This is a genomic window from Shewanella sp. TB7-MNA-CIBAN-0143, assembly GCF_040310065.1.
Taxonomy (GTDB): Bacteria; Pseudomonadota; Gammaproteobacteria; order Enterobacterales; family Shewanellaceae; genus Shewanella.
In genome coordinates this window covers 1-57,671 of record NZ_JBEOPL010000015.1, presented here as the reverse complement: position 1 = coordinate 57,671, position 57,671 = coordinate 1, and the positions used below count along the sequence as shown (strand labels likewise).

Annotated in this window: 50 protein-coding genes and 3 pseudogenes (1 of these 53 running past the window's edge); 16 read left to right on the top strand and 37 right to left on the bottom strand. The window is 41.1% G+C overall.

The genetic code is table 11. The features are described 5' to 3' along the window. On the bottom strand, nucleotides 1-466 hold the 5' portion of the coding sequence (locus AAEY97_RS13390; protein ID WP_162023593.1) for a DEAD/DEAH box helicase. Its footprint begins 806 nt before the window's first position; 466 of the gene's 1,272 nt are visible here — the first part of the coding sequence; it begins with the start codon at nucleotides 464-466; its stop codon lies beyond the left edge, outside the window. A 141-nt stretch (nucleotides 467-607) separates the two neighbouring features. Beyond that, the gene (locus AAEY97_RS13385) at nucleotides 608-3,670 is read right to left on the bottom strand and encodes an EAL domain-containing protein (protein ID WP_192116280.1); all 3,063 of its coding nucleotides are present in this window, start codon (nucleotides 3,668-3,670) and stop codon (nucleotides 608-610) included. A 403-nt stretch (nucleotides 3,671-4,073) separates the two neighbouring features. Here AAEY97_RS13385 and yiaY point away from each other — a divergent pair, with 403 nt between their 5' ends. Together yiaY and AAEY97_RS13375 are read left to right on the top strand one after the other, a co-directional pair. Beyond that, nucleotides 4,074-5,222, top strand: coding sequence for an L-threonine dehydrogenase (gene yiaY, locus AAEY97_RS13380; protein WP_101086477.1), 1,149 nt, complete (start codon nucleotides 4,074-4,076; stop codon nucleotides 5,220-5,222). A gap of 267 nt (nucleotides 5,223-5,489) precedes the next feature. After that, a complete protein-coding gene (locus AAEY97_RS13375) occupies nucleotides 5,490-5,855 on the top strand; it encodes a cytoplasmic protein (RefSeq protein ID WP_101086476.1) in 366 nt (121 codons plus the stop codon). Nucleotides 5,856-5,994: 139 nt separating this feature from the next. On the opposite strand, the gene AAEY97_RS13370 is transcribed toward AAEY97_RS13375, so the two are convergent. The 6 genes from AAEY97_RS13370 to AAEY97_RS13345 form a co-directional block, all read right to left on the bottom strand. Further along, nucleotides 5,995-6,363 (bottom strand): acyl-CoA thioesterase, encoded by a 369-nt coding sequence (locus AAEY97_RS13370; protein WP_101086475.1) that lies wholly within the window; start codon nucleotides 6,361-6,363, stop codon nucleotides 5,995-5,997. 223 nt (nucleotides 6,364-6,586) lie between these two features. After that, nucleotides 6,587-7,597, bottom strand: a complete 1,011-nt coding sequence (gene ltaE, locus AAEY97_RS13365) for a low-specificity L-threonine aldolase (RefSeq protein WP_101086474.1) — start codon at nucleotides 7,595-7,597, stop codon at nucleotides 6,587-6,589. Nucleotides 7,598-7,643: 46 nt separating this feature from the next. Beyond that, nucleotides 7,644-8,237: a thiol peroxidase gene (gene tpx / locus AAEY97_RS13360; RefSeq protein ID WP_101086473.1), complete on the bottom strand. Its 594-nt coding sequence runs from the start codon at nucleotides 8,235-8,237 to the stop codon at nucleotides 7,644-7,646. A 369-nt stretch (nucleotides 8,238-8,606) separates the two neighbouring features. Continuing rightward, nucleotides 8,607-10,331, bottom strand: coding sequence for a ubiquinone-dependent pyruvate dehydrogenase (poxB, locus tag AAEY97_RS13355; protein WP_192116279.1), 1,725 nt, complete (start codon nucleotides 10,329-10,331; stop codon nucleotides 8,607-8,609). Between the two features lie 355 nt (nucleotides 10,332-10,686). Beyond that, on the bottom strand, nucleotides 10,687-11,520 hold the full coding sequence (locus tag AAEY97_RS13350) for a mechanosensitive ion channel family protein (protein ID WP_194956191.1): 834 nt from the start codon (nucleotides 11,518-11,520) through the stop codon (nucleotides 10,687-10,689). A 25-nt stretch (nucleotides 11,521-11,545) separates the two neighbouring features. Continuing rightward, entirely contained in the window at nucleotides 11,546-12,193 is a 648-nt protein-coding gene (locus AAEY97_RS13345) for an OmpA family protein (RefSeq protein ID WP_101086471.1), read from the bottom strand. Between the two features lie 533 nt (nucleotides 12,194-12,726). Here AAEY97_RS13345 and AAEY97_RS13340 point away from each other — a divergent pair. Beyond that, nucleotides 12,727-14,235, top strand: a complete 1,509-nt coding sequence (locus AAEY97_RS13340; protein ID WP_101086470.1) for a peptide MFS transporter — start codon at nucleotides 12,727-12,729, stop codon at nucleotides 14,233-14,235. A gap of 673 nt (nucleotides 14,236-14,908) precedes the next feature. Here the strand turns inward: AAEY97_RS13340 and AAEY97_RS13335 are convergent. Both AAEY97_RS13335 and AAEY97_RS13330 read right to left on the bottom strand, forming a co-directional pair. Further along, entirely contained in the window at nucleotides 14,909-16,030 is a 1,122-nt protein-coding gene (locus tag AAEY97_RS13335; protein ID WP_101086469.1) for a response regulator, read from the bottom strand. 46 nt (nucleotides 16,031-16,076) lie between these two features. Continuing rightward, the gene (locus AAEY97_RS13330; RefSeq protein ID WP_392343271.1) at nucleotides 16,077-16,811 is read right to left on the bottom strand and encodes an MlaA family lipoprotein; all 735 of its coding nucleotides are present in this window, start codon (nucleotides 16,809-16,811) and stop codon (nucleotides 16,077-16,079) included. Nucleotides 16,812-17,199: 388 nt separating this feature from the next. Here AAEY97_RS13330 and AAEY97_RS13325 point away from each other — a divergent pair, with 388 nt between their 5' ends. Further along, the gene (locus AAEY97_RS13325; protein WP_350999329.1) at nucleotides 17,200-19,368 is read left to right on the top strand and encodes a hypothetical protein; all 2,169 of its coding nucleotides are present in this window, start codon (nucleotides 17,200-17,202) and stop codon (nucleotides 19,366-19,368) included. Between the two features lie 11 nt (nucleotides 19,369-19,379). Then, nucleotides 19,380-19,691: an EscU/YscU/HrcU family type III secretion system export apparatus switch protein gene (locus tag AAEY97_RS13320; RefSeq protein WP_041413136.1), complete on the top strand. Its 312-nt coding sequence runs from the start codon at nucleotides 19,380-19,382 to the stop codon at nucleotides 19,689-19,691. Nucleotides 19,692-19,733: 42 nt separating this feature from the next. Here AAEY97_RS13320 and AAEY97_RS13315 read toward each other — a convergent pair whose 3' ends face one another. Then, nucleotides 19,734-20,075 (bottom strand): hypothetical protein, encoded by a 342-nt coding sequence (locus tag AAEY97_RS13315; RefSeq protein ID WP_101086466.1) that lies wholly within the window; start codon nucleotides 20,073-20,075, stop codon nucleotides 19,734-19,736. A 786-nt stretch (nucleotides 20,076-20,861) separates the two neighbouring features. Between AAEY97_RS13315 and AAEY97_RS13310 the strand changes: the two genes are divergently transcribed. Further along, entirely contained in the window at nucleotides 20,862-21,830 is a 969-nt protein-coding gene (locus AAEY97_RS13310) for a DUF3187 family protein (RefSeq protein WP_350999326.1), read from the top strand. Nucleotides 21,831-22,081: 251 nt separating this feature from the next. Here the strand turns inward: AAEY97_RS13310 and AAEY97_RS13305 are convergent, their stop codons facing one another. The 4 genes from AAEY97_RS13305 to AAEY97_RS13290 all read right to left on the bottom strand — a co-directional run bounded on the left by AAEY97_RS13305 (nucleotide 22,082) and on the right by AAEY97_RS13290 (nucleotide 30,496). Next, nucleotides 22,082-23,020: a diguanylate cyclase gene (locus AAEY97_RS13305; RefSeq protein ID WP_162023602.1), complete on the bottom strand. Its 939-nt coding sequence runs from the start codon at nucleotides 23,018-23,020 to the stop codon at nucleotides 22,082-22,084. Between the two features lie 3 nt (nucleotides 23,021-23,023). Then, nucleotides 23,024-27,913: a PAS domain S-box protein gene (locus AAEY97_RS13300; RefSeq protein WP_502959463.1), complete on the bottom strand. Its 4,890-nt coding sequence runs from the start codon at nucleotides 27,911-27,913 to the stop codon at nucleotides 23,024-23,026. Nucleotides 27,914-28,697: 784 nt separating this feature from the next. Next, the gene (locus AAEY97_RS13295; protein WP_192116275.1) at nucleotides 28,698-29,840 is read right to left on the bottom strand and encodes an L-dopachrome tautomerase-related protein; all 1,143 of its coding nucleotides are present in this window, start codon (nucleotides 29,838-29,840) and stop codon (nucleotides 28,698-28,700) included. A gap of 11 nt (nucleotides 29,841-29,851) precedes the next feature. Beyond that, nucleotides 29,852-30,496 (bottom strand): peroxiredoxin-like family protein, encoded by a 645-nt coding sequence (locus AAEY97_RS13290; RefSeq protein WP_350999322.1) that lies wholly within the window; start codon nucleotides 30,494-30,496, stop codon nucleotides 29,852-29,854. 127 nt (nucleotides 30,497-30,623) lie between these two features. Between AAEY97_RS13290 and AAEY97_RS13285 the strand changes: the two genes are divergently transcribed. Further along, a complete protein-coding gene (locus AAEY97_RS13285; RefSeq protein WP_192116273.1) occupies nucleotides 30,624-31,190 on the top strand; it encodes a TetR/AcrR family transcriptional regulator in 567 nt (188 codons plus the stop codon). Between the two features lie 640 nt (nucleotides 31,191-31,830). On the opposite strand, the gene AAEY97_RS13280 is transcribed toward AAEY97_RS13285, so the two are convergent. Both AAEY97_RS13280 and AAEY97_RS13275 read right to left on the bottom strand, forming a co-directional pair. After that, complete coding sequence (locus AAEY97_RS13280; protein ID WP_192116272.1) at nucleotides 31,831-34,299, bottom strand: alpha/beta hydrolase family protein; 2,469 nt, start codon at nucleotides 34,297-34,299, stop codon at nucleotides 31,831-31,833. 170 nt (nucleotides 34,300-34,469) lie between these two features. Continuing rightward, nucleotides 34,470-35,156, bottom strand: a complete 687-nt coding sequence (locus AAEY97_RS13275; RefSeq protein WP_350999318.1) for a DUF6933 domain-containing protein — start codon at nucleotides 35,154-35,156, stop codon at nucleotides 34,470-34,472. Nucleotides 35,157-35,393: 237 nt separating this feature from the next. Here AAEY97_RS13275 and AAEY97_RS13270 point away from each other — a divergent pair, with 237 nt between their 5' ends. Then, nucleotides 35,394-36,803 (top strand): MBL fold metallo-hydrolase RNA specificity domain-containing protein, encoded by a 1,410-nt coding sequence (locus AAEY97_RS13270; RefSeq protein WP_350999316.1) that lies wholly within the window; start codon nucleotides 35,394-35,396, stop codon nucleotides 36,801-36,803. A 48-nt stretch (nucleotides 36,804-36,851) separates the two neighbouring features. On the opposite strand, the gene AAEY97_RS13265 is transcribed toward AAEY97_RS13270, so the two are convergent. After that, complete coding sequence (locus AAEY97_RS13265) at nucleotides 36,852-38,933, bottom strand: TonB-dependent receptor plug domain-containing protein (protein ID WP_350999313.1); 2,082 nt, start codon at nucleotides 38,931-38,933, stop codon at nucleotides 36,852-36,854. A 75-nt stretch (nucleotides 38,934-39,008) separates the two neighbouring features. Between AAEY97_RS13265 and AAEY97_RS13260 the strand changes: the two genes are divergently transcribed. Next, a complete protein-coding gene (locus tag AAEY97_RS13260) occupies nucleotides 39,009-39,398 on the top strand; it encodes a Cd(II)/Pb(II)-responsive transcriptional regulator (protein ID WP_124731663.1) in 390 nt (129 codons plus the stop codon). A gap of 594 nt (nucleotides 39,399-39,992) precedes the next feature. Here AAEY97_RS13260 and AAEY97_RS13255 read toward each other — a convergent pair. From AAEY97_RS13255 to AAEY97_RS13180, 15 genes and pseudogenes are all read right to left on the bottom strand, one after another. Next, complete coding sequence (locus AAEY97_RS13255; RefSeq protein ID WP_124013277.1) at nucleotides 39,993-40,595, bottom strand: mobile mystery protein B; 603 nt, start codon at nucleotides 40,593-40,595, stop codon at nucleotides 39,993-39,995. Beyond that, nucleotides 40,592-41,122 carry a mobile mystery protein A gene (locus tag AAEY97_RS13250; protein ID WP_233768636.1) on the bottom strand — a complete coding sequence of 177 codons (531 nt, stop codon included), beginning with the start codon at nucleotides 41,120-41,122 and terminating at the stop codon, nucleotides 40,592-40,594. Before AAEY97_RS13250 ends, AAEY97_RS13255 begins: the two co-directional genes overlap by 4 nt. Nucleotides 41,123-41,832: 710 nt before the next feature. Then, nucleotides 41,833-42,081: pseudogene (locus AAEY97_RS13245) on the bottom strand (HipA domain-containing protein); the annotation flags it as partial. A 267-nt stretch (nucleotides 42,082-42,348) separates the two neighbouring features. Beyond that, nucleotides 42,349-43,465: pseudogene (locus AAEY97_RS13235) on the bottom strand (hypothetical protein). 10 nt (nucleotides 43,466-43,475) lie between these two features. After that, a complete protein-coding gene (locus tag AAEY97_RS13230; protein ID WP_124731665.1) occupies nucleotides 43,476-44,480 on the bottom strand; it encodes a YecA family protein in 1,005 nt (334 codons plus the stop codon). A gap of 17 nt (nucleotides 44,481-44,497) precedes the next feature. Next, nucleotides 44,498-45,850 (bottom strand): type II toxin-antitoxin system HipA family toxin, encoded by a 1,353-nt coding sequence (locus tag AAEY97_RS13225; protein ID WP_350999308.1) that lies wholly within the window; start codon nucleotides 45,848-45,850, stop codon nucleotides 44,498-44,500. Beyond that, nucleotides 45,840-46,130 (bottom strand): helix-turn-helix domain-containing protein, encoded by a 291-nt coding sequence (locus AAEY97_RS13220; protein ID WP_350999306.1) that lies wholly within the window; start codon nucleotides 46,128-46,130, stop codon nucleotides 45,840-45,842. Before AAEY97_RS13220 ends, AAEY97_RS13225 begins: the two co-directional genes overlap by 11 nt. Nucleotides 46,131-46,751: 621 nt before the next feature. Further along, on the bottom strand, nucleotides 46,752-47,147 hold the full coding sequence (locus AAEY97_RS21600) for a hypothetical protein (RefSeq protein WP_502959462.1): 396 nt from the start codon (nucleotides 47,145-47,147) through the stop codon (nucleotides 46,752-46,754). Nucleotides 47,148-47,163: 16 nt separating this feature from the next. Then, nucleotides 47,164-47,424, bottom strand: a complete 261-nt coding sequence (locus AAEY97_RS13210; RefSeq protein WP_124013271.1) for a DUF2442 domain-containing protein — start codon at nucleotides 47,422-47,424, stop codon at nucleotides 47,164-47,166. Next, on the bottom strand, nucleotides 47,387-47,623 hold the full coding sequence (locus AAEY97_RS13205; RefSeq protein WP_350999303.1) for a DUF4160 domain-containing protein: 237 nt from the start codon (nucleotides 47,621-47,623) through the stop codon (nucleotides 47,387-47,389). Before AAEY97_RS13205 ends, AAEY97_RS13210 begins: the two co-directional genes overlap by 38 nt. An 83-nt stretch (nucleotides 47,624-47,706) precedes the next feature. Continuing rightward, nucleotides 47,707-47,889, bottom strand: coding sequence for a hypothetical protein (locus tag AAEY97_RS13200; RefSeq protein ID WP_124013269.1), 183 nt, complete (start codon nucleotides 47,887-47,889; stop codon nucleotides 47,707-47,709). After that, entirely contained in the window at nucleotides 47,886-48,398 is a 513-nt protein-coding gene (locus tag AAEY97_RS13195; RefSeq protein ID WP_350999300.1) for a hypothetical protein, read from the bottom strand. The genes AAEY97_RS13200 and AAEY97_RS13195 overlap by 4 nt, the downstream gene beginning before the upstream one ends. Before the next feature lie 243 nt (nucleotides 48,399-48,641). Next, nucleotides 48,642-48,911 carry a Txe/YoeB family addiction module toxin gene (locus tag AAEY97_RS13190; RefSeq protein WP_124013264.1) on the bottom strand — a complete coding sequence of 90 codons (270 nt, stop codon included), beginning with the start codon at nucleotides 48,909-48,911 and terminating at the stop codon, nucleotides 48,642-48,644. Further along, a complete protein-coding gene (locus AAEY97_RS13185) occupies nucleotides 48,904-49,158 on the bottom strand; it encodes a type II toxin-antitoxin system Phd/YefM family antitoxin (RefSeq protein WP_124013263.1) in 255 nt (84 codons plus the stop codon). The genes AAEY97_RS13190 and AAEY97_RS13185 overlap by 8 nt, the downstream gene beginning before the upstream one ends. Before the next feature lie 103 nt (nucleotides 49,159-49,261). Beyond that, entirely contained in the window at nucleotides 49,262-49,471 is a 210-nt protein-coding gene (locus AAEY97_RS13180; protein ID WP_350999297.1) for a hypothetical protein, read from the bottom strand. Between the two features lie 232 nt (nucleotides 49,472-49,703). Here AAEY97_RS13180 and AAEY97_RS13175 point away from each other — a divergent pair, with 232 nt between their 5' ends. The 3 genes from AAEY97_RS13175 (at nucleotide 49,704) to AAEY97_RS13165 (ending at nucleotide 51,026) form a co-directional block, all read left to right on the top strand. Next, nucleotides 49,704-49,907, top strand: a complete 204-nt coding sequence (locus AAEY97_RS13175) for a Fic family protein (protein ID WP_350999294.1) — start codon at nucleotides 49,704-49,706, stop codon at nucleotides 49,905-49,907. 279 nt (nucleotides 49,908-50,186) lie between these two features. Then, complete coding sequence (locus AAEY97_RS13170; protein WP_124013262.1) at nucleotides 50,187-50,441, top strand: hypothetical protein; 255 nt, start codon at nucleotides 50,187-50,189, stop codon at nucleotides 50,439-50,441. A gap of 258 nt (nucleotides 50,442-50,699) precedes the next feature. Next, nucleotides 50,700-51,026 (top strand): hypothetical protein, encoded by a 327-nt coding sequence (locus AAEY97_RS13165; protein WP_124731671.1) that lies wholly within the window; start codon nucleotides 50,700-50,702, stop codon nucleotides 51,024-51,026. Between the two features lie 638 nt (nucleotides 51,027-51,664). Here the strand turns inward: AAEY97_RS13165 and AAEY97_RS13155 are convergent. The 3 genes and pseudogenes from AAEY97_RS13155 to AAEY97_RS13145 all read right to left on the bottom strand — a co-directional run. Further along, nucleotides 51,665-51,772 (bottom strand): annotated as a pseudogene (locus AAEY97_RS13155) (IS982 family transposase); the annotation flags it as partial. Nucleotides 51,773-52,101: 329 nt separating this feature from the next. Next, nucleotides 52,102-53,415 carry a type II toxin-antitoxin system HipA family toxin gene (locus AAEY97_RS13150; protein WP_350999286.1) on the bottom strand — a complete coding sequence of 438 codons (1,314 nt, stop codon included), beginning with the start codon at nucleotides 53,413-53,415 and terminating at the stop codon, nucleotides 52,102-52,104. Beyond that, nucleotides 53,415-53,696: a helix-turn-helix domain-containing protein gene (locus AAEY97_RS13145; RefSeq protein WP_350999284.1), complete on the bottom strand. Its 282-nt coding sequence runs from the start codon at nucleotides 53,694-53,696 to the stop codon at nucleotides 53,415-53,417. The genes AAEY97_RS13150 and AAEY97_RS13145 overlap by 1 nt, the downstream gene beginning before the upstream one ends. A 906-nt stretch (nucleotides 53,697-54,602) precedes the next feature. Between AAEY97_RS13145 and AAEY97_RS13140 the strand changes: the two genes are divergently transcribed. The 3 genes from AAEY97_RS13140 (at nucleotide 54,603) to AAEY97_RS13130 (ending at nucleotide 56,585) form a co-directional block, all read left to right on the top strand. Further along, entirely contained in the window at nucleotides 54,603-54,893 is a 291-nt protein-coding gene (locus AAEY97_RS13140) for a helix-turn-helix domain-containing protein (RefSeq protein ID WP_124013258.1), read from the top strand. Nucleotides 54,894-54,895: 2 nt separating this feature from the next. Next, on the top strand, nucleotides 54,896-56,224 hold the full coding sequence (locus AAEY97_RS13135) for a HipA domain-containing protein (protein ID WP_124731673.1): 1,329 nt from the start codon (nucleotides 54,896-54,898) through the stop codon (nucleotides 56,222-56,224). A 91-nt stretch (nucleotides 56,225-56,315) separates the two neighbouring features. Beyond that, complete coding sequence (locus AAEY97_RS13130) at nucleotides 56,316-56,585, top strand: hypothetical protein (protein ID WP_244212476.1); 270 nt, start codon at nucleotides 56,316-56,318, stop codon at nucleotides 56,583-56,585. Between the two features lie 84 nt (nucleotides 56,586-56,669). Here AAEY97_RS13130 and AAEY97_RS13125 read toward each other — a convergent pair whose 3' ends face one another. Continuing rightward, nucleotides 56,670-56,939, bottom strand: a complete 270-nt coding sequence (locus tag AAEY97_RS13125) for a hypothetical protein (protein WP_124731674.1) — start codon at nucleotides 56,937-56,939, stop codon at nucleotides 56,670-56,672. Nucleotides 56,940-57,018: 79 nt separating this feature from the next. On the opposite strand from AAEY97_RS13125, the gene AAEY97_RS13120 reads away from it, so the two are divergent. Continuing rightward, on the top strand, nucleotides 57,019-57,153 hold the full coding sequence (locus tag AAEY97_RS13120) for a hypothetical protein (protein WP_350999278.1): 135 nt from the start codon (nucleotides 57,019-57,021) through the stop codon (nucleotides 57,151-57,153). The last annotated feature ends 518 nt before the right edge of the window (nucleotides 57,154-57,671 follow it).

Here is a 57,671-nt window from a genome sequence, read left to right as displayed (position 1 = left end):
TCACTAAGTGAGTAACAAAAGATAGATCCAATTCATGCTGGCCAATAATGTCAAACAATCGTCCTGGCGTTGCCACTAAAATATCTACGCCTTGTTCTAATGCCTTACGCTGAGGATTGATGCTCGCGCCACCATAAACGGCTAAGCTGGTCAGATTGATAAACTGGCTGTATTTAACTAAATTTTGCTCAATCTGAATCGCTAGCTCGCGAGTCGGTGTCATGATTAATGCGCGTAAACGATTTGGTGGCAATAAGTCTGAATGATCTTGCGCCATTAAATGACTTAGTAACGGTAACGCAAAAGCAGCTGTTTTTCCGGTACCGGTTTCGGCACTGGCCAATACATCTCGGCCATCTAGCGCTAGTGGGATCACAGCTTGTTGGACAGGAGTAGCAGTTTGATACCCAGATTGATTAACCGCATCTAATAATAATGGCGGTAACCCTAGCGACGTAAATGACATAACAGACCCAATAACACAAATAAAAATAGGTCGCTATTGTATACTAATCTAAACATCATTAACTATTACATTAGTGATGGCATTAGCCATATCATCACGATGGGTCACGCCGGTTTTGAATGAAGAGTCACAGTATTAACGTTATATCTGCTGACTAACCTGCAATGGTATTACTTTTTCCACTAAATACTTTTGCTCAAAATCATCGCGGCACAAGGCATGCGAAAATACATATCCTTGGCCATAATCACAACCAGCAGACGCCAATAAACGCCGTTGACTTTCGGTTTCAACACCTTCGGCAATGACTTTGATACCGAGTTTATGAGCCATTGCAATAATCGCTTCACACAAACACATATCATTGTTTTTGGCAGCCAATCGACCCACAAAAGATTTATCAATCTTAAGATAATCAACATTATATTTGGTTAAATAGGGTAATGATGAATAGCCAGTACCAAAGTCATCAAGCGACAATTGCATACCTGCATCACTATAAGCCTGCAATTTAGCCTCAACATTAGGTTCAATGTCATGTAGTAAGTTTTCAGTGATTTCAATACAAATGCTATTGGTAGGCAGCGCGAGTAAAGACATGTGTTTAAGCCAATTTTTAACATCGGTCGACTCGTCTTTAAACTGTACTGGTGACATATTAATACTAATCTGAATATGGTGATTAAATTGTGTCTTCCATTTTGCGACTTGCTCGCAGGCTTGATAAAAAGCCCAATTGCCAATATCGATTATCATCCCAGTATCTTCAGCAATAGAGATAAAATCTGCCGGTGGAATTAACCCAATTGTTGGATGGTTCCAACGAATTAACGCTTCCACCTTGATGATCTGCTGACAGCTTAAATCCACAATAGGCTGATAATACAACTCAAATTGCTGCTGGATAATCGCCACTTTAAGGTCTTGAATCAACGCCATCCGCTTTTGTGCATCGTCTTGCATTGCGGAGGTAAAATAATTAAACCGATTACGACCATGGGATTTTGCCGAATACATGGCTTGGTCGGCATTCTTCAATAATGCTTCGGTTGTTTTTGCATCGTCTGGAAATAACGTAATACCAATACTGCCACTAATATAGGCCGTTTGATCACCTAATAAATAAGGCTCTGCAAGTCGTTTAAGTATTTGTTGTGCAACACGTTCTACCCCATGAGTATCTTCAAGATTAGTTAACACTATGGTAAATTCATCACCACCAAGACGGGCGACAACATCGGTTTCGCGTACGCTGTTTTTTAGGCGTTCCGCCGTCTCAATTAACAATACATCGCCCATATCATGGCCCAACGTGTCGTTAACCTCTTTAAAAAAATCCAAGTCTAAAAACATTAATGCAAAATGATTATGCTGTCGGTCAGAATGAAATACCTCTTGATTCAAAAATGTTAGCAACATCCTACGATTTGGCAAACCGGTAAGTGCATCATAATTAGCCTGGCGCCATATCAACTCTTCAGTTTGCTTTTTCTCGGTAATATCAGAAAATAACGCAACAAATCGCGCAGCCTGCGACTTTGTTCGGATGATTGAATTAATGGTTAATAAAATAAGGTAATTTTCACCATTTTTACGACGCATCCACACTTCACCATGCCAATGTCCCTGCTGGCTAAGCTGTTGGCTTAATTGTTGATAAAAATGTTGGGGTTGAAGATCTGTTTCAAACATACGTAAATGCTGATCTTGTATGTCTTGTTGACTGAATCCAGTGATAAAAGAAAAGGCAGGATTTGAATCAATGATAATGCCCTTTGCAGTAAACACACTCATGGCTTCACTGGAGTTTTGGTATACAGATGCTGCAATACTTAGCGAGTCTTCAACCTGCTTGATATCAGTGATATCACTATGAGTACCACACATTCTAAGCGGTTTACCTTTATCATCAACGTCAACCACTCTTCCTGTTTGCAAAATCCACCGACTGTCGCCGTCCATGTTAGTTAATTGATATTCCACTCGTTGGCTTATACAGCGACCTTTTACAATTTCATTAATGCTGCGAAGAAACTTAAATTTATCTTTTAGCTGTATCGCATTTATCCACAATTTAGGATGCTGATTAAGCTCTTCCATTGAGCAACCTAAAATGTCAGCACTGTATCGATTCGTACGAATTCGATTCTGTTTGACATCCCAGTCCCACACGCCTAACTCACTGCTATCGAGTACCAGCGCAAGTTGCTCGTTACTTTGCAATAAATCTTGTTCGGCCTGTTTCTGATGAGTGATATCGAGAAAACCGGCAATAACTAAAAAAGTATTGTCTTGAACATGACGGCGGCAGGCAATAGTCACATGGGTATAAATGACCGAACCATCTTTGGCAATAAAACGCTTATCAATTTCATATTCATTGAGTTCGCCTTTACTCATTTTCTCAAATAATAATAAATCTTTATTCAAATCATCTGGGTGTGTTAATTCAGCCCACGTTAACGCCTTTAATTCATTTTCGCTGTAACCGAACATTCGACATAAATAGGGGTTAACTCTCAACCAATGCTTAGTTTTAGTGGTAATAGAAATACCAATATTGCCAATATCAAATTGATGGTTGAAAAGAAAATCTTCTTGTAATTTGACTTGAATATCGCGCCCACGAAACACTATTTTTGCAAGTAAATGACCGATGACCATAGTCAATAAAGGTAATACCAGCATGATAGGCAAAGACACAACACTGATAGCGTGTAACGCTTGATCAAATGGCAATAAAAATAGCCATAACAACAATAGGGAATGAACAATAACGCCAAAAAGGTAGAATTCACGATAACGAATTTGATCTAATTCATGCCGACGGTACCGACGCCACACTAATCCAATGACCGCACTACTGCTTAACGCAAATATACCAACCCATACAGCAACGCCACCCAAATGATAGCGATAAAGCGCCATGATAATGGTTGCGACAAGTGTTGGAATACCTCCAAAAAACAGTCCACTTAAACAGAGTACTACCGAGCGGGCATCAAACAATATTTCCTGTTGATGAACCAAGGGATCCATCATAATAACAACGCCAATAGTGCCAATAACTGCGCCCATTAAAAATTGCCATAAAAAAGGCGTCACCTTACGTTGATGCGTAGGAGAGAGTGAGTAAACATAAACTAGCGCAAGTAATAGCGCTGCATTTTCTAAAATTGAGAAAAAAACATTTAGACCAAACATCTATACATTTCCCTTATCCATCCTTAACAAGCACAGTAGCATCCAAGCTGTCTCTATTTAGTATAGTAGAAGTAAACTAACACTATGATTTATCGTCTTTATACCGTGAACCATTCTATATATAAAGGGCATAATATTCATCTTAAATTTCGATAATATTATTTAAGAGAAATTGTCATCCTATCCAACACAACAAAATGCGCAATAACCGACCAACCATAGTGTCGGTGTCAAAAAATATCACCCTAGATCACAGTTACTTGGAAAATGTCGTGTTGGTAATAAAACGGCCTATTGATTGTGACTTAATCGACGTTAACGAGCTTCACGTCACATAATAGCTGCAATGTTATTGGTATGTTTAATTCAGAGAAAACTTAATTCTATATAAAGGACAATCAATATGGCGACTAAATTTTTCATTCCAAGCGTCAACATTCTGGGTCAAGGCAGCGTAGATGAAGCGATTAAAGACATCAACGCGTTTGGATTTACCAAAGCACTTATTGTCACCGACAAACCACTAGTGAGTATTGGTTTAGTGGCGAAGGTTGCAGATAAACTCAATGCCAATGGTATTGAAGTGGTTATTTTTGATGGCGTTCAACCTAACCCAACAACAGGTAATGTTGCTGCAGGCCTTGAACTACTAAAAGCCAATCAGTGTGATGTGATTATTTCTTTAGGCGGCGGTTCACCGCACGATTGCGCTAAAGGAATCGCACTCGTGGCCACCAACGGCGGTAGCATTAAAGATTATGAAGGTGTGGATGTATCAACTAAAGCACAAATGCCTTTAGTCGCGATTAACACTACCGCAGGCACAGCAAGTGAAATGACCCGCTTTTGTATTATTACCGATGAGGCAAGGCACATTAAAATGGCCATTGTCGATAAAAATACCACACCTATTCTATCTGTAAACGATCCTGAACTGATGCTAGAAAAGCCAGCATCACTGACTGCTGCAACCGGGATGGACGCATTAACACACGCAATTGAAGCTTATGTCTCTATTGCAGCCAATCCCATCACCGACGCGTGTGCAATCAAAGCTATTGAACTGATCCAAGCCAATTTAATTAATGCAGTTAAAAAAGGCGATGACATTCAAGCCAGAGAAAACATGGCTTATGCACAATTTCTAGCGGGCATGGCCTTTAATAATGCCAGCCTTGGTTATGTGCATGCTATGGCACATCAACTTGGCGGTTTTTATGACTTACCACACGGGGTTTGTAACGCATTATTGCTACCTCATGTACAAACCTATAACGCCCAAGTTGTGCCTGCACGCTTAGCTGATGTCGCAAAAGCTATGGGTGTCGACATAGCAGCAATGACAGACGAGCAAGGCGCTAAAGCTGCCATTGACGCCATTAAGCAATTATCAAAAGCCGTTAACATTCCTGCTAATTTAACCGAGCTAGGCGTAAAAGCACAAGACATCCCAACTTTAGCAGACAATGCTCTCAAGGATGCTTGTGGCTTTACTAACCCGAAACAAGCGACACATCAAGAGATCTGTCAAATTTTCACAAACGCTTTATAACTAACCTCAACAAGGGATAATAAGCAATTATCAAATAGTTATTAACCAGAATTAAGCTAAACTCGTTTTATAGCACAGCATAAAGCCCGTATTTTATTACGGGCTTTTTTATCTGCCGTTTAATGTAAAAAATCAACAATGACAACAGCTTATTTTTAATTTAGTAAAAAGTGATGCTTAGATCTAAGTTCTTGAAATAAGGATTGACCAATATAAAAAATAAGGTCTATAGTGAAAACACTTAGATAGCGAATAGGTAGGTAAACAATGACAGCAATCACTCATATATATAATTACACCGTTCGATGCCCGCACTATAAAGAAAACGAACAAGCTGCAACATGGCTCAACCATATCGAAGTAAACCAATCTTGTGAAATTGCTCTAGACCGTATCACTAAATGGCACAACCTCTCTGGCACCAAATCATTTGAACTAGACGATTTTGTGGTTCGAAAGGCCGATAATGAAGAAGCTTATTTTGCCATGCAAAGTAGCCGCCTTAAGCATGATGGCCATGCCCTTGTCACTTTTAAAATCTATTTAGACAACTGCTGCCAAGATGCTTCTCCGAATCAAATAATGGAGCATTTAATCGATGATTATCAACAGCGTATCGCTAAAGTCGAATAATACATCAAGTCGATTTACCATCAACATTAAGGAGCTATCATAGCTCCTTATTTTTGCGGTTTTATTGTCAATGGCTATAAGTTCTTGCCCTGTCGTAACACATACTTACGAACACGAACCCACGATAATAGAAATACAATTAAGCGGCATTGGCTCGCATACCGTGCGGAATGGGTAAGCCATTCTCATTCACGTTGACAAATACCATCTTATCGATGAAAGCAATCGGCGCATGATTGACTTTATTACGTATTTTACAGCGAACAGTGACTGAACTTTGACCTAAGCTTACGAGCTCAAACCCAAACTCGATAATGTCGCCTGTTTGTGCCGGTGCCATAAAATTAATTTCCGATATCACTTTGGCAATATGGAATTGGCTGCGCATTTGGCAACTGGCAAAAATTGTTGCTTCCTCATTAACCCAACTTAATAACTGGCCACAACATAAACTTTGAGTGCTATTAAGATGAATAGGCATGATGATATGACGTGAGAAATATTTCATAGTGACCTCATTATCTGACTTATTAATTTTGCGTCGTTAGGCGAATACCTCTAAATAAGTAGCAACGATCAAGCCAAGTATATTAAGCTTTAATAATCAATGTGATAAATATATTTTTAAATTAAAAAATTCTCAAAATGCCCAAAATAAATGCATCTTCGCACCAAAAAAGAAAAAGGCCACACTGAGTATGGCCTTTAAAATGAATATTAACTGATATTGATTAGCGAATAATTTGCTTCAACGTATTCACAAAAACACTGATGTCATTAGCACTAATATCTTTATGAGTCACCAAGCGCAACTGTCGGCTCGGACTAATGATAATGCCTTTATCGGCCAGTTTGGCAGTAAGCATTTTAGGGTCGATATGTTCTGCGAGTGTGGCGAAAACCATATTGGTCTGCACCAAACTAACATCGACAGCAAACTCACTCATTTCAGCCAACAACAAAGCCAACGTTTTTGCATTGTAATGATCATCCGCTAAACGATCGACCTGCTCAGTTAACGCCAACTTAGCCGCTGCAGCGATAATACCTGCTTGACGCATTCCACCACCGAGCATTTTACGCCAACGTGTCGCTTTACCAATTAATCGCTCATCGCCTAACAGAATCGACCCAATCGGTGCACATAAGCCTTTTGATAAACAAATCGATACAGAGTCAAAGTATTGAGTAATATCGGCAATAGCAATGCCCTGCGCTACCGCAGCATTGGCAACCCGGGCACCATCTAAATGGATTTTAAGCCCACGATTAAACGCAAGACTTTGTGCCTGGGATAAATAATCTTGGTTTAATACCTTGCCGCCAATGGTATTTTCTAAGCTCAATAACCGTGTTCTTGCAAAATGCACGTCATCAGGCTTAATCGCAGCTTCAATATCATTCAATAAAATACTGCCATCAGCTTGATTATTCAGAGGCTGAGGTTGAATGCTGCCTAATACCGCTGCCCCGCCGCCTTCAAACTTATAGTTATGAGCTTGTTGACCACAAAGATACTCATCTCCGCGTTCACAATGAGACATCAATGCCAATAAATTAGCTTGCGTACCAGAACTGACAAACAGAGCACCATCAAAGCCAAACATCTCTGCAGCCATATCTTGTAAATTATTGACGGTCGGATCATCACCATAAACATCATCACCGACCTCCGCCCTCGACATGGCTAAACGCATTGCTTCAGTCGGTTGAGTCACCGTATCACTTCGAAAATCAATCATGCTGCATCTCTATCCTCTTTTACTCAACATTATGGAAGCTACGCAACTACTTCGCCGCTGATGAAATTTCTGTTAATGCCGCTAAAGCAGCATCGTAGTTTGGGTGTTCACTTACTTCAGTCACTAATTCTTGATATTTCAATATGCCTTGAGAATCAATAATAAAAATTGAACGGGCTAATAAACCACGGTCTTTGATCAACAAACCATACTTTTCGCCAAAATCACGCCATACGGAGTCAGACAACACTTTAATTTTATCCACATTTTCGGTTTGGCAAAAACGCTTCTGAGCAAACGGTAAGTCTTCGCTAATGGTTAACATGACCACATTGGCATCATATTGAGTAAACTCTTTATTAAATCGTTTGGTCTGTAATGCACACACGCCAGTGTCTAAACTGGGTACCGCGCTAATGAGTATCGTCTTACCTTTAAAGTCACTCAAACTGACTGGATTAAACTTTTCATCCACAACAGTAAACAAGGGTGCAACCGTATTTATACTCGGTATTTTACCTTCTAAAGCAACAGGGGTTCCCCCCATAGTAATCATGGTTTTCTCGCCAGCAAAACTGGGGGCACTCATAACCGATGAAGATAATAATGTGATCACTGCAATGGTAGAAAATAGCTTCATGGAAAACTCCTGTTAAAGGTACTGATGAGCGGTTTGAACTGGGTGCTAACGAGAGATCTTAGTAAACATGACACCAGTAGAAATAGTTAGAGCCAATAGTTACGCAAATGATAGCTAATGGCTCAGTGCTCTTATGATAAAGATAGTTAATCAGTTTTAATATTATATATTTAACTTTGAATTGATATTACTAGATAAAATTTCTCGATACTCTTTAAAAGCCAGTTTAGTGACTTAATAAGCCTCAATCTACAGTTTAGACATTATTAGTTATTGTAGTATCGACAAGGCATTTTACGATGTAACGCTTAACGATCATATACTTTCCTAAAGGGCTAAATGACCGAGCCCAATAAGAACGGGATTTGATTAACGTGACCAGTTGGTTTTACTCAGCTCAACAATTTCATTACCTTTACCATTAATTAGCGCTTTCATCATGTAAACGCTAAAGCCTTTCGCCTGTTCGAACTTAATTTTTGGTGGCATCGCAAGCTCTTGTTTCGCCGTATCGACTTCAAGAACAACTGGCCCAGAGTGCTCCATCATTTCCGCCATTGCTTCGGGTAGTTTGCCTGGATCGTTGACATGGATCCCTTTCAGACCACAAGCTTCAGCAATTTTTGCAAAGCTTGGATTCTCTAGATCAGTATCATTTGATAAGTAGCCACTGGCTTTCATCTCCATGGCGACAAAACCCAGTGAGCGGTTGTTATAAACAATAATTTTAATCGGTAGGTTAAGTTGTTTCAGAGAGAGTAGCTCTCCCATCAACATCGAAAATCCACCATCACCACACATTGCAATTACCTGACGATTACGATCCAGTGATTGAGCTCCCATTGCCTGTGACAATGCATTAGCCATTGATCCATGGTTAAATGATCCAATTAAACGACGTTGACCATTCATCGATAAATAACGAGCAGCCCAAACTGTTGGCGTGCCAACGTCACAGATAAAGATAGTATCTTGACCTGCTTGCTCATCAAGCAGACGGGTTAAGTATTGTGGATGAATTAAATTATGTGATGTTTTACCATTGGCGAGAACATCCAAATCTTTTCGGGATTCTTGATAGTTTTTAACACACTGCTCTAGGTGAGCGCTAGAACGGCCTTCCTTAATAAGTTCAAGCAGTGAAGTGACGGTATTTTTGGTATCCCCTAGAACACCAAAATCAATCTGCACATGTCTCCCGAGTGACGCGGGCTGATTATCAATTTGTAAGATAGTGATGTTTTCTGGATAGAAAGCTCGATAAGGGAAGCTGGTGCCTATCATCAACAACGTATCTGCTTGTTGCATTGCGTGGTAACCAGATGAAAAGCCGATAAACCCAGTCATCCCAACATCGTAAGGGTTATCATATTCAAGGAACTCTTTACCGCGCATGGCATGTACAATGGGTGCTTGTAATTTTGCGGCTAAGGCAACAATTTCATCATGAGCATCTTTACAGCCAGCACCACACAATAAAGTGACTTTGCCGCTTTTATTAAGGTGAGTAGCAAGTGTTTTTGTGTCAGCTAAATCAGCGATATAAGAAGCAGGTTTTGGGACGTTCCATTTTGGTTTGGTCGTTTCAGGCATCGCCTTAAGCGCGATATCTCCCGGAAGAACCAGCACACTAACATCATTATGTAAGATAGCCTGGCGCATGGCTGTTTCGAGTAAATATGGCATTTGTTCAGGGCTGGAAACTAATTCACAAAAAACACTGCACTCTTTAAATAATTCTTGTGGGTGAGTTTCTTGGAAATAATTGCTGCCAATTTCTGATGAAGGTATATGAGCAGCAATGGCTAATACTGGAACTTTATTACGATGACAATCGAACAACCCATTAATCAAATGAAGATTACCTGGACCACAAGAACCAGCACAGACGGCCAACTCTCCTGAAATATGTGCTTCTGCACCTGCGGCAAAAGCAGCGCTTTCTTCATGGCGTGTTCCTAGCCATTCAATCGTACCCATTTTTCGCAAGCTATCACTAATTCCGTTAAGTGAATCGCCAGTTACCCCCCAAATCCGTTTCACGCCTGCTTGTTCAAGGGTTTGAGTAATAAAACTTGCGATACTTTGACTCATATTAAGATACTCCTAAGTATGAAATTTGATGAAAAAAGGTGCAGCAGTAGATTTTTAATCAATGACAGCCAAAAATCTTAACTTTAATTATCATCCTCTTGGAAACGCTGCTTAACAATGTTAAATGGTTATTTTTTCATAAACATTTATTTTTTATATGTTCAAAAAAATATATATTTATGAAATAAGGCGTTATGGCTGCTAAAAACAGTAAATAATAAAAGTAAGACTAACTAGATGATTATTGACGCACAAAAAACAACTCAATTAAGGATGTTTTTGGGGAGTAGAGCGGATATTAGGTATAAAAAAACCAGCAAATGCTGGTTTTTAGAAGATTAACTTGTCTGCAATATTATTTTGCTGGAACTTCTTTCACATGCAAATCCATTTGTGGGAATGGAATTTCAATCTCAGCTGCATCTAATGCATTCTTGATTTGCTCAAGTAATTCAAAACGCGCAGTCCAATAGTCTGGTGTTTTAACCCACGGACGTACAACAAAGTTGATTGAAGAGTCAGCAAGCTCAGCTAGACCGATAGTATAACTAGGGTCTTTTAACACAAACTGATTATTATCTAAAATATCCGCTAATACCTTCTTAGTTTTAGCGATATCAGCAGTATACGAAACACCAATCGTTAAATCGATACGACGCTTTTCTAGTGCTGAATAGTTGGTGATAGTGCCGTTCATAATCGCTGAGTTAGGCGCGATAATCATTTTGTTGTCACCAGTACGTAAACGGGTTGAGAAAATGGTAATTTCATCAACTACACCGGCAACACCAGCCGCTTCGATAAAGTCACCTACGCGACATGGACGGAAAAGCACCATCAATACACCTGATGCAAAGTTCGAAAGTGAACCTTGTAATGCTAAACCTACTGCTAAACCCGCGGCACCGATAACCGCAACCAATGACGCAGTTTGCACACCAACTTGACCCAGCGTGGCGACAATAGTAAATACAAACACCAACATCCACGCTAAGTTTGCCACAAACGAAACAACTGTTGTATCCACTTTGCGGTTGGTCAATAATTTGGTTGTTATGCGTTTTGCTACACCGGAAAAATACTTACCGATGAGAAAAATAACAATAGCAGCTAGCGCTTTAAGACCATAAGTCATCAAAAACTCAGGTGCCTGCTCCACTAAAGCATCTAAACCTTCTATATGTTCCATTTCTTTCTCCATTTTAATAGCAGTCTTATTCTGCCGATATAATAAATTCTACTCGTCGATTACGCTGACGCCCTTCTATAGTGGCATTATCCGCGATCGGATTTTTGTTACTCATGCCAACGATCTCAATCGACGTCGGTTGAAATTGGTACTCATTTACGAGTAAATCTTTAATGGTGGCTGCACGTTTAAGTGATAGTGAGCGGTTAACAGCATCACTACCAATATTATCAGTGTGTCCCTCTAAACGAATAGCCACTTGAGGATGTTGCTCAATGTATTGCTGTACCCTAACCAAGGTTGGCCGCTGAGTTAACAACACTACTGATTTATCAAAATCAAAATACACAGGTTGAAGAATAGACCCAAAACAATCTACTGCCACAGAAACATCTCGTTGTTGACGACATTGTTCAGCAATAAGGGCCGAATTATTTGTGACTGTCGCGCCTAATTCAGCTTCATCAAACTCAGCATCATCTTCGGCATCCTCATCAACAATCAACAATTCAGTATCAATACAACCATTTGCCATAACAACACTGTTAACAGGGGTATCATTACAGGCATCTTTTTTATCAGGAACGCCGTCAAAATCTGTATCAACCCAGGCATGGGCAGTGCAGATAAAACAGCCAATTAAAATCAATGTCACAGCTCGAATGATAGTCATAAATACCTCTTCGACATGACATCGAAATTTGTTAAAGAATCGTATTTTAACTGTTTATCGCTTAAATTAAAAGACAACACTTTATAATCAACACCTTGCACCATCATGCTTAACTAAAATGTCACTTAAGCGTGATATAGGTATCGGCTCGATGCCAGAAAACCTTATTAATTTCCAGCTAACTTTGCAACAAAAGCAATACAAACAACTAACATTACTGATAGTTGATTGTTTGTATTGACACATTTTATAACAAGCTTAACCTCTCTGTTCCCCGCATTAACATTGACTTTGCCGGCATGAAAAGGGTATATAAGGTTAGCTTTTTGATGTTTGGTTAGCATTCAGCGTCAAACTGACATTATTTAATATAAAAAATAAACAATAAAGTTGCTCAGTATTGCTTCATCACGGTCAAACACCCGTTATTTCAAGTGTTAGTTGATAAGGCAATCATAGACAACTCTTGCAAACAATTATTTCTGTGACGATATTTTCTCACAGGCAATCACAAGCTTAAGGTGGAAGACTTAATGAGTGACGCAAAACCACAAGGTACATTGTTTGGACACCCTAAGGGGCTGTTCTTGCTTTTTACAACAGAACTATGGGAACGCTTTAGCTATTACGCAATGCGTGCAATTTTAGTACTTTATTTGGTAGATAAAGTGCAAAGCAATGAAGCAGGTGGTGGTTTAGGCTGGAGCCAAGCAGACGCATTATCTCTATATGGTACTTTTACCGGTTTAGTTTACTTAACACCATTAATTGGTGGCTGGCTAGCAGATAACGTATTGGGTCAACGTAAAGCCATTTATATTGGTGGCTTCTTAATGGCAGCGGGTCAATTTACGCTTGCAGCACCACATAGCTGGATGCCGGGTTTAGAAACCACTATGTTTTATATTGGTTTAGGGACGCTAATTATAGGTAACGGCCTATTTAAACCAAATATCTCCACAATGGTAGGTGATTTATACCCTGCTGGTGATCACCGTCGTGATGGCGCATTTACCATATTTTACATGGGCATCAACTTAGGTGCAGCCTTGTCAGGCTTTATCGTTGCTTGGGCTTACACTTCATTTGGTCATGAAGTGGTTATTGGTGGTGAAGACGTGTTTATCAATAACTGGCAAGCAGGTTTCTTCTGCGCCGGTGTTGGTATGATTTTATCGTTGATTATTCAATTTTTCTTTGCTCAAAAATTACTTGGCGACATCGGTACCGAACCGGCAGCTAAAGTAGAACAAAGAAAAAATGCAGCGAGAGGTGAAACCAGAAGTGAACCACTAACTAAGATTGAACGTGACCGTATTAAAGTCATTATGGTAATGGGGTTATTCACCATTATTTTCTGGGCTGGCTTCGAACAAGCAGGCGGATTAATGAACTTGTTCACCAACAATTTCACCGATCGTATGATTGGCTCGTGGGAAGTACCGACCACTTACTTCCAATCACTCAATGCTATCTTTATTGTTGTTTTTGCCCCAGTGATTGCCTCTATTTGGATCCGCTTAGGTAAAAATGAACCTAACTCACCCGTTAAATTTGCGTTAGGTTTATTCTTACTGGCCATTGGTTTCTTATTCATGATGGGCGCAGTGTTCGAAATGGGTGGCGACGCTTCAGTTAAATCAAGCATGTGGTGGTTAGTAGGAGCTTACTTCTTCCACACCATGGGTGAATTATGTTTATCACCAATTGGTTTATCGATGGTCACTAAACTGGCTCCACTGCGTATTGCATCATTAATGATGGGTGCATGGTTCCTATTTATTGCTGCTGCAAACAAAATTGGTGGCCTAGTCGGTTCATTGATTGGCCATGGCGGCGAAGTCGAAGAACAACTCGCTAACGCAATGGCAATTTTTGCCGGCATTGGTATTACTGCGGTCGTCTCAGGTATTATTTTATACCTAATGTCAGATAAATTAGTTGACTGGATGCACGGTGCAGAAAACAAAAATGAGACTGAAGAAGAAGTATTAGAAGAAGAAATTGCAGTCACGGCCGAACACGAAGGAATTCAACGTTAATTGGTTTTGATGTAATTGTTATTCTTAATAAAATCCCCTCCAAGTTTCACTTGTGAGGGGATTTTTTATATACCCACATCATCCTGCTAGGTTCACTTCGCTGCTAGAGCTGACTTCGTCCTGCTAAAGTCGCTTCGCTGCTAGAACGGACTTCGTCCTGCTAGAGTCGCTTCGCTGCTAGAGCGGACTTCGTCCTGCTAGAGTCGTTTCGCTGCTAGAGCGGACTTCGTCCTGCTAGAATCGCTTCGCTGCTAGAGCTGACTTCATCCTGCTAGGTTCACTTCGCTGCTAGAACGGACTGTGTCCTGCTAGGTTCGCTTCGCTACTAGAACGGACTTCGTCCTGCTAGAATCGCTTCGCTGCTAGAGCTGACTTCATCCTGCTAGGATCGCTTCGCTGCTAGAACGGACTGTGTCCTTCTAAAGTCGCTTCGCTGCTAGAACGGACTGTGTTCTGCTAGAATCGCTTCGCTGCTAGAGCGGACTTCGTCCTGCTAGGATCGCTTCGCGGCTAGAGCTGACTTCATCCTGCTAGGTTCACTTCGCTGCTAGAGCTGACTTCGTCCTGCTAAAGTCGCTTCGCTATGCAGTTTGCTTTTATAGCCTCTAGCCGCGAAGCGTCCTAGCAGCGCAGCGCTCTAGGTTTCTAGTGTCTAGATAGACTTAAACAATGATCAGCGACACGCTAACTGCATAAAGCCACCTGCTTTGATATCGGATTGATAAACCAATCCTGTAAAACGGTTATCAAGCAGTTGTTGTTTATGCTCATAAAAATGTGTGCCGATACAAATTTGTTCATCCAGTAACAAGGTTCTAGTTTGCATACTCGGCTTATCCCATACGGTACTGCCAAGAGGTGCTGATTCTGGCAATGCTAGAGGAGTAAGCTCATTACCGTTACGTAAATAGCACCTTAATCCTTTACCAGACTGCCCTATTGATAACTGGTAGCGGGTCAAATCGAGGCACACATAAATAATATCGGTATTAATATGTAACCCAGACTTCACCATACGCTCATGAAGATAAGACAACATATTATTAGGTTCGATTAAGGTATTGCTTAAACCATTTCTAAATAACTTAAGTTTTTGATTAATAAAACTACGCAATAAGACACAGCCAAAAGCGGCGCTATTATCCTCAGGTGAAAAGTGTGCCATATACATCACTAAATGATGCTCCCCCACCATTGTAGAATCGATGAAGTAAGCACTAACATCATTATTTTTAAATAGACTGTAATTGATTTCGGCTTTGGGATAATAGATATGCGACGCAGGAAATAACTGCTGCTGAACACTTTTGGCCGCTTGAGCATTTTGCTCAAGTAAAGATAAGTTATCGGTAAGCTCTTGGTAAGATAACTCATTCATTTCTTGTAAATGCGATTGACCAGAAACATTCATCGGCGTAGCGGCTGACATCATCGCTTGTATGATTGCCTGCTCAATAATGAATAAATCAGCAATAGGTTTAGTCAGATAATCACTGGCACCAATGCGCAATGCTTCGACAACATCAGACATCACATCATTACCAGAAATAACAATAGCGGGTATAGCAGGATTAATATCTTGCATTTGTTTAAGCATCGACAAACCATGAAGGCCTGGCATGCTTAAGTCTGCAATAACAATATCAAAAATAGCATCGGAAAAAAGGGCTATGCCTTCATCGCCATTACATGCTTGTTGAACCCGGGCACCTTGCCTCTGCAAAAAATCAGCAACGACATGGCGAAATATCGGGTCATCTTCAACAAAGAGGATCTCGACATCAGTAAGCGCCATACAACAACCTCGCAAACTACACTGCCGAGGTGCCTGTATGCCTCGACTATTCTAGTTCATCTAAATATTCGTCAAGTAACTCATCGTCCGCTTGACTAGATGGCACATCACCATCAAAAACTTTGTAATCCATATGCTGCAAATAGGCATCTTTTACAAAAGCATAAGGATCAAGAGCATTGTCTAATAATCTTTCTTGATCAATGGCTTTAGAACGAGCATCCAAGCCTTTTAAACCCCATTTTAATACTGACTGCCACATCGTTAGCTCAGATAAAGGAAAGTATAGACCATCCACCCAGTCAGAGGCGATTTCTCTTGTCACAATTGGGCCATAAAACGGCGCCATAAAATAAGGGCCATTTGGTGTACCGTAATAACCCAACACTTCGTTGAAATCATCTTGTTTACGGTGCATCCCCATCATGTCAGCTACATCGACTAAACCCAGTAAACCTATGGTGGTATTAACCGTAAAACGACCGCCGGCATTAGCAGCCCATCCCCACTTTCCTTGTAAGGTATTATTCACCAGAGAGCTAGGTTCCTCTAGGTTATAAACAAAATTATTAACACCCGTTCTGACTGGATTAGGAACATAGTCTTTATAACCATGGGCAACTGGGCGAATAATATACCGATCTAAAAACAGATAGTTAAAGTCCCACATTGTGCGGTTAACTTCTTCAAATGGATCGCGAGGATCATTGTATTTGATTTCGACCGCAGGACGTGATGATGTGGCAACTTGAGGTGCTTCTGCTTCGGCATACACGGGCATGCTAACGGCAACAAACACCTGAAGTAATATCCATTTATACTTCATATAATTCTCTTTAAAATGACAAAAGGTACTACTCAACAAACTGCTATTTTTGTCTTTTTTATTAAAGCAATTTTTGTTCAAGTCGATATAATTTAGCAAGCAAGTGTAAGGCTGTTATTATTCACTATTTATCAGTCAGGCCTTACTCATACGTCTGTGTTATCAGCAATCATTCACTGTAATGGCAATAAAACCCTATATGTTACCCTAATAAGGTAACAGGGAGCTAAGGATACTGTGCCATTTGACAATATCAATCAAAAAATTGTAAATGTAGTTAATATTGTTCACTGACATGTAGATTGATTTCAATAGACAAACATGTTCGTTTGAAAGGATTTCTATGGCTGTACCAACAACGCTCCCTCAAAAAACGGTCAATACCGGCACAATAAAACCTGCAGATGCAAGTCCGCAGAAGTTGGCTGAGCGCAAACAAACTCAAACCGATAGTCCTTCTTTGCCAACAAAAACTTCAAATGACAAATCCGCGGTATCTAGCTCGTCGACCACTAAATCAGATTTAGCAGCCGTATTATTGCCCGTCAAAGTGTTACAACCACCAGCAAACGCCCAACTCGACGTCACCATTGAAAATCAGCAATATCAACTAAACAAGACCGCTGAACTGCAAAAATTATTACAACAGACAGCGCAAGTCGTTATAGCAAGCGATCACGCTAAACTTGTGGCTCGTGCCGTTTCCAGTGCAAATGTCCCCGTAGTCCAAACAGAAGTCATCAACAACCGAGCTACCACCCCTGTAATGTCAACGGCTTCTGCTGGCTCAACGGCCACATCACCCGCCCAAACAGTTACCACTCAATTAGTGCTTTTGGCACAACCCATTCAGCTTTCCTTACCACAAGGTCTTGAGGAACTGGCAAAGCAAAATGGTGTATCAACACAACAACTCGCAACGCTGGCAACCAGAACTCAAGGTTATCCTCTGCCTACAGCGATAATAGACCAAGGGAAATTAACTTTTTCTGGTGGCACAAGCATCCAATTATCGCCAAACACCGCGTTAAACTCAGGCCAATATTTAGCTAAGGTGGTGGTGCAGCATCAGCAATTGCAACTTGCGCTCACGCCAGTCATTGCTGAAATAACCGTTAATTTAACGAAACTCACCACAACGCCTCAAGCAGATCAGTCTGTTCAAGCAGCAAACATCATCATCACTAAAAATGAACCAGCACAAATCCTCAGCCAATTTCTAAAAAAGCTAGAGTCAACACCACTGCCTACACTTGATAATGCGGTAAAAGGAAGCGATACCCAACAAAAAACGCCTATTGAATTAACGCCTTTTTCAGCCAAAATCGGCCAAGATAGTGCTACAGTAAAAACCGGGGGGCCGGTAACACAACAACCTAATCCATCAGGACTATCATCTGAATCGAATCTCACTAAAACCACCAGCAATATGGCTCAGCAAGCCAATCTAGCCAAAAATGCTACCAACACGGTAGAGCAAACATCGTTATCGACAAAATCATTAGCGGAACAAAACACACCCAAAGCAAACACCGCTTCTGCGATAGACAATAGTGCAAAGAGCAATCCACCAAGCAATAATGCATTAAACAACAGCGCATTAAACAACAATGCATCCAACAACAACGCATTAAACAAATTGAACGGTGACCCTGCACCAATAGAAGTGCTGAATAAAGCGTTATCAAAAGCAGGCGCGATGCCAATAAAACAGCAGTTAAGCCAACAAGTCCCTCATAATCTGGCCAGTGAACTGTTTAAGCATTTGCCACAAATTAGCCCGCATCCATTAAGTGCATTAAGTGATCCAGCATTACTCAGCAGTGAGCTATACAGTTTAGCGGCGCTTAATCTTGCCCACACTCAGCTAGGTCACTCAACTAACTCACAACCCTCGCCTCTGTTTTCTGGTAGCGCTATCACAACTCTATTCCAGTTGTTATTAGGGGTGAAAACAAAATCAACAGGCTCAGGGATCAGCGATAAACTTCAGGCCCACCTTGCGCAGTTGCAACAACGGACCTTGAGTAAACTCAGTGCTAATTCAGGTCTGTTAGCCGCATTAGATAAGTTAGGAGGGGCAGACTCTTTGGCACAATTGGCTAACAGTATTGCGCTGTACCAACATGCAAGCACCGATCCCAATCAAGCCATGACTTGGTACTTTGCTCTCCCCTATTCAATCAACCAACGTGATGAACAGTTTGAAGGTAAATTTGAACAAGAAAATGATTCAGACAAAGATAAAAAAGCAGGATGGAAGCTACAACTCAAATTTAATTTAGCCCAAGGATCATTATTGATTTGTGCTCATAAGCAGGCAGATGTGCTTGATATCAAATTTAAAGGCAACAACCAAATGCTACTTACGAGAGTAGAACGTTTTAACCAAACACTGTCAGATAAAATTACACAAATTGGTTTTACACCAGGTAAGCTCACAACACAGTTAGCCCAAATACCAGCGACGTTATTACCCGGCGATCACTATTTAGTCAAAACCAGAGCTTAATAGAGAACATAATGAAAGATGACTCGAAAAAAATACAGCAAGCAGTTGCACTCAGTTTTGATGGTAAAAGTGCTCCTAAAATTACTGCTACGGGTAAGGACTTAGTTGCCGAGGAGATGATATTAATCGCTAAAGAAGCGGGGATCCATATACATCAAGATCCACACTTAAGTGAGTTTTTGCAGCTATTAGAATTAGGTGATGAAGTACCTAAAGAGCTGTATCTTTTAATCGCAGAATTGATTGCATTTGTGTATATGTTAGATGGAAAATTCCCAGAACAATGGGATAATCTTCATCAAAAAATTGTCGCTCAAGCATAACGCCATTCAGCGATAAAATTGTCAAACCTACATTATCTTAGGTTAATGCTGTACAAATTGGTAAATCAAACTCGCGGTGATAATTATGCCACCAACCCCCAATCCACCGAGACACAATCCAGCTAAACGATCTTGATCAAAATCAAGCCAATCATTAAATGCAGCATAATAACGCAGTGATATGCCATACAGTACAATGAGCGCTAAAGAGATAAAACTATACAAATAGTGCTCTGGATAGGCAAACGTCAGCAACGGAATAAATGCCAACAGGTAATCACAACCTTTTTGTTGTACGTCAGTTCGATACACAATGTACGTATCAATACACATTTGGATTGGAATATAGATGGCCAGTAAACCTAACAACCAAATGAAATCCATCACAGCTCCAGCATCGAACAGTGAGGGACTGTATCGCTAATATTGCAGCAAGTGATCCTGAAAAAAACGTTCTCGCCAATAACAATGTCATAAATAACAGAGATAAAAGGTACTGTTGAGTAAACTAATCGATGATGTATTGCAGAAATATAAAGGTTAAGAAATAGTTCGAAGGACATTGATTGCGTAAATTGAAAAGAAAGTTTTTTCATTACAAATCCATTTTATTAATGCGTATCCATTACACATTTTGGGGAAATAACGCTTAAAAAATACAACTAAAAAACTGAGTAAACTGGCAGCTCATTATCACAAATAACACATTAAAGAAACTATATTTCTGTACAGCAACAGCATCCAAACAACAATTCAAACAACAATTCAAACAACAATTCAAACAACAACTCAAAATAAAACTCGAATTAACAATTCAAAATTAACACTATCATATTAATTTCATTATCCACAAGGAGCCTATAAATAATTTTATACCTTGCTATCAGATAATAATCAATACTTTACAAATAAAATAATCGTTTAAATATTCAGTAATATTAGCCAACATTATCTTAAACAGTGAATACTATTGTTAGCATAGGAGTGATGATATAACTGAACGTCATAATGTGTTCCTTTTGGATATTTAAATTATGTTCTCATACCATCATAATGCGCACAACCTCATCAACAAACACCACTAAATATTGGCAGATACGAGTATTTATTTTATTTATGTAATTAGCCGATACAGATAGATTAACTGGACAGTTAACTCAGGGAATAGCGATGAAGACCAACCTTAAACTGATATCCATTGTGAGTATTTTTACGATCTTGCCTGCAAAAGCGCAAGTAGTCAGTTTTAATGATTACGGACCGTTACAGGTATATGCGCAATCACCGATGCAATCTATTAATCTTAGCCCACTTTTACGATCTGGCTTTTCGTTGCCCCAAGGTCAAAAAGAATGGTACATCACAGCCAATGCAGCCAGCGTCTGGTCAGAGTCAGATGAGTTATTAGCTGATTACTACCAAAATGCGATTAGCAGCGGCTTAAAATGGCAAATCACTGAGGATTTATTGTTTGATGCTAAATACACTTGGCAATTTAGCGGTGATAACCATTTAGACTCCTTAACAATGTGGTTTCACGATGCTTTTGGATTTGAGCAAAATGGTCGTAATAAACAAGCGAAACACCAAAGTCAGATCCATTCAGAAAAATACCATATCAATGTTGAAAACTTTAATGGTGAAACCCTCAATAATGCTCTTACTGCATACCTAGGCTATCAATTACTGCAAAATGAACACCATGGTATTTCCATCGGGGGAACCTTGTACTACAAGTATGTAGATTCAGGCCCATTTGTTGATGAAAGTTTCCAGCAAAGCGTACAAATCAATTACGGTTATCACAATAGCAATCACCATGTGAACTCGACTTTAGGAATGAGTTTCTTACACAATACAGAACCGTTATCGCAAAATGCCTTCGAATCACATTACTTAATGTTGGGGCTGGGTTACGAATATCGTAGAGGTAGGCACGGTTGGTTAGCTGAATATCATCGTTATGATGGCATGGTGAGTTGGGATAAAAACTTCTCAGAAGCCTCTAATGAAGCGGTGTTAGGTTATCGCTATTACTTCAATAGCAGCGCCATCGAATTCACTATGGTTGAGAACTTTTTAAACATGGATAACAGTGCTGATATAGCTTATGTATTAGGTTATCGGCATAAATTTTAGATCCTAGGTTCTAGAGCGCTACGCTTCTAGGGCGGACTGCGTCCTGCTAAGGACAGCTGAGCTGTTAAATGTAAATCGATAGCAAGCGATGAAAAGCGATATCAAGCGAACTAGATTCTAGTCATCTAGGCCTTTGGTTTTATAGCAGCGCAGCGCTCTAGTCGTCTAGACTCTAAGCTCTAAGCCTTTGCATTTATAGCATCTAGCCGCGAAGCGTACTAGCAGCGCAGCGTACTAGTTATCTAGGTGTTTCATTCTGCTAAACAACCTAACACTCTATTTCTGCCACGGTCTTTGGCTAAGTACAATTGTTTATCTGCCGCTTCAACTAAATTTTTATTCGGCATATCATACATTGGCACTACCGTTGAAACCCCAGCGCTTACAGTAACAAATTCAGATATTGGTGAATTTAAATGAGCTATTTTCAATGACACTATACTGTCAACAATTTGCTGAGCCACATAAGTTCCGCCAATTAAATCGGTGTTTGGTAGCACGCAGATAAATTCTTCACCACCATAACGCGCGACTAAGTCATAAGGACGATTAACGGTGTCTTGTATCTTCTGTGCAACGATGCGTAAGCACGTATCGCCTTCAGTGTGGCCATAAGTATCATTAAAGTGCTTAAAGAAATCGATATCCAATAAAATAATGGTCAATGGCTGTTTTTCACGCGCACATTGTAACCAACTTACAGGCAGCACTTGATCAAACTTACGCCGGTTAGCGACACCGGTTAATCCATCTAACAGTGCAATAGAGCGTAATAAATCAGTTTGAGATTTAGACATCATCTGATTTTTAATACGTGCTTTAGTGATAACCGGGTTAATGGGTTTATGAATAAAATCGACTGCCCCTAACTGAAATCCTTTAACCTCTTTAACTTCATCAAAATGACCGGTGACAAAAATAACCGCCACATCTTCGGTATCGGGATCTTGTTTCAAATGTGCACACACATCAAATCCATTGAGCATCGGCATTTCAATATCTAACAATACGATATCTGGTTTGACTTTTTTACACATATCAATGGCTTGATGACCATCGCGAGCCATATAAATGTCGTAATCCGCTTGCAAGAGTTGATGTAATATTTTGATGTTCACAACTTGATCATCAACTAACAGTATTTTACCTCTAACAGGCGCAGCACCTGAAATATACTCATCTATGAACACGCATCACTCCTTAATTATCGATTTTAATGTATCGACAGCATCCAAGAACTCAAGTTGGCTCACTTGGTTTTTTAATCTTAACCACTGTTTATCTGGCACCACGTTGCTTAACAGGCGCTCAAGGTACTCAATGGCATCTAAATTTTGATCAACCAATAATTCCATTAATCGATCGGTTTTATCCGCGTCTATGCTTTGTATCGGCAATACAGCGCTATTATCAAGTGTGCGATTGGTTAATACAGCACTTTCATCTGGAAATAGAGTATCTAACATATGCAGGCTATCATTTATCTGGCCTTGCATTTGGCTTAAACAAGCATCTGAATCAACATTAACAGCATTTTTTATATTGTGCTCTAGTGTGGCAGCAAAAGCTGCCAGCCGCTTAGCACCAATATTGCTCGAAGTGCCTTTAATTGTATGGGCAATACTACTGATAGCATTGTCATCTTCGAGTGCAAACGCTTGCGTAAGTAATGATAATTGCTCTGACATTTCTGATGCAAAATGATGTTTCACATCAATGAAAAAGGCAAGTTCACCACCAAAACGACGTAAAATAGAATCAGGATTTTCGATAATCGCATCATCGTCGCCATCATTACGCACCTCAGGTAACGCAACAGGCGGATTATTAACAGTTGAATGATAATAAGCACTATTATCTTGGCCTAGCAGGTTAAGTATACAAGGTAACAAAAGTGTCATGTCTATCGGTTTACCGATATGATCATTCATCCCCGCTTCTAGGCATAATGTTTTATCGGCAAGCGATGCGTTAGCCGTCATCGCTAAAATAGGTACATCATTAAATCGGCCATCGGCACGAATAATACGTGTTGCTTCAAGTCCATCCATTACCGGCATTTGCATGTCCATAATAACAATATCAAATTGATTATTTGACTTAGTGACCCAATCAACACCCTCAATACCGTCTTTAGCCAATGTAACAATCGCACCTTGTAGACGTAATAATTCATCAATAACTTGGCGATTAAGCTGATTATCCTCAACCACCAGAACCCTGGCACCTTTTAATGCTAAATTAGTTATTTTTCTAGATTGTATTGGCTGTTCTAAGCCATGAATAGCTCGGTAAACCGACTCGAGCATCAAGTTCGCCGTCACAGGTTTGGTCAACATACTCACAAAAGGCTGTTGGCGATATTGTTTAGTTTGTTCCATCACCTCTGCACCATACGCGGTCAGCATAATAATGGCCGGAGCTTTACCTGCCGGAAACATCGCTTGAATATGATTGGCGGTTTCTAAGCCATTCTTATCAGGCATGCGCCAATCCATAATAATCACATCATAATGATTGCTAGCATTTAAGCTTTGATCAATAAGATTGATAGCCTGCTTGCCGTTATGAGCCTCATTAACATAAGCACCATGGACCATTAAGGTTTTGGATAAAATTTTACGGCTCATCTTACTGTCATCAACAATCAGAATATTCTTACCCTGTAAGTCGATATCTAAATCGTTATTCTTTATTTCAACAATATTAAACGTCAAATCAAACCAAAAGCGACTGCCCTTGCCAACATGACTCGATAACGTTAATTCACCGCCCATTAACTCAACTAAACGTTTAGTGATTGCTAATCCCAATCCTGTACCGCCGAATCGTCTTGACGTAGAAGACTCTGCTTGGACAAAACCTTGGAAAATTTTACTTCCTTGTTCAGGACTGATTCCGATACCCGTATCGGTAATCGAAATGGTTAAATTCGCTTGGTTAGCAATACATTCATTGCAGTGTACACTGACAATAACATGACCTTCTGAGGTAAATTTAATCGCATTACCCGCAAGGTTTAACAACACTTGGCGCAAACGAAGTTCATCACCTTCAATAAGGTATGGAATGGCAGGATCTAAATCAAAAATAACTTCTAAATTTTTACTGTGTACATTGGTTGCTAGCATCACCGCTAGCTCACGCATTAACGTTTCCAGTTGAAACGGATGCAAATCAAGTTCTAACTTACCAGCATCAATTTTAGAAAAGTCTAAAATATCATTTAACAGCCCTAATAATGACTTCGCAGCTATTTCAGCCTTAGAAACATAATCAGCTTGCTGACGACTCATATCAGAATGTTGAATAAGTTGTAGCATGCCTAATACAGCATTCATTGGAGTACGGATTTCATGACTCATATTCGCTAAAAATTGAGATTTAGCTGCACTGGCTGCATCTGAAGCTTGTTTCGCTAACCGCAAGGTTTGCTCTAACTCGCGTTGCTCAGTAATGTCGCGGTTAATCCCGACCACACGCACCGGTTTACCTGATTTATCGTAACTAATATGGGCACCAGCATGAATATAGCGGATCTGATTCGTACTGGTAATGATCCTAAAAGTAGGATCGTAAGGAAGGTTTAAGTCAATGGCTTGTTTTAAAGCAAGTTCAGCCATAGCAAGATCATCTGGATGGACCCGTTTTTGCCAATGTTGGTAACTTAATTCCTCTTCCGTAAGCGCTAATGGATAATCGTACATGGCAAACATACGATCGTTCCATTGCAAACGATTAGTGTGAAAATCTAAATTCCAAATGCCTAACTCAGCCACCTCAGCCGCTTTAGACAGTTGGTTACTGGCTGATACTAGTTCTTCTTGTTGTTGAAGCATCACATCAATATTAACCGCTACCCCTAAATACCCAATTATCTCTCCATTTTGATCGCGCATAGCGGATACCGACAACGACACTTGGCATTGAGAGAAATCTTTGCGGACATACGTCCAAGTACGCGTTTCAGGCCCTTGTACTCTTGGTTTATACACAAACACGTCAAAAGCAATAATATCTTCGCCAAATTCTTTGGTTAACTGTTTACTGCGTTCACGGATCTCTGAAGGTAAATGCCATATTGCAGGGCTTTGCTTACCCACTATCTCTTCAGCTTGATAGCCAAGTAATAACTCGGCACCGCGATTAAAAATATTAATAATACCGTTATTATCGGTGGAAATAATGGCTATTTCTGATGCAGCTGCAAGCACATTGGTAAGTAAGGAAGCCAGTTCATTCTTTTCAAGCTGGGTATTCTTACGTTCAGTAATATCAATTCGCAGTGCAAAGCAGCGTTCAAGGTTATCGTCCGCATCCATCACAGGCGCAATGACCGTATCAAACCACTTAACATTACCCTGACTATCATGGTTACACACTTCATCATGCCATGTTTTACCAGCATTAATGGTTTGCCACATATTGGCCCAAAAGGCATCATCATGCTGGTTAGATTTCAAAATTGAATGCTTCTGACCGATCATTTGTTCACGAGTAAATCCAGATGCTAAACAGAAATAATCATTTACCCCCAAGATAACGCCGTCTTTATCCGTTTCAGAATAAAGCAGCTGCTGGTTAATATTATCAAGTAAGGTTTTATTTTCTGACAGTGCTTGCTGTAACGCCTGAGTCCGCTCGGTAACTTTACGTTCAAGGTTGGCGTTAATATTTAAAATTTGCTTTTCAGCATTCAGCTGTACCGTAATATCTCGAATAGTCTGGCTAACGCCGATTATTTTGCCAAATTCATTATAAATAGCCAATGAGGTCATCGACGTCGACAGTAGTGCATTGTCTTTTCGTTTATGTTGGCTAACAAAGTTTAATAACGATTTACCGCTAAGGACCTGATTAAACTTTTCAGCTTCTGCATCATATCCATCGTTAGGAACAATGAACGTTGTTTTCTTGAGCCCAATAACCTCATGTTTTTCATAACCAAAAATCGTTACTGCGCCATCATTCCAACTGGTAATAACACCATCACAGTCAAAACTAATAATCGCATCAAGCGAATGTTCTAAAATATTGGCACGTCTTTCATTATCTTCCAAAATTAGGCGCTTACGACCTAATGCGTAGCCGTAAAAACCAATAAGCCCGCCCAATAACAAACTAACAATCGCACCATAACTAAACATAATATTAGGTGAACTTAAGTGTAAACCACTGACAAACTCGGGATAAGCTACTAACGATACATGCCATTTACGCCCAAATATTTCGCGATATAATGTAACTGAATAATCCGATAACGGATTTACATCATCTACATGGGTTTCATAAAACACGACATTATTTTCAATATCAGTCACATCATTGATCAATAATTTTGTAGTCTGACGGGATAAACTGATCTTATCAAACACTTCATTGGCAACTAATGGCGCATAACTCCAGCCAAAAGCTTGTTGCTCCCTTAATGCTTCGGTTGATGGGGTAAAACCAGTACGGTAAATGGGCATTAAAATGAGAAAGGCTTGTAACGGATTACCTGTTGCTTGCACTAACGTGATCGGCCCCGTTAAGCGCACTTCACCAGTTAAATACGCTTGTTGTGCGGCGTTTTTGCGGTTTTGCTCAGAGGATATATCCAAACCGACAGCAGCAAGATTACGCTCAATGGGTTCAATATAGTCAATCAAATACCGTTCATCATCATGAGGATTAAGCTGACGCACACTGTAATCTGGCCAATCATCAAGTTTAGCTTTGGCAACAAAATCTGCTTCATCGGCTACAGGAACACGTCGGATATAACCAAACCCACGAGCGCCAGGAAATTCACTCTCAATATCACGCGTTAAGCTATATTTTCTAAAAATTTCGCGGGTTATTTTGTCTTCACCGATAGTGGAAACGGCACCTCGAGCACCTCGTAAACCATATTGATATAAAACGATACGATCAATAATATTGTTAGCAACTTGTTCAGATACCGTTTCGAGAGATTGAGTAATGATGGTGTTATTTTGATTCTTAACACTTAAAGCAGTAACAAAACTAATGACTAAGCCAAAAGCAAATACTCCAATACCCAATTTAAGCGCATTTTTATAACTAGATAGTCTGGTCATTTTTATCATTAGTTAAGTGTCATAGGCATTAACTTTGGACGACAAAATAGTTTTTTACAAGCTAGACACTGAAAAATATAGTGTTTCTAAAATTTATTACTAATCTAGACCGCTACGCGGATAGTGCGCTGCGCTTCTAGGACGGACTACGTCCTACTAGGGACAGCTGCGCTGTTAAGCTTAGATGCTAGATTCTAGATTCTAGAGCGCTGCGCTTCTAGGGCGGACTGCGTCCTGCTAGGGACAGGTGAGCTGTTAAGATTAGATCCTAGATCCTAGATCCTAGATTCTAGAGCGCTGCGCTTCTAGGGCGGACTGCGTCCTGCTAGGGACCGCTGCGCTGTTAAGATGTTATAGAACCGAGTCAGCTAGAATCTAGTCGTCTAGGCTTTGCTTTTATAGCATCTAGCAGCGAAACATTCTAGTCGTCTAGGTTTTTGCTTTTATAGCATCTAGCAGCGTAGCGCTCTAGTCATCTAGGCTTTTGCTTTTATAGCATCTAGCAGCGTAGCGCTCTAGTCATCTAGGTTTTTGCTTTTATAGCATCTAGCAGCGAAGCATTCTAGTCGTCTAGGTTTTTGCTTTTATAGCATCTAGCAGCGAAGCGCTCTAGTCATCTAGGTTTTTGCTTTTATAGCATCTAGCAGCGTAGCGCTCTAGTCTAAGCTTTTGATTTTATAGCATCTAGCAGCGAAGCGCTCTAGTCGTCTAGGTTTTTTGCTTTTATAGTATCTAGCAGCGAAGCGCTCTAGTCATCTAGGTTCTTGCTTCAAATTATCAAACTCTAACGCCCAACTGTCGTTTCGGTTAATGCGTCAAACTGAATGATATAATAGCGACCATCACTTTTGTCTTGCTGGTTATTGACCGCTGGAGACTGATGTAACTTATTCACCGTAACTAACAACTTACCATCAGCCGTAGTAGAAAAGCCGTCAGACCAACTGAACTTGTCATCATCTTGATACAAAATATGATATTGACGATCTGTGTCGATATAACCGACAGCATTATGGCTTATGTCAGTAACATAAATGTTGCCGCCATTATCAATGGTGATGCCATCGCTAATCGGTTTATTGGCATAAAACTCCACTTTGCTGCGTAACATATTGGCCGATAATTTAGCATCCAGTAGATATTGAGTGTGCACCCGATATAACTTCTCACCACTCAATGCACCAAAATAAACCCACTCGTTGTTCAGATCTACGGTCAGAGAATCAACCCCTATACGAATAGGCTGGCCACCGATAGATAAAGTATTGCCATTAATCACCGTATCAACATCTTCGGGACGGGTATAAACGCTGCCATCTAATACTCGTCTTGCTGTGCCACTCGTTAAATCAACCACAATTAATGCCGCATTACTGCCACCAGCAGGATCGGTGATATAAACCGTTTCGTGCTTTCTATCGACCGCAAGATCATTTAAAAATGAATTACTGGGCAATACTGACGCAGTTAAAGATATTGTTTTGTATAGGCTGTTTTGTTGAGTATCCCAACCGATAAGTCGCCCGACACCATCAGCGGAAGCGGTTTCAAGCATCCATAAAATACCCTGTTCATCAATTACCACGCCCAAAACAGGATTAAGATTTTGATTAAATTCTGTATTGGGATAATCAACGATAGAGCCATCTTTTTTAAGCTCCACAATTCTCGAATCAACACCGTAAAAGTGATGATTACTCATGAACACTCGCCCTGTAGACGACACGGCCACATTACCAGGAGGATGCTGGCTATCTAGCTCGCGAAACACCGAATAATCAGCGGCAAACACTGGGCTGGTTAATAGGCTACTCAGTAAAACCAAAGACGCAATCACTCGCGCTTTAGATAACAACACTATTTTAGGTAATACGTTCATTCTAGATGCCATCACGGTTTTAGATTCAAATAAGCTTTTAAACATCATAAATCAGATCCCTACAGTGCTTTTAATGAGCTAATGATATCTTCAGGATCAAGACGGTAAGTATAATCAGCATCAACAAATGCTTTCACAATGGTGCCATCTTTGGCTACTACGAATGTCGCAGCAAGCGGAAAATCAAACTGTTCAGCACCATTATGTTTCTCAACTTCGACACCAAATTTCTTATAAAGATCACGAATTGAATCAGGTAACGTAAACACCAGTCCAAGCGCTTTGGCATACTCGACATTCACATCTGACAATACATCAAACTCAAGCTCATTTTTCTCTGCCGTTGAAAGTGACATATCAGGTAACTCAGGCGTAATAGCCACCAGTGTTGCCCCTAACTGTTTAAATTCAGCAAGATGCTGCTGATAGGCACGCAAGGCTAAATTACAATAAGGGCACCAATTGCCACGATAAAATGTCACCACAACCGGTCCATTGGCTAACAAATCGGTTAAATGACGGGTAACGCCCAATGCATTGGTTAACGAAAATGCAGCCAGTTTATCGCCAGCCTTAGGCGCATTATCAATAATGCCGGATAACTTCAGATTTAAGGTCGCATCCGACATGATCGCCAATACCTCTGCAGGTAAGTTGGCTGCAGAGGCATCTCGTTTTTCAGTCAGTTGAGTGGATAATGACATAATGGCTTCTCAGATTATCTTGAATTTTCATTCAAGATAATCAAATCATGTCAACAACGCAAGCAGTTTTTGAACAATCATTCAAGTAGTGGTATTATAGCGTCAGTAACGATTGAGGATCGATGTCATGGCAAAGAAAAATTTTGAACGAGCGGACGTATTAGATAAGGTCATCACCCTATTTTGGCAAAATGGTTATGCCGCATCGAGCATTCAGCAAATCACTAAAGCCACCGGATTAAAACCGGGTAGCTTATATTATGAATTCGATAGCAAAGAAGGCTTATTCCAAGCAGCCTTAGCACGCTACGCCACCTTTTCGATTGAGGCGATTCACCAACTGATGCAACAAGCTGACGATGTCAAAGCAGGTATTAGACAGATCCTCGACAACATTGTCGAGCAGTCAAAGTCTTGTGATTACTGTGGCTGCTTCTTAATCAAAACCCAACTTGAACTCGCCTCTCAAGGCAACGAGCTATACAAATTTGCCTCATCACAATTAACTGAGATTGAGCATGTATATCAACATTACCTAAGCCAATTATTTGAGCCTGAAACCGCTAAAGCCTATGCAGCTCAACTGATGACCGTCACATTTGGGATCCGCATCTACGGCTATCAATCAGAATCAGCAGCTACCCAAACCAACACAATCAACGCGCTACTGCCATGGTTAAAGGAAGAGTGTTAAGCCTGTGCATTACCCAGTATATTGAGAGCTCCCCCCTGCTATCACGGGACTGAATGTGGACAGTTTAACCACATTGTTATTAATGATAACAACGGTATCTTAGTGCAACAGTTTACCTATGTAAGTGGTCGCTCAACGTCAAACTTTCCAATGACCACATTATTTTGATTAGGCCATTTTGCGCACGTTGCCCACTCGTAAAAAAACAGCCTCGCAATGCGAGGCTGTTTAACCTTAAGTAACCTCAACTCGGGTTAAGAGGTGGGGTATGTAAGGCAAAATGACAATATTCGGCCTATTTAATATCAAACTTGTCATTTGTTTTGCTAGCAAGGCGCATAGACGCATCAATAACTAACCTGAACTCGGGATAAGGAATGAACTTAGCTATTTAAAATCAGCATGTTAACCAAGCTCACTTTCAAGCTTGTCATTTGTTATGCTAGCAAGGCGAATTGACGCGTCAATAGCTAGCCTATAGTAAGTCGATTCAACACAGTTAGCAGGACAAAGGGCTGTTTGAAACGCGTTTATTATCCCGAGCTCAGGTTAACTAGCCTATTGCAAGTCAATGCAACACGGTTAGCGAGACAAATGGCTGTTTGATAACCGCTTATTATCCCGAGTTGAGGTTAAGTCACTACTGTTTTTTTGTCTCAGGGTAGATACTGTTCCACCACTGTGGTTCATCTTTTAACTTCATATCAAACCATGCCATAGTGGTATTCCACCAATCAAAGCGGGCTTGGCGGCTATTGATGTGATGGTCTTGGTCGTTAAACTCAACCAACTCAACTTCTTTGCCTAATAGTTTAAGCGCGGTGTACATGTAATGGCTTTCACCTACAGGTACGTTGGTGTCAGCATTACCGTGAATAAGTAATAACGGCGTGGTAATTTTGTCTGCATGGTATAGCGGGCTTTGCTCTACATAGAGCTCTGGATTATTCCACGGAAAACTGCCGCGACTGGCCACGCCAGAATAACCATAACCCCACCAGCCATGGCCCCAGTAAGACGACAAATTACTGATCCCCGCATGCGACATTGACGCCGCAAATATATCGGTTTTTGTCGCCAAATACATAGTCATAAAGCCACCATAAGATGCGCCCATATTGCCCACGCGTTTAGCATCAACCGACGGGTACGCATTTAAGAAAGCTTTAGTGCCCTCGATAATATCGTCAGCGCTGTACTTGCCCCAGGCATTCACATGACGGCCACTAAAAGCTTGGCCATATCCGGTTGCACCGTTTGGTTGCACAACATACACAACATATCCCTGGGCTGCCCATAAATTAAATGGCCAACGCCCGGTAAAATGACGCCCTACAGGTGAGGTGCCGCCATAGTAATACACTAATGCGGGGTACTTTTTACGGGCATCAAAATCGGCAGGTAAATAAACACGGCCATCAATGTTATGTCCATGAGTATTAGTAAAATCAAAATCTTCAATTTTACCTAAACGCGTGTTGGCATAGCTAAGTTGTTGACTATCAAACAGCAACTGTTTGCGGCTTGAATTAACCGCCATTTTATAGGCTTTTTGCGGCGCAGTGGCTGAGGTACCTGCAAATACTAATGTTGGTGTAGATTGCTCAATGGCAACACTAAAGCCGTCTATCATATCCACACCGGTGTCTATTCGATTAAAGCGTGTTTTGCTTTTATCAAATAAATACAAAGGTGCACGGTCGCCTTCGGTTACCGTCACAATTAAATCATCATTTTCAAGCTTGGTGATGCTGCCTATGGAAGGATCAAACGCTTTACTGAGTGCACTGACATTGCCTTTAGCATCACGCCAATATAACTGACCATCATAATCGTTCACTTCAATATTAGGATCTTGTATTCCTATGCCGTCCATAAAACGCGGCCCAGCGGTAATGTACATGCCGTCATCAGCATATAGTGCACTATTAAAACTGCGATACTCACCAATAATGGTTTCGCTTAAATCAGCTAACGTCAGCTCAATAAGCTGTGTTACACCATGGGCGGGCTGTGCATAATCCACAGGCGAGCGCGTTAACAATAGTTTGCCTTTATCTGCATTACTGTCTAGCAAAGAACTGCTGACGTTGTTGTCTGTAAGTTGACGAATAAAGCCCGAAGCAACATCTACTTGATAGAGTTGACTGTTATTACGCCAATAACTCCAGCGGTCTTCTAATGCTTGAAAACGTTTTGATGTCGCTTTCTCATCGGCTTTAAAAGGCTTTTCCCAGCTAAATAACACAGTGTTACCTAACCACTGTAAACCAGACACATTGTCCATATCAGTCGCGACAACGTTAATGCTCAAATCAGTAACAGTGAATAATTGAATTTGTTTGTTAGCCACAAAGACGAGTTGTGAAGAGTCGCTTGACCAAACCGCACTGCTTGGGCGGTTATCTTGCCAGCGGTATATCACGCTGTTGTCCGATAATTTACGTAACTCGGTCATTTGAATTGGCGTATCGCCTTGGCTAGCCTGGTATTCAATGGTTGATTGCAGTAGATATTTACCATTAGGTGACAGGGTTAAGCCACTGATCACTTTGGCATCAAATAACTGCTGGGCAGATACTCGCTGTGTTTTTTGTGCTGTAAAGTCGAGATTATCAACTTCACTTTTGCCCTGCCAATCGAGGCTAAAAGACACGTCTTTTTGTAAGCCATCGGCAAGCAACATGAGTTGATAATCACCGTTAGCGAGTTCAAGCTCGACCTTGTCTGCTGATTTCACTAACTGGCCATTAAGATACACCTGCGGATTATCGAGCCCTTTAACGGTTAATGTACCTTGGGTAAATCGCTGTGTAGAAACCGGTAAACGATAAGCTAACCACCCCTCTCCTTCGGCTTTCGATGTACCGGCTTGCCAGGAAAGCGCTTGATTAAATACCCTCACCTTACTGGCCTTATTGGCTTGACTGAGCTTTGCCACTACATTGGCACGCAAGGCATCTGCCTGAGCACTTTTAGATAACGCCGTGGCAGAGGCTTGTGTCACAGGGCCAATGCGCTCAATGTATTTGGCGTCAATTCCCACCCCGTGAGCAATGCCCGAAATGGCCATCGCTAAACTGGTCAATACCAGAGAAAAAGCTTTCATTACATGTCCTTATATTTTTAATAAACCCGTGCGTAATAAACCAGCGTGTAATAAACCCGTTTTTAATACACCCATTATTGGTAATAGGTCACTTAGTCAGTTGTTCTTAATAAATAGTGCTTCGTTAGTTGTTCTTAGTTGGTTGTTTCTTCTTATTCGAGTCACTATGCCTATTTTCTGTAATCGCTGAGGTAAACCAGGTTTGTGGTGTCTACCGGGCCTTGTTCAAAATCCAAATCTTGTAACCAGGTATCGATAAACACATCGTTAGCAAAAAAGTGGCTACGGCGCCCTTTTGCATTTCGAGGGAATTGTCCCATAAAGGCGCTAAATTCAATAAACTGATTGGGCATTAACAACATTCCATCTTTATGACATTGTTGATCTAAGTGCCAGGCAACTTCGTTTAAATGCCCTTGTACGCTACGATCACCTCGCAGATGAAATGCACAGGTAGTAAATTTATCGTGATATCGTGCGATGGCTAAGTCAGCCTCAACACTATCCACGCCTTTTTTATTGGCTAAAAACATAAAATTAGACACCATCATTTTCTCAAACATATTGAGAAAATCAATTTCATCACCCTTTTTTGTCGCCAAAAATGTCAAGCAATAGCGGCTAACATAATCCATCACTAATAAGTATTTTTTGCGCTTAACGGTGACACAATGCACCACCCAATGCCATTGAATGCCATCGTGCTCATGCGGTTCAACATCTAAAGGGAAAACAGGCGCCGCGACTGATTCAGCAATGGTTTTGTGAGGTGCAGCCTCTAAACAAGACAACACTTCGCCTTTGCGAGTGACACTAAAAAACTCTGCAGCCGCTTTGGTACAGTTAAACACTAACATCAGCAATCCATCGAACATAAGCCAGAAATTGAACTGATTATATCAACAACAGGATATTAACGACCACTACACAAGGTTAATTAACGCCAAATATCATGCTTAGTTTGTAAGCGCTTATTATCAGTAGCATTGCTCGTGAGCACCCGCCCTGTTTGCCATCGCATGATAATGGTTATCTCGCAAAATACTGTATCCACTGCTAAGTTAACGAGGTACTCATCCAATTCAAGGATTAACATGCAGATCATTCACCATGGCGCGGTTAATGGAGTAACGGGGTCTTGCCATCAGCTCGACATTAACCCACAACACCCAAGCAGTTACCTTATCGATTGTGGCTTATTTCAAGGGGCTGAAACCGCAGGTCAAAACTCAGCGGATCAATTGCAAATAGACTTCACTATCGACAATATCAAAGCGTTAATCGTCACTCATTGTCATATCGATCATGTTGGCCGAATTTCCTATCTACTCGCAGCAGGCTTTAATCAACCCATTTACGCCACTACGGCAACCGCGTCGTTATTGCCATTAGTGATTGAAGATGCATTAAAAGTGGGCGTGACTCGCGATAAAAAGCTGATTCAAGCGTGTTTAAATCAGCTCAACAAACTCATTGTGCCGATAGATTACAACCAATGGATTTCACTGCCTGTTAATCTGAGTTCCAATGCGACTCAGCCTGTTAATCAAATTAAACTCAAATTTAAACCTGCGGGGCATATTCTTGGTTCAGCCTATGTCGAGCTTGACCTAAAAGGGCCGAATAACAAACATCGAGTGGTATTTTCAGGTGACTTAGGCGCAACCTATGCACCTTTAATTCCCAGCCCTAAAAGCCCTTACCGAGCAGATACCTTAGTCATTGAATCAACCTACGGCGATAAAAACCATCAAGGCCGCAAAGATCGCAGCAAACAGCTTAGGGGGATTATTGAAAAAGCGGTACAGGACAATGGCGTGGTATTAATCCCTGCATTTAGTATCGGACGTACACAAGAGTTGCTCTACGAGTTTGAACACATCATTTATCGTAATCAACACAACCCCATGTGGCAAAATATCGACATTATTGTCGACTCCCCCATGGCAGCAAACTTCACCCAAAAATACAGGGAATTTAAGAACCTGTGGGACAAAGAGGCTAAGCGAAAACTTAAACAAGGCCGTCATCCGTTAGATTTTGAACAACTCACCACCATCGACAGCCATCAAGATCACTTGGCGGTGATCAACTATTTAGATTCGGTCAATAAGCCCGCAATCATCATTGCCGCATCGGGCATGTGCACGGGAGGCCGAATTAGCAACTACCTTAGCCGCTTTTTACCCAAAGCCACTACCGACGTATTATTTGTCGGCTACCAAGCTAAAGGCACCACAGGTCGAGACATACAAGAATACGGACCTCAAGGCGGATACGTGTATATCAACGAACAAAAGATTGATATTAACGCCACGATTCACACCATCAGTGGTTACTCCGCTCACGCAGACCAACACAACCTCATCAATTTTGTTAAACGCATGCACCACAAACCTAAACATATTCGTATTGTTCATGGCGATGATGAGGCTAAACAAGCGTTGGCCTCAGCATATCAAGCATTGTTACCCATGGCAGAGATTGAGATCGGTAAAGCCTAACAACACCAAACGGCAATCAAAAACAGTTCACCGGTGTGAGATGACAAGTTAATGACCAAATTTAACTCTGACACCTGCGTTAGCAATAAACCCATCATTACGTGACCAGATATCAGTAGTCCATTGGCCGCTAGGCGATCTATTAGGCAGTAACATAGGATGTTCATCGGTTTGTTTTACATCGAGTAAGTTTTCTAAGTTAATAAACCAACTGACTCTGCCAACAGTAATTTCGCCCATTAAACCAAGATGCCAATAAGGATTGGTTTCATCAATATAAGGGTTATCGTTAACGTTTTGAGTGCCGGTATAATAAGCTTCAAAGCCCGCTCTAAAATTGCTATGTTGCTCCCACATAGCGACAAAACCACCAGAGTGACGTGGTGTTAAGGCAATGGCTCTTCTGCCGTCCCCGTCGGGTGACACTTCAGTTGCATCTAGATACAAGTAACTTGCGGTCAACTTAACATCGCCTAAATAGTAACGCAGCAACACTTCAGAACCACGGATCTGACTTTCGCCGGGTGCATTAACCAACCTAACAGCGTCTAAGGAACCATCGTTATTGGCAGAGAAAGCCTCTAAACCCGTGACGTTATCCACATTCGAGCCAAACAAGGTCAAACTCGTTTCCACATCATCAAAGGTATAACTCACATCAAGCGAAGCCGTTTTCGCGCGCTCTTCTTGTAAGTTGTCAATCGGCGCTAACCTTGATAATCCTGCAGCCTCAATCTCTTCAACAAACGGTGTAGGAGCAAAGTACCCTTCCCCATAAGAGCCTCTTATGGTTAAGTCACTTGGGCGATAAAGCACCGACACTCTTGGGCTAAATTGAGTACCATATTCACTGTGATCATCAATGCGCGCACTGTAAGAAGTGGTGATTTGGTCTGTCAGCTCATAATCAAGTTGAGCAAATGCACCCGGCACTTTATAAGAATAATCAAACTCAGGAAAAGTCTCAGAGGCAAAAATTTCAGACTGATAGGCTAAACCAACAACCCAATCACTGTTATCGGTATAACCTGCGATGCTATTTTCAAGTAAATAACTCTCGTGTTGGTCTTCTTCTATATCGGCACCATAAACATGCACATGATCTTGTACCATCGCCGATGCGCGAGTATTAAACGTCAGAGTCTCCAGTAACGGCATACTAAACACAAGGCCGCCATCAAGCCGGTCTGAATCTTGCGATTGCTCAAACGAAGTACCATCAGCGACCGTATTATCACCTAAAGTACCGCCAGTACGCTGCTCGGTCATAAACCCGCTAGTCACATACAGTGTTTGTCCTTCTTGCCCTTCCCAAAATAATCGAGGACGTACAGTGTATCGCTCATAACCTGCCAGATCGATCCAGCCGTCATCATCTATATCTTGCTTGTCTTGATAATGAGCACCTGCCGTCACCGACCCTTTTATATTCTCGCTCAATGGCGACTCAAAATAGGTGGTCACATCCTGACCATCGCGCGTGGTTGCATTGACCAACACTTCACCGCTTAATTCATCACCAGGCGTTCGAGACACAAGGTTAATGACCCCGCCGAGTGCTGAACCACCATAAAGTGATGACGCCGAGCCTTTAATAATTTCAACGCGACTTAAATCAGTCGGCGGCACTTGCAACAAACCAATCGATCCTGCTTGATTACCGTACAACGGTAAACCATCGGCCAATAATTGGGTATAACGACCATACAAGCCTTGTAGGCGAATATTAGCACTGCCTAACGCAGGTGAAGTTGTTTGTAACCTTACCCCACCCGTTTCTGCCACTAGCATAGAAATATTACCCGGTCTCATCGCTGCTTTTTCTTCAATCTCTTCGCGGTTAATGACCTCAACTCGAATAGGTTGTTCATCGGCAATTCGCCCAGAGCGAGTGGCTTGTATGACAATGGTTTCCATTTCTTCTTCGTGTTCATGCTCGTGTTCATCGACATCCACTTTTGGGGCATCATGCTCAGAATGTTCATGGTTTTCAGTCTGGCTCTTACTGTCATTCTCACTGTGATTTGCACTCTGTCCAGACGTATTTATCGAGTCGTCCACCACACTGGCTTCACTCACCCCAATAACACCTAGCGACAAAATTAATGACGCCGCAGAATAACTCAACATACAACTTCCTTTTAACAACACATTACCGAAAATGATATGCTTAAGCTTAAAGGTTACAGCCACTGGAAGGTCAATATGAAAATAAGTGAATTGGCATCAATTGCCCAGGTATCGGTTAAAACCATCCGATATTATGAGCAAATTGGTTTACTCTCTCCGCCAATCCGTACCAGTAATGGCTATCGTCATTACCAACAAAAAGACATTGAGACATTAGTGTTCATAAGACGATGCAGAGAATTAAACATCGGACTCGATGACATCAAGCGCTTGGTTGATACACAACAAGACCCAAAATCGTCGTGCGCACTAGTCGACAATATCATTGCCGAACAACTTGCCCGCATTCAACAAACCCAGCGAGAGTTGGCATTACTAGAACAATCATTAGCGGCACTCGCGAGCTGCTGTAAAAGCCATCAGATCAAAGATTGCAGTATTTTACAAACGCTGAAATCGGTTTAAGTGAATTAAAACAGTACCTTACAGATACCGTTAGCAAAGGCAATGGGGTAATCCAGTGAACATTTGCAATGAGTGTTCGCCTTTCGGGAGCTAACGATTTTCGATTTTCCAGCATGTGGAAAACTATTTTGTTAACTGAGTGGGGTCGTGAGATAACGAATTTCGATTTTCCACTATGTGGAAAACGCTATTTTGTTAACTGAGAGGGTGTCGTGGGATAACGAATTTCGATTTTCCACTATGTGGAAAACGCTATTTTGTTAACTGAGTGAGGTGCTGAGATAACGAATTTCGATTTTCCACTATGTGGAAAACGCTATTTTGTTATCTGAGAGGGTGGCATTGGATAACGAATTTCGATTTTCCACTATGTGGAAAACGCTACTTTGTTATCTGAGAGGGTGGCATTGGATAACGATTTTCGATTTTCTGCTTTGGGCTTTTTGAGGACAATCTAGCGCGGAACTCATCGTGGAGCGGGTGGTGAAGCACCTAATGAAGACTCCGAATACATTAGCGCAAACCAACCTCGTTATCGACAATATCATTTGCAATAACGAGGCGGACCATACATTTTTGTGTCTGTTGTTTAAGTTAATTGCCAAGGTTCTCTAGGTATTTAACGAACGGAGCAAAATCACCTTTGTCAGCTTCCTTAAGGCAAGAGATATAAGCTTTGCGCTCTTCGCTCACTTTCTCTAGGTTGCCCTCTGCCCAGTTAAGCGGTGGCTCTTCTAGTAAAACCATGCGAACAACATCGGTAAATATACGCGAGTGCCTGCCGTTACCATTTGGGAAAGGGTGAATCTCAACAAGCTTGTGCTGTATGCGAGCGCTGAGCTCTAGATGTGAGTAGTGTTTGAACTTTACCCAGCACTTGGCATCTTCTAGAAAGTTGTGGAGCTTGGGCCTGATTTGGAAGGGATCACAGCCAATGCTTAACTCTTTGTTTCGAGTGGCCCCAGCCCAGGTCCATACATCACCAAATAGGTGCTGATGGAGGGCAAGAACGAACTCAGCCGAGAAAATAGAATCCAGCGTTAGGCCAGAGATACCACTAACCCATTGCTGGCCTGCTAGTATATTGGATTGTTCAAGTTCGTTAAGTTGTTCTCTTGTTGTTACGTGTGGGTGTTTCAACCCTTCCATATCATCTGGATCAAGTGGTGTAGCAGCTTCTGGTTCATCAATAATCAAAATACTTTGTCTTCCATATTTTTACCCCATAGCTTACGCCCACCGGCACGCATAATTTCTTCGGCTAGTTCATTTATTAAGATATTTTCTTTCTCTTTGCTAACTGATTGCGCCTCTAGAAACATATTTTTAGATGCTTTCTTTACTTCTATTGTCGCAATCATCAGCGCACGCTCTTGCATTATGTCAGAAACAGCCTTTTTAGGTTTTAGAGTGTATGAGAAGTCACAGTCTAGAGCTTCAGCCAGTTGCCTTAACTGATTTAGAGTTATGTCGCCATCAGCCTCGCGCCTTTCAAGGACTGAAATTCTATTTCTTGTCATGCCAGCTCTATCTGCTAGCTGGGCGCCTGACATATCCAGAGCTTTTCTTACTGTTCTAATCCAGCCCTCTTTAGGTATTGAGGGGATTAGCGTTCCCTTAACTGCATCAACCAGTTCTCTGTACTGTCTTAAAACCGTTTTCTTAACGGGTTGTTGCTTGTGCGGATTGCTTCGAAAAGAGTACATAGTAACCTCGTTTTCCATTGTTTATGTCTTAAGCATAATCGAAATTAGATACACTTTCCATTTTGCGTATTTCAATATGATGACACAAATTTGATATTTGTATCACATAATAGATACATAATATTTTGTATTGCATTTGTTTTGATTACAGATTAACAGTAAATGCATCTTAATTAAGATACATATTTTGTTAGGCGTATGAGATTATAGATACTAATTATTATTTTGTATCTTAAAAAGGATACATCAAATTAACTATTGTAATTGGATTAAGATACAAAAAACCACTTAATAGCGGCCTTTTTGTGCTTGAAGGCTAGCTGAGGTGAGTAGCTCGCGCAAGACAATGAGGTCAAGTGTTGCCTCTTATCACCCATTACTTTTTGTATTTTACAATCAGTACCCCCCCCAAAAAAACACAACTTGAGCCGTAGCTCACATTGGGGCGTGCGACGTGAGGTCGTATGAAGCGCTGTTCACCGCTTTTGAGTGAACCATCTGTATCACCAGATGAACCTAGGAACAATGGTTAAAGTCTGGCTTTATGGTTAAAGGGCTGTTTTATCTAATATGTCGAGAAAACCCCGTGATCCGAGCGTAGCGAAAGTCGCGGGGTTTTCTCGACATATTAGATAAATAACAACTTCGGGGAAATCCGTTAGAAATGAACCGCTGAGCAACCAGTATGATACTTTAATACTTGGTATGGCACTTTATTACTCGACCACAGTTAGTCGATACCCACCTGCCGCCTCAATAAAAAGTGAGAAATTTTTAGCGTGACCATCGGTTGCCGCTAATAGCCAAAACAGCACCTGAGACTTCATGAAGTTAACTCGATCTTGCTCTAAATTGGTGGAGCCTAATAAAGATGACATAATCTGCTCAATATCGGGACCGCCGTGGCTTTCATATTTTCTCGCTAGCGGAATGTTTAATGCTTGGCAAAAGTCCTCTTGGGGCAAACGCATAATCCATTTACAGTAGATGATGCCCGTGGCGTTGAGTCTAGTAAAGACAGGATGCTCAGCAAAGAGGAAATTCACCGTTGGCCTCTCTCTTTGTATAAACAGGGGCATAATATGGTACTGCGGCCAAAACCAGTTTTTACCTTCACCTCGGGCAAACGCAAAACCCGCTGCTGACGAGGTGGGTGTATTGCTGCTTAGGGTGATTGACGCTAACTAGGCGAGTTTGGCTATCACATGTTTGTACTACAGAAAGGGGCGAAACGGGACGCCCTATTAAAGTAGATCTTTGAGCCGGTTTAACAGCGCTTTACGGCTACTATTAGCCACAATGAAGCATTTGAAACTCTGTTCAAAAGCAGGACGATCCCCTTTGAACTGATAGGCTTCGTTCAGCTGATGCAAATCGCGTGATGCCGCATCGTAACCACTGGCGCAAGTTCGATCCGCTTGCTCTTGTGCTTGCTGCCAGCAGCGCTCACGCTGATTGTAGAGATCCGTCAACATTTTCTCTTTTTCCGCTTTTTCAATCGCCATTTTTTTGCGAGCGCTGCGGCTTGCTCCTGCTGTAATTGGCTTTGAGCTTGTTCAAAGTAAGAAGAAATCACGTCGGGGGTTAACCAATACTGATAGGTTTCGTCTTTGTTGGCAGATTCTTTTCGCGTCATCGCTAAGGCTTGATGACGGGTTAGCTGGCCTTGTTCAAAAAGCGTGCTTAATAGCGTGTTTTTCTCCGCTTCCGTGAGATTATGCAGCCACACATCATACTGAAATTGGGCTTGTTTTGCTTGGTGACGTGGTTGTTCGTTCAGTACCATCGCAAGTGCTTTAACCCAAGCTAAGGAAATATCATACAGCGCAGAAAAAGCCTGTAATTCCTCACTAAGATGCTCAAAATCGAATTGAATTAAAGGTATTTCCTCAAGTTCGTCATTACAATCTAACGCTTTGAGCCACATAAAGTACACAAGGCGCCAATTACCTTGGATTAACTCGCTGCGTAAACCAGCTAAATACTGGAAAAAGTCGTTAGCATTTTCATCGTCAAAATATTCATAATACTCCTCGAGGGAAAAAATCAGCAATTGCCATTCTTCACTTTCGTGTACATGAAACCCATCACGTGAAAAACCAAGTAACGCATCAGGAAGAGTTCCTGCTGGTAGCTTGATTAAGCATCGATTGTGCCCCAATCGGCATAGTAAAAACCAATGTCGAAGTATGTTAACATCAGCTCAGCGGGTTCTGCCTTTAAGTCACTGTAGGTGTAATACACCTGAAAGGACGTAGCGCTGATCTCAGCGCGGCTTGAAACGGTTCTGAGTGATTGGCGTGCCTTAGCATCCAAGTACCCATCCAATCGCTCGAATTTATAGTATTGATATTCGCTCACGATGACCTTGCTATGCGTTAATGGTGAATTGAAAGGTGTGTTTTAACAAAGGCTGTACCTGAACCACTCTGGCGACGGGTTCAGCGTTTAAATAACGTCTGGGGTCAATGGTCACAAATCCCCAAAACTGTAAAAATCGCTCAATAAAACGTGATTCAATGAGTATGCTTAAACTTCTTTCTGACGAGAAGTCATCTTCCGTAGGGAAAGACTGTCGTAAATCGGGGAATGCCGTCATAACCTCTTCAACCAGCTGATCCACACTGTTGTGGCTTTGAATACGCCACAGCATGAACAACCAAAAGGGTCGCAAGTCGATATTGTATTCAAAACCGTCCAAATACCCCCAGTTATATTTGCTGATTGCAGCTTCTAACATAAGTTTGAAAAATGCTTGTATACCTTCGGCCTGATACTGTTTTTGCGCTGATTTTTTCACATGGTAGCGGCCGCTGCGTCGATAAATAATGCCACTAATTTCGGCTAGCACTCTGGTGTAGTGCAAAGCATTAAACTTATCTTCGTTACTACCTGCAAACTCACTGATACTAATGTGACGATCGAATTGAGCAACGGCAAACTCAGGCAATAACTCACTGGCCTGTTTGACCAATTTAGCCGGTAAGTTGCCTTTGCTCGTTGCTTTGAATGATCCATCTTGCGCCATGGCCTCATCAAGAATGAGAGCGAGATAACGCATCACCGGGCTGGCCAACAGCTCATATGGTGTGCTGATTGTCACCCACTGTAATTCATCGAAAGGCGCATAAAGCCAATTGGCCATTTGCGTTGGTGTCACACCACAAAAATCGGGATGAGGTTGATTATTGCGATCCTGGACTTTGTGCTGTAAAGCAGCGTTGAGTTCATCAAGGGTCAAATTTGGTTTCATTGCCAGCATGGCGTCGACATCATCAAAGACTTGGGCATGTTGTTTGGAGAGGCTGCTCATACAGCAACGTTTAAATTTTTTACCGCTGCCACAATGGCAAAGATCGTTACGACCAAGCTTCATTGTTGTGTCCCTTCTTATTATTGTAGAAAAAGCGCTGCGTTTTCCTGTTTACGCTGCTCCAATGTCTTAGCAATCGCAGATACTGTCGTTTTACTGGTCCCTTGTTGCTGTGCAAGATAAGTAAATTGGCTGAGTGCTTCAGCAACTTCTTCAATAACTTGCCTTGCATCACTCCAATTCGAAAAGCCTGCACTGCTCGCAAGTTTTTGCATCACCTTAATCGGTGGCGCTTTGCCATAACCTCCGAATGCAGTGGCGTGTTCGTTAAATGGATGTGGGCTGTACGTAACATCGAAAAAAGGTGCAGGATTCCATTGGCCATCATCAGCTTGCAAAAACGCCCAGTTTTTACTGTGGTCGTCTTGGTTAGACGACAGTAGATTAAAAATGGCGCGGCGAAATTGCAGTTGCCCAGCGGCTGGAGATTTACACAGCTGACGGCTGGCTTTGATCAAGTCAATGTAATCTAAACTTGGCGTTCGAAAGTCTGTATCCAGCAGCCCGCAGGCGCTGTGCATATGCAAGCGGCCTGAACTGCGCTTGCTGCTTAAATGGGTCTGTTCAGTGACGTAATCAAAACGCTTGAGCGCCAACCAAGCAGGCGCACCGCTTGTATTTGGTGCTTCAATAAGTTGCCAAATTGGCGGTTGGCACTTTGCTTGCTCGGCCATTTGCAAATAGACCGCCTCACACAAGCCTTCTTCATGACCGAGCGCTAGATTTTTCGAGGTAAACTTAATCAGCCAAGCTTCATCACCGGATTGGGCTACGGTTCGACAATGCTGAGTTTCCCCGGCAGGCATATAAATCTGCGCCTTTGGTCTTGTTCCACCCGAACTCCCCCCAGCGACTAATGCGGCCAACACTTGTTGAGTATGCCCATCTAAATCATCGTTGTTGTCATCCATATAACCTGACATTGAAGAATCGAACAGCGTTTGTGCTTCTAAGCCCAAGGTTGCTAAATCAATATCAGCGTGCGTCGAGGTTGAAAACTCAGACTCCGGAGAAAAAGACAGCGCCCCCATGCCTTTATCACCAACAAAGGCCAGCCTGTCCATCGCTGTTAATTGATTAGGCAGAATCCCTTTTTGCCGAAAAATACGATCTTGTAACAGCATGCCCCAACCATCGGGCAAACAATCCCCAAATACGCCATGCACACCTTGATGCGGTTGTTTAGGTGCTGCTTGAACTTGCGTATGAGCTTGTAAAGTAAAAGGCGATAAATTGCCAAACTGCTGCAAATAGCTGTCTGCATACTGAAAAAAAACGCCTTGCCGGTTCTGAGCCAAGACCCCTACCGATACCTGCTCACCTGAGCTTAACGTGCGGGTTACGGTGAGTTTTTGAATGGGTTTAAAACTCATCTTTTAGGACCTCATCAATGCTAATGGGGGTAGCAAAGCGCTCTTTGTTAGGTTGCGTGAGCTGATAAAGCCTATCCAATGAGTCGAGAGTCTGCCAAAGCAACAGCAATTGGCGAAATGAAATTTGCCCTGTCAGCTCGAATTTCTTAATGGTGGACGCAGGCACGCAGCTGCGTTCTGCCAATGCCGTTCGTGATAGTTTTGCGCGTTGGCGTAACTCACGCAAATAAGCAGCATAGGCTTGGCTAACATCGGTATCATCAAGTAAGGTAAAATTCATCCGCAACGACTCAGTGGATACAGTTATATCCATTGTAGCGGTAAAGAAGCAAAAATAGCCACTATTGTATCCATTAATAGAAAAGGTATTGAAAATTTACTTGATAAAGCCTTTCAAAACGGCTATTTTTTAGCTCTAACAGCAAAGTGAAAACACCACTGTTTTTCGTACTCATAACCAAGAAGCTCCACTAAAATTGAGTAAAAGCCATAGGCAAGTGGTGGGCAAACAGGCATTTTTGAACAGTTTCTTTTCGATAAGCTAGTGACGCATTATTAGTGACGGTATAGCTTTTATTCTGGCAGCCTTACAGACTCCCCCAAGTCGGCTGGTTTAGCTGAACCAAGTTTTTCACACTCTAGGTCTACTGGAAAACAAAAAAGTGATCGTCTTCAATGTTATTGAGCGATCGGTTTCATGTTATTACGCAGCATAAAAGCATTGCTAGGACACTAAGCCATTATAGATACGCTTGGCTCTGATATTACAAGTAACCTGCAAGTGATCCTGTTAGATAAAATGTACGGAGATCTCAGAAACCAGCTATCTCATGGGTATATGCCTGCATCAAACTATTGGGGAACTGCTCCGAAGTATTTATGGTGGCTTGCTCTTCACATTTTAATGCTGCCTCTCGCGAGGCATTGGAAAGAAAACTACAAAGTAGAAGAGGCTGTTGAGTAATCTAATGCAGGCAGTGCAGCACAATGCTCTCCCTACTTTATTCAGGAAATATCCCCTATGTCTTGTCCTTGAAAAGCTCCAGCTCTCTACAAGCGATAAATCCAATCTCGACAACTCATGATACCCAGCGCTTTCAACCTTTCCAGTAATGTCATAGCAAGTGTCATTTAGTAGAGTAACAACGTGATCTCGCCCCACATTAATCAGGGCTTTGGCTTCAGGAAACAGAGCGGCCAGAAACTGGCGAAATTGGTAACACCCACCTTCAAGAAATATGGTTTCAACATACCTATCAGTCGAGCGTAAAGAGCTAATTACCCCCTCAATTTCCATGTGCCTGTTTCCTTTGTCAGTGCTTGGCTTTCAATGGGTACTTATCAGGGTGTTTAATACCGTCCATAGATAAGTCCACATCAAGATCTGGCCAACAAAAACCATCTCGACCTTGCTCTTCAACATTAAAGACGGCGCTTACAGCCGCATCCTTAAACCAAGGAAAGGCTTCAAAACTTAAGAAGTGCTCCTCCCCTTTAGCAAACAGCCAAAGACCATGGGGAGTAACTCCCAAGACCTTAGCCAAAGTGTTTATTCCAAGCTGCTCTGATTTCATCTTCGTGATCCTTAACGCTGTGCTCAAGTTTAAAAAGCTCTTTAACTGAAAGGTGGTAGCTGCTGGCTAAGCCAATTTCAGGTTCTAACCAGAACTTTGCCTCGCCTTCATGCCCTACGACATGAACATGCATTCTTGCTTCTTCATTGGAGAAAAAGAAGAACTTAAACCCTCTTTCTCGGTAAATTGCTGGACTCATCTGTACGCCTTATCTGATTAACTTAAAACTATTATGAGCGATAGCCGCTCACATGCAACGTTATTTTGAGCGAATACTGCACACTATTTGCTATCACGTTCTATTTTCAAACCCAACACTATCAATTCAACGGCGCGGCGGCGGGTCTTCCACCAATCATAAAAGGTACGGCGTGGAACCTGGGCGAGATCTGCGACTTCTGTTGCATCTAGGCCACAATTAGCTTTGCAATACTTTGAAAATTCGCCTTGTTCTTTATTTGTCATATCATCCACTTTCTTCTCAACTTGAAGGATTCTAACCTTTTTTGTTTTGTTGCTTTTCTTTTGATAAACCACTCTGCAATCGGACTAAAAGCCGTATAATCCATTGCGAGGGTCTTGCTAATGGAATCATCACTAAAGCCTGTTGTGATCATGATATCATTTGTGCTCATTCCTGCTTTATATGACTCAATAACGCACGTTCTAACAAGTGATAGACGCCTTACACCTGCATCCCAGAGCCCTGCATTTTTAATTAACTGATCTAACAGCCTGTTCATTGCGTGTGGGCTGATGCTTTCCCCTCTATTTTGCACTGTGAACGGCTTGAGATTTTCATCGACAAATAACGGGGCGTTTGGGTTTAGGCTCAGGTAATGCTTGTGAGGTATCGTATTGTTCCCCAATTCAACCAGCCATTTAATATACTTTTCGAACGCCCTTTTTAGCTCATCGTTAGCCAGCACAATAGGCAATTCTGGTATTTTTACATTGGCCCTCTTGTATTCCATAACCAGAACAGGGTTTCCTCTGCGAACTAACTGTCATAACCGCTTCTTTCTTGTATTAAACCTGATACATAAAGGTTTAATAGGTAAGAAATGTTAGATCACGCTGCTTTTTAACGATAATGCTACCATCCACTAAACTCGCTTTAGTATAGATTTAGACTCTGTCAAAAAAGGTCGATTTTATCATGACGATAAAACCTACCGCTATCAACGTTATTTAGTTGCTTAGCGATGAAGCTAATTTTAGTAGTGGTAACGACACGAAATTAGCGTGATAGCGTGATCATCAACAGCATAAACAAGCCTATTTGTGTCATCAATACGACGCGACCAAAAGCCAGATAAGTTTTCCTTTAGTGGCTCTGGTTTACCTATGCCCTCAAATGGCGAACGTTTAACATCATTGATCAGCTTATTAATTCGCTTTAGTGTTTTCTTGTCTTGAGTTTGCCAGTACAAATAGTCATTCCAAGCATCGTCAGTCCAGGAAAGTAAACGCATGCGACTACTCATCAATTAACTCTCGTGCTGTTGTTTTACCAGCACGATACTGCGCTATGGAACGATTTAAATGCTCGGCATTTTCAGGCGAGCGAAGTAAATGAACTGTCTCCATAAGACTATTGTAATAGTCTAGAGACATAACCACTGCATCTTCCGAGTCACGGCGAGTTATTACGGTTGTGTCAGCATCATTAACGACACCGTCTAAAACGGCTTTGAGACTGTTTCTAGCTTCAGTAAAAGATACGATCTTCATATGAACCTCCACATGTACATTTAATTGCACAAGTATAGCCTTATACGTTTAAGTTGTACAGTTAATTGGACATGTAATATTGATAAGGCAACTAACGTTTTAGTCATTTATGCGCTGCACTGTTTGCATCAGACAAAAAATCATAGTTTATTTGAAGCGGTTGTGGTTCTTTCGTATAGGCTGGTATGTTTACCACTTCTACTTTAATCTTCTGTTTTGGTTGATATTTTCTCCCTGGAGAAGTACAAACAGCGTTTCTATATGTTGCAAAGCGACTTATCGATAACGTTTGCTCTATTGCTTCATGTGGCATTGAAAGTCCTAAGATCGATTAATATTGTCGATACCGTCAGTTTTGTACTAATATGACTCTGAGCGCTTTGGATATTCCTGCTTCGGCAGCCCACCAAAGACATAAGATAAAGATAAAGATAAAGATAAAGATTAAGCCTACGACTTCTGTTGTGGGTTTTTTCGTTTAGAGGGGCTAACCGCCATCTTTTGGCTTTGTCCCCACCTTTTATTTTGTACTGGGGCATTTCTTCTTGGGGTACATACACCCGTTCCCAGATGGAAATGGAAGAACTAGCAGGTTTTTGATGAACTTTATGTTCTTGCTCGGAGGTTATCATTGGACAATTATTCCTGTAACTCACCGTACCAAGTACCTTGATCCGCTGGAGAGTGCCTCGATAGATAGTAATGTTGCGCCGTTTGCTGAGTTTATAAAAGGTATAATGCCTGCTTAGAAGTAGGAAGATAATGAGTTTGATGTTGAGTGCTAAAAATAATGCTTATTAGGAAGAGTGAGCGACTGGGTTCATTCTAAATCAAAACAATACTAATAAAATATGCACATTTTTATGCTAATGCTGGATGGCTAAGGCAAGTCAAAGCTAAATATGGTACGGCCAATCAAAATCGACTTATCCGTTATTGATAAAGAACAATGATGGTAGCACTCGTATTTACCATGACAGCATCATCGCTTTCGAACATCATATTATGAACATGTTAAGGAACTACTGATGACAACGACCCAAGAAGCTTCATATCAACAACTCAAAGCACTTCTTGAGTGTTATTTTACAATTGATGACCAAGATTACCTGATCCCTGTATTACTGAGTTTTTCAGGTGATGCCAATAAGGTCATCTCTTGGTTTACTCAAGAGCCTATACCCGCATTCGGTAATATCACAGCTTTAGGGGTTTGTGTTAGTGGCGATGGTAAATTGTTGATCGATTATATAAAGTCAATTCAAATGGGTGGGTATGCTTAGGTTGGACCACCACCAACCAAAACAAACTGACACTCACTTATTGTTGGAGACTCTATCGACGACATTGACAATTATTGTTAACACCGCAAAAGTGCTGAATGGCACTGAATTAATGAGACATGACGGTTATTGTGAGTTTAATAACAAGGTTCATTCATTACAAGCCGGCTTAGCCACTTTTAGTTAAGTAGCACAATGAGGTCAGCCACAAAGTCACTATACTGGTAATAAATACATTTTATATTGGGTATATCTAACATGAGTAAAAAGCCGATATCGATGAACGCTTTAAACATTAGGATAGCAAACGCTCAAGACTTAAGTACTTGCGAGGGGCTACTATTCGATAATATTTTTGACGTTGTGGATGAGGATAAAGCGATTTGTCTCAAAGAAAGCTCAGATATGTGTATTGGTATCAGAGAAATTCTGACGACATGCCAGATATCGAATTCTGCCAAGCATCAGCTAGCCTTGAAGCGAATTGAGCAAATATGGAATGCAGAACCTAATACCGAACTGGGAAATGAGCTAGATGAGTTGGTTAGAATTGTTTGCTCCTATGAAGAGCAATTTTTGAGCTAGATGTGAGGGGGACAGCATTCTCTGTCAAGTTACGCCTAACTGTGATCCTTTTAATGGGTTTAGGTAAGAATGAGATGACCGCTCAACCTCTTACAGCTCATGAAGATGCATGATTTGTTCAGAAAATGAGTCCAATACAAAATAACGGTTAACTTGTGGATTGATCGACAAGTAACTGTGCCATAGGTTGGGTGTTACATGACATTGAATGGCTTGTGTTGGATCTTCCTCTATCAGCCTAATGGCAGATCTCGCAAGGGTTTTTCAATGACTTCAATCATAGATTTGGTCAGCGGCAAATGCACTTTTTCTTTCGTCCATACTTCTTAGAAACCTTCCACTGTTTGCTTGGCAGGATCCAGCACCAGCTTTTCTGGCAACATGGCTTTGGCCGCTAAATGCGATAATTCATCCAAAGTAAACTTACTGAATTTTTTACTCCGACTAACCTTTAACGCAGACAGACATTCGATCGGCTTAGTTTACTCAACATTGGGTTGCAAATAACCATTATAAGTTTGTTGCGTAAGTTTACTAAAGGGTGATTTTTAGTGCCTATCGTATTAAAATACTTATCAAAGTAAACTCGCTGATTTACACGAAACCAATATTCAGACGTTAAGTCACCTCAGATCGATTTAAGCCATAACAGAAATCGCATTGAAATCGACATCAAAGATATTACATTGTGGCTTACTTTCTTTGAGTGGATAGGCGATTAAACCGCCAACCACATCCAACAAAAACAACTAAACGATTGATTTAAAACCACTTTTTACGAATAGGTTGGACCTGTTTTACCGAGATACCAACCAAAAACTAATTAACCGATTTAAATCAACTTTTTACCACCACTCATACACCGGTGAGACTAAAAACCGCCAAAACGCCCTCCAATGAAACGCCATTATCTGAGGCTGTAGGATGAGGCATCTCACGTGGATGGCTTAAGCGTAAGTCAGATGGGAGCTGTTTTGTGCTCTGATAAGCACTCTGGTGGGGTTTATTAGGCAGGCAAATGAAGCACCTATTATGTATGAGTGTTATTTAAGCGAGACCAACAAGAAGCCAATTGCTAGTTAAGTAGTCGTCTAGATCTATCCTTTAAGCAATCAAGAATCGTATCTCTTATATGCACTGGAAAATCTTGAGGTAACTGTGAGTTAACTTTAGTGATGACTGAGTCAACTGAATTGGCTATCTCATTCATAATGTCCGCCATAGTTGCAGGATCAAAACCTACGGCTTTTGCGGTTTGAATAAAGTGCCTTGGTAAGAGCTTTGCTATTTGGTACTTCTTACCTCTTGTCGCTTTGAGCCCCATAGCCAGCTTTGCATCGCAAATATTTACCCCTTTACCGCCGAGCACAGGATACAAAGATAAAATATCGTAAAAAGGGGTTAGTCGATATCCGCCACCCGCCTCAATAAAAAGTGAGAAATTTTTAGCGTGACCATCGGTTGCCGCTAATAGCCAAAACAGTACCTGAGACTTCATGAAGTTAACTCGATCTTGCTCTGAATTGGTGGAGCCTAATAAAGATGACATAATCTGCTCAATATCGGGGCCGCCGTGGCTTTCATATTTTCTCGCTAGCGGAATGTTTAATGCTTGGCAAAAGTCCTCTTGGGGCAAACGCATAATCCATTTACCATCAGATGAGAGCCTACGGTCAAAGCGTTCCACAGCAAGCGCCTTAACATCACCCACCTTAATGATAGAGCATTGTGGTACATCTAAACCAAACTCCCTCACAATCATCATACATAAGTATTCGTTTTCAACGCTGTCAGACATATCAAGAGTATGTTGTGAATGACTCGGTATCGAACCTATGGGCAGCTTAATGATGTGCGTTGTCGGGGTCGCCTTAATAGGAAGCCGCCACTGTCCATCTAGATTAAGTAAGGCCGTTTTTTCTTGGGCACCTGCTATCGATATTCGAAAGTCATCTTCATCGGTTAACATGCCTAATGGAATATCCGACTGATAACCCTTTAACACTCTTTCCAATTCTTTATCTGATAAGGGTTTAGACTCAATCTTTTTGATATCAAACGGCTGTTGATCATGTGGTACAAGTTGCAATGCACCGACACTGTCTTGGCCGACTTTAGCCAATAAATCGAACGCTTGGGTCGATTTAGCATTGTGGCGAGCAACAATTCTGTTTCTCACCGCTATATTATCTGGGAGTAGATTATCGAAGAAATTGTAAACCTCATCACCTTTATAAGCTTGCTTACGCAGTGGCATAGACAAAGAGATGGGACGACTACTGGAGGTATCTAACCATTGCTGTTCATACTTAAACAGATGGGAGCCTGTGGTCGATTTAGTTAACTCTCCGACTAGGTAACCATTCATATAAACATCAAGGATAGCCATTACCACTCCTCCTTCCATTCTTGCTCAGTCGGTATAGCGTTATCATCTACAAGCTCACACCCTAACTCTGGATTTCTAACTTTAATATCTAGCTCAAGGTTTAATGCCGATAATATCTTAAACAGTGTTTCTATTTTAGTAGAGTCAGGGTTCTGCTCAAAACTAGAAACCGTATCCTGACAAATGCCGACCTTACTAGCCGCTTTACTTTGCGATAGCTTCATATTCAGCCGTGCATCTTTAAGATACGCGCTAAGCTGCTTTGAGTTCGTCACCTTCATAATCACTTTACCTATATAAACAGTTCCAATAACACTTTACACGCTATAGCAGGTAAATCGAGTTTTACACGCTATAACCGTTAAAGTAATATTTACACGCTATAGACGTTAAATATGTGATGACATGCTAACGCGTATTGCCATAAAAGAGACTGACCAAAAAATATGAATGAAAAAAATGAAATACCAAGGGGGAGTTTGCCCATAAGAATATCAGCTTACAGACCAATCAAAGTGGTACTAAAGTGGTGACTAAATGTATTTTACACACACAAAGGCACAAGTAACACATTGAATTAAAGCTAAAATCAAAAGCTGCACCACATTCAGAGTCAGAGTATAGAGTGGAAATTACTAACCTTTACAAAGAGTTACAAACATTCATTTACCGTCATGTAACTATCAAACAGGGTCATGACGGTAACTCCAAACCTTCTAGAACCTTTATTAAACGTCAGTTCCCTTCAATTTTAAAAATCGAAATACAAGTCATTTGGCGAGTCCCAACAAATAGTGACATCCAAAATAGTGACTAAACAAATTAAAGGAGAAAAATTGGAGGTAATAACACATAGCGGTAGTTGTTACATTATTGAGCATAATCCAAATCTTTTTGAATTAACACTCGCTGAATTTGCAGTGATGAGAACAGGAGCGTACTCGCCCCAGCGTATAATTGAGATGAGAGACATATTAAAGTAACTCAACAAAAATCAACATTGAAATAGATTGCCGCTGTGATGATTGTTTGTTAACTAGTCAAATAATCACCACTATCGGTTATTTATTGATGATACATTTCACGAGAGTAATATAATCACCTTTATCGGTGAATATATTTAAAAGTTACTGGAATCGTTCTATAATCACTGAAATCGGTGATTAATTTTTAGTAAGGTTCGATTGATGGCTAAGAAAGTAACAGCTTCGAAAATGCCTAGCTCTGCATTCATAGATAATGCAGAAGTTCTGGGCCAACTCATCAAAGCAAAAAGAACGGAACTCGGCCTAAAATTAGCAGACTGTGCCGCGCTATGCGGAATTGGTATTAATACTTTATCACGTATTGAAAACGGAAATTCAAACTGCACTTTATCAGCGGTATTTTCTATTTTAAACGGATTAGGTATTAAGCTAACCTCTAAAGAATTAACCCCTTTAGAAAAGATATCATCACCTCACGATGACTGGGTTTAGATATGACAAAAGCTTACGCATACAGGCTAGACATCAAATACGCTGATCAAGTGATTGGAAATTTATCTTTAGATAACACTACCAACTTATTAAAACTTAGTTATTCACCGCAGTGGCAAAACGAAGGTTTTGCTATCTCACCCCATTTATCACTGGATAATCAACACTCACCAGAAGTCGCTTACAACTTTCTAGATAATGCCTTGCCTGAAGGTGAAGCAAGAAAGCTATTGGCTGAAAATCTGGGTATTTCAGAGAAAAATGTTTATTCACAAGTCCGTGCCATTGGAAATGACTTAGCAGGCGCTGTGACATTTTTACCGTCATTAGAAGAAGAACACAACCAGCCGTCTTTTAGAATACTTGAAGAAGAAGAGTTAATTACAAGACTCGACAATAAAGAAGAATTTGGCCTACTCATATGGGACGATAAGCCACGTCTCAGCGTGGCCGGAGTTCAAGATAAATTAAATGTTTTTATTGATGAGAAAGGCACTATTGGCTTTGGTGATGGCTCACTCTGTTCTACCCATATTTTAAAATTTGAAAAGAGAAACTGTCCTAATCTCGTCTTGAACGAATTCTTTTGTATGAAGCTCTCTAGTGCAGTTGGATTGCCAACTGCTGATGTTGAGTATAGACATTTTGGACCGCACCCATCGCTCATCGTAAAACGATTTGACCGCAAATATGTTGCCAACTCCAACAAAGTAATGAGACGTCATGTTATCGATGGCTGCCAAGCATTGAATTTACCAAGAGACTACAAATATGAGCGAAACTTGGGTGACGGAAGAGATGTTCAACATATTCGAGATGGAGCTAGCTTAGTAAAGCTATTTGAATTCACTGAACATATGTCTTCGCCAATTGAAAGTAAGCAATGGCTTATAAACTGGCAACTGTTTAATTTAATGATCAGCAACTACGACAGTCACGGCAAGAACGTTTCACTATTCTTTGATAGAAATAACGCACGATTCACTCCAGCTTATGATCTCGTCAATATCGCTTTGTTCCCTCAATTTAAACACATGTTGGCGATGGCTATGGGAGATGAGTTTGACCCCAATGATATTCACGCGTATCAACTGGCTGATTTCGCAGAAACATGTGGTATCGATAAGAAACTGTTATCTAGGTTATTGACTGAATTGGCAAATAAAGTGATAAAACAACTATCTACTGAATCGTTGATTGAAAGTCTGAAAACTCAATCTCATTTTTCTGCTAATGATATAAAGTATTTTCAGCAACTGAGTGACAACATACTTACAAGAACCGAGTATTTAAAAGCTCAAGCAGTTGAAATACCTTATATTGAAGTATAGAGACGTCCAATTAGTGGAATAGCTTTTTTTAGGGGGGATTACCAACGAACGTAGCCAACACTGCTGCGGATCCAATTAGGAAGGATATAACATGCAATTTATGATGCGACTCGCACCTATTACCTTTCCAATAGCCATTCTGGCAGGCCTTGGTTGGTGTATTGGCATTGCCTTACTCGAACAGCCACATGGCTTAGGCTATGCAATTACCCGATATTGCATGATGATATTTGTGGTACTCGCCCCTGGGCTTACGCTAAAGCTCACGTTCTTCGTGATTGTCAGCCTAGGACGCAAACAGGGGCTAATCGCGCTTGCACGCCCAACGTGTAGCCTGAGTTATGAAGAATCACTTTATTAGTTCAGAGTATTGGCCTTTTTCGATGGTAAACACAGCCGTATGCAAAAAAGCCAATCAGGAGAAACTAGCCTACCCACCATTTGCTCACTTACTGTGGGCAGTTAGGACAATGGGGAAAAGCTTTATATCGCAAGCTTTAGAGGATAAATAGATGAAGCTCTCGAGCCGAATAATTTGCAGAGCCACAGCTTCCATGCCAATGACTGCCGTTGTCGGTACACGCTTAACAATGGCCTTCATCCAGTTAGTACGATTATATTTTCCTTGCCAGATAATATCTTCACTTTCATTAACAGCATGAATGTGGAAAACGTTCTTGGCTAAATCGACACCGACTCTTATCGTGTTTTTCATAAAAACCTCACTGGTTATAAAAAAGACTCCTGCTGCTAGTTTACTCTATTGTCAGCATATGGGACGAATGGGTGAGGTTGTGTCCATTCCATTGCTTACCGATCAACCATATCATCCATATCATCCATATCATCCATATCATCCATATCATCCATATCATCCACAGTATTTAAAAGGTCAAGAAGATAACATTATTCAACAACAGCCTAAGTAAGAAACTAATTAATAGTCTGCAATCACCATAGGCCTGTCAAAGACTCCCAAGCAAACTGGTGCACAAGATCGACAAACAAAAACAAAGGTCGAAACCTTGATTTTATGTAGTGCAGTGAATTGTTGTTTGTCGTCAAATCGACTTTTTCCGCTGCTCTAGCGGATCTTGCGAATAATCATGCCTCGACTAGAAATACCGTAATCAATTATTCGTATTGAAAATTTTGTGCTTTTGCACGGTGCAATCCACGATTGCGAACGTTAAAAAATACTATGATGGAACAGCTTTTTCCACAATGTGATCAGGTAATCTTCGTTGTATTAGACTTTTAAAATCAACAAGGTGTAATGCCATTTCATTCAGAGATGCCAATAATTGGTTCGGGGGATGCTATCAATTTACTCTCTACGACAAGCTCAATGACAATCTATAAGTGCATCCACGGCGTTTTTCAAGACAGTTGTCGCCTAAATTGTTAAGCAGCTTCTTTGTGTTGCTCTGGATTTAACTCCACAGCG

What these genes read in the sequence shown, in the direction of transcription:
- AAEY97_RS13135 (WP_124731673.1), top strand. Translation starts at nt 54,896, where the DNA reads ATGACAAAAGCTTACGCATACAGGCTAGACATCAAATACGCTGATCAA.
- poxB (WP_192116279.1), bottom strand. Translation starts at nt 10,331, where the DNA reads ATGAGTCAAAGTATCGCAAGTTTTATTACTCAAACCCTTGAACAAGCA.
- AAEY97_RS13190 (WP_124013264.1), bottom strand. Translation starts at nt 48,911, where the DNA reads ATGAGTAGTCGCATGCGTTTACTTTCCTGGACTGACGATGCTTGGAAT.
- AAEY97_RS13165 (WP_124731671.1), top strand. Translation starts at nt 50,700, where the DNA reads ATGAGTAAAAAGCCGATATCGATGAACGCTTTAAACATTAGGATAGCA.
- ltaE (WP_101086474.1), bottom strand. Translation starts at nt 7,597, where the DNA reads ATGATTGATTTTCGAAGTGATACGGTGACTCAACCGACTGAAGCAATG.
- AAEY97_RS13375 (WP_101086476.1), top strand. Translation starts at nt 5,490, where the DNA reads ATGACAGCAATCACTCATATATATAATTACACCGTTCGATGCCCGCAC.
- AAEY97_RS13150 (WP_350999286.1), bottom strand. Translation starts at nt 53,415, where the DNA reads ATGGCTATCCTTGATGTTTATATGAATGGTTACCTAGTCGGAGAGTTA.
- AAEY97_RS13280 (WP_192116272.1), bottom strand. Translation starts at nt 34,299, where the DNA reads ATGAAAGCTTTTTCTCTGGTATTGACCAGTTTAGCGATGGCCATTTCG.
- AAEY97_RS13185 (WP_124013263.1), bottom strand. Translation starts at nt 49,158, where the DNA reads ATGAAGATCGTATCTTTTACTGAAGCTAGAAACAGTCTCAAAGCCGTT.
- AAEY97_RS13205 (WP_350999303.1), bottom strand. Translation starts at nt 47,623, where the DNA reads ATGAGTCCAGCAATTTACCGAGAAAGAGGGTTTAAGTTCTTCTTTTTC.
- yiaY (WP_101086477.1), top strand. Translation starts at nt 4,074, where the DNA reads ATGGCGACTAAATTTTTCATTCCAAGCGTCAACATTCTGGGTCAAGGC.
- AAEY97_RS13250 (WP_233768636.1), bottom strand. Translation starts at nt 41,122, where the DNA reads ATGGAAAACGAGGTTACTATGTACTCTTTTCGAAGCAATCCGCACAAG.
- AAEY97_RS13385 (WP_192116280.1), bottom strand. Translation starts at nt 3,670, where the DNA reads ATGTTTGGTCTAAATGTTTTTTTCTCAATTTTAGAAAATGCAGCGCTA.
- AAEY97_RS13370 (WP_101086475.1), bottom strand. Translation starts at nt 6,363, where the DNA reads ATGAAATATTTCTCACGTCATATCATCATGCCTATTCATCTTAATAGC.
- AAEY97_RS13320 (WP_041413136.1), top strand. Translation starts at nt 19,380, where the DNA reads ATGAAAGATGACTCGAAAAAAATACAGCAAGCAGTTGCACTCAGTTTT.
- AAEY97_RS13125 (WP_124731674.1), bottom strand. Translation starts at nt 56,939, where the DNA reads ATGAAAAACACGATAAGAGTCGGTGTCGATTTAGCCAAGAACGTTTTC.
- AAEY97_RS13230 (WP_124731665.1), bottom strand. Translation starts at nt 44,480, where the DNA reads ATGAAGCTTGGTCGTAACGATCTTTGCCATTGTGGCAGCGGTAAAAAA.
- AAEY97_RS13170 (WP_124013262.1), top strand. Translation starts at nt 50,187, where the DNA reads ATGACAACGACCCAAGAAGCTTCATATCAACAACTCAAAGCACTTCTT.
- tpx (WP_101086473.1), bottom strand. Translation starts at nt 8,237, where the DNA reads ATGAAGCTATTTTCTACCATTGCAGTGATCACATTATTATCTTCATCG.
- AAEY97_RS13270 (WP_350999316.1), top strand. Translation starts at nt 35,394, where the DNA reads ATGCAGATCATTCACCATGGCGCGGTTAATGGAGTAACGGGGTCTTGC.
- AAEY97_RS13350 (WP_194956191.1), bottom strand. Translation starts at nt 11,520, where the DNA reads ATGGAACATATAGAAGGTTTAGATGCTTTAGTGGAGCAGGCACCTGAG.
- AAEY97_RS13310 (WP_350999326.1), top strand. Translation starts at nt 20,862, where the DNA reads ATGAAGACCAACCTTAAACTGATATCCATTGTGAGTATTTTTACGATC.
- AAEY97_RS13130 (WP_244212476.1), top strand. Translation starts at nt 56,316, where the DNA reads ATGCAATTTATGATGCGACTCGCACCTATTACCTTTCCAATAGCCATT.
- AAEY97_RS13335 (WP_101086469.1), bottom strand. Translation starts at nt 16,030, where the DNA reads ATGGCGCTTACTGATGTCGAGATCCTCTTTGTTGAAGATGACCCGATA.
- AAEY97_RS13285 (WP_192116273.1), top strand. Translation starts at nt 30,624, where the DNA reads ATGGCAAAGAAAAATTTTGAACGAGCGGACGTATTAGATAAGGTCATC.
- AAEY97_RS13340 (WP_101086470.1), top strand. Translation starts at nt 12,727, where the DNA reads ATGAGTGACGCAAAACCACAAGGTACATTGTTTGGACACCCTAAGGGG.
- AAEY97_RS13300 (WP_502959463.1), bottom strand. Translation starts at nt 27,913, where the DNA reads ATGACCAGACTATCTAGTTATAAAAATGCGCTTAAATTGGGTATTGGA.
- AAEY97_RS13330 (WP_392343271.1), bottom strand. Translation starts at nt 16,811, where the DNA reads ATGCCCGTGTATGCCGAAGCAGAAGCACCTCAAGTTGCCACATCATCA.
- AAEY97_RS13220 (WP_350999306.1), bottom strand. Translation starts at nt 46,130, where the DNA reads ATGAATTTTACCTTACTTGATGATACCGATGTTAGCCAAGCCTATGCT.
- AAEY97_RS13195 (WP_350999300.1), bottom strand. Translation starts at nt 48,398, where the DNA reads ATGGAATACAAGAGGGCCAATGTAAAAATACCAGAATTGCCTATTGTG.
- AAEY97_RS13295 (WP_192116275.1), bottom strand. Translation starts at nt 29,840, where the DNA reads ATGATGTTTAAAAGCTTATTTGAATCTAAAACCGTGATGGCATCTAGA.
- AAEY97_RS13140 (WP_124013258.1), top strand. Translation starts at nt 54,603, where the DNA reads ATGGCTAAGAAAGTAACAGCTTCGAAAATGCCTAGCTCTGCATTCATA.
- AAEY97_RS13200 (WP_124013269.1), bottom strand. Translation starts at nt 47,889, where the DNA reads ATGACAAATAAAGAACAAGGCGAATTTTCAAAGTATTGCAAAGCTAAT.
- AAEY97_RS13210 (WP_124013271.1), bottom strand. Translation starts at nt 47,424, where the DNA reads ATGAAATCAGAGCAGCTTGGAATAAACACTTTGGCTAAGGTCTTGGGA.
- AAEY97_RS13315 (WP_101086466.1), bottom strand. Translation starts at nt 20,075, where the DNA reads ATGGATTTCATTTGGTTGTTAGGTTTACTGGCCATCTATATTCCAATC.
- AAEY97_RS13260 (WP_124731663.1), top strand. Translation starts at nt 39,009, where the DNA reads ATGAAAATAAGTGAATTGGCATCAATTGCCCAGGTATCGGTTAAAACC.
- AAEY97_RS13145 (WP_350999284.1), bottom strand. Translation starts at nt 53,696, where the DNA reads ATGAAGGTGACGAACTCAAAGCAGCTTAGCGCGTATCTTAAAGATGCA.
- AAEY97_RS13225 (WP_350999308.1), bottom strand. Translation starts at nt 45,850, where the DNA reads ATGAGTTTTAAACCCATTCAAAAACTCACCGTAACCCGCACGTTAAGC.
- AAEY97_RS13265 (WP_350999313.1), bottom strand. Translation starts at nt 38,933, where the DNA reads ATGTTGAGTTATTCTGCGGCGTCATTAATTTTGTCGCTAGGTGTTATT.
- AAEY97_RS13275 (WP_350999318.1), bottom strand. Translation starts at nt 35,156, where the DNA reads ATGTTAGTGTTTAACTGTACCAAAGCGGCTGCAGAGTTTTTTAGTGTC.
- AAEY97_RS13345 (WP_101086471.1), bottom strand. Translation starts at nt 12,193, where the DNA reads ATGACTATCATTCGAGCTGTGACATTGATTTTAATTGGCTGTTTTATC.
- AAEY97_RS21600 (WP_502959462.1), bottom strand. Translation starts at nt 47,147, where the DNA reads ATGGAAATTGAGGGGGTAATTAGCTCTTTACGCTCGACTGATAGGTAT.
- AAEY97_RS13325 (WP_350999329.1), top strand. Translation starts at nt 17,200, where the DNA reads ATGGCTGTACCAACAACGCTCCCTCAAAAAACGGTCAATACCGGCACA.
- AAEY97_RS13180 (WP_350999297.1), bottom strand. Translation starts at nt 49,471, where the DNA reads ATGCCACATGAAGCAATAGAGCAAACGTTATCGATAAGTCGCTTTGCA.
- AAEY97_RS13290 (WP_350999322.1), bottom strand. Translation starts at nt 30,496, where the DNA reads ATGTCATTATCCACTCAACTGACTGAAAAACGAGATGCCTCTGCAGCC.